The 44,896-nt window shown below is 65.1% G+C and carries 25 protein-coding genes; 15 read left to right on the top strand and 10 right to left on the bottom strand.

Features of this window, described 5'->3' with window-relative positions; all coding sequences use genetic code 11:
* The 4 genes from ACK5IR_RS12050 to lpdA all read left to right on the top strand — a co-directional run.
* Window positions 1-500: succinate--CoA ligase subunit alpha (locus tag ACK5IR_RS12050; RefSeq protein WP_416929220.1), on the top strand; the 500-nt coding region annotated here is incomplete at its 5' end.
* A gap of 178 nt (window positions 501-678) precedes the next feature.
* Complete coding sequence (locus ACK5IR_RS12045) at window positions 679-3,630, top strand: 2-oxoglutarate dehydrogenase E1 component (RefSeq protein ID WP_416929218.1); 2,952 nt, start codon at window positions 679-681, stop codon at window positions 3,628-3,630.
* A 3-nt stretch (window positions 3,631-3,633) separates the two neighbouring features.
* Complete coding sequence (odhB, locus tag ACK5IR_RS12040) at window positions 3,634-5,151, top strand: 2-oxoglutarate dehydrogenase complex dihydrolipoyllysine-residue succinyltransferase (RefSeq protein WP_416929216.1); 1,518 nt, start codon at window positions 3,634-3,636, stop codon at window positions 5,149-5,151.
* A gap of 115 nt (window positions 5,152-5,266) precedes the next feature.
* Window positions 5,267-6,661 (top strand): dihydrolipoyl dehydrogenase, encoded by a 1,395-nt coding sequence (gene lpdA / locus ACK5IR_RS12035; RefSeq protein WP_416929214.1) that lies wholly within the window; start codon window positions 5,267-5,269, stop codon window positions 6,659-6,661.
* A 123-nt stretch (window positions 6,662-6,784) separates the two neighbouring features.
* On the opposite strand, the gene ACK5IR_RS12030 is transcribed toward lpdA, so the two are convergent.
* Window positions 6,785-7,462, bottom strand: a complete 678-nt coding sequence (locus ACK5IR_RS12030) for an OmpA family protein (RefSeq protein ID WP_416929212.1) — start codon at window positions 7,460-7,462, stop codon at window positions 6,785-6,787.
* Between the two features lie 272 nt (window positions 7,463-7,734).
* On the opposite strand from ACK5IR_RS12030, the gene ACK5IR_RS12025 reads away from it, so the two are divergent.
* The 3 genes from ACK5IR_RS12025 to ACK5IR_RS12015 are packed head-to-tail and all read left to right on the top strand — an operon-like array spanning window position 7,735 to window position 12,665.
* Complete coding sequence (locus ACK5IR_RS12025) at window positions 7,735-9,072, top strand: TolC family outer membrane protein (RefSeq protein ID WP_416929210.1); 1,338 nt, start codon at window positions 7,735-7,737, stop codon at window positions 9,070-9,072.
* 15 nt (window positions 9,073-9,087) lie between these two features.
* Window positions 9,088-11,346 (top strand): type I secretion system permease/ATPase, encoded by a 2,259-nt coding sequence (locus tag ACK5IR_RS12020; protein ID WP_416929208.1) that lies wholly within the window; start codon window positions 9,088-9,090, stop codon window positions 11,344-11,346.
* Window positions 11,343-12,665, top strand: coding sequence for an HlyD family type I secretion periplasmic adaptor subunit (locus ACK5IR_RS12015; RefSeq protein ID WP_416929206.1), 1,323 nt, complete (start codon window positions 11,343-11,345; stop codon window positions 12,663-12,665). The genes ACK5IR_RS12020 and ACK5IR_RS12015 overlap by 4 nt, the downstream gene beginning before the upstream one ends.
* 96 nt (window positions 12,666-12,761) lie before the next feature.
* On the opposite strand, the gene ACK5IR_RS12010 is transcribed toward ACK5IR_RS12015, so the two are convergent.
* The 6 genes from ACK5IR_RS12010 to xylF form a co-directional block, all read right to left on the bottom strand.
* Window positions 12,762-25,379: a hypothetical protein gene (locus ACK5IR_RS12010; protein ID WP_416929204.1), complete on the bottom strand. Its 12,618-nt coding sequence runs from the start codon at window positions 25,377-25,379 to the stop codon at window positions 12,762-12,764.
* A gap of 296 nt (window positions 25,380-25,675) precedes the next feature.
* Entirely contained in the window at window positions 25,676-26,980 is a 1,305-nt protein-coding gene (xylA, locus tag ACK5IR_RS12005; RefSeq protein WP_416929202.1) for a xylose isomerase, read from the bottom strand.
* The gene (gene xylB, locus ACK5IR_RS12000) at window positions 26,977-28,416 is read right to left on the bottom strand and encodes a xylulokinase (RefSeq protein WP_416929200.1); all 1,440 of its coding nucleotides are present in this window, start codon (window positions 28,414-28,416) and stop codon (window positions 26,977-26,979) included. Before xylB ends, xylA begins: the two co-directional genes overlap by 4 nt.
* Complete coding sequence (locus ACK5IR_RS11995; RefSeq protein ID WP_416929198.1) at window positions 28,416-29,192, bottom strand: ATP-binding cassette domain-containing protein; 777 nt, start codon at window positions 29,190-29,192, stop codon at window positions 28,416-28,418. Before ACK5IR_RS11995 ends, xylB begins: the two co-directional genes overlap by 1 nt.
* 2 nt (window positions 29,193-29,194) lie before the next feature.
* On the bottom strand, window positions 29,195-30,493 hold the full coding sequence (locus ACK5IR_RS11990) for a sugar ABC transporter permease (RefSeq protein WP_416929196.1): 1,299 nt from the start codon (window positions 30,491-30,493) through the stop codon (window positions 29,195-29,197).
* A gap of 83 nt (window positions 30,494-30,576) precedes the next feature.
* Window positions 30,577-31,605: a D-xylose ABC transporter substrate-binding protein gene (gene xylF / locus ACK5IR_RS11985; RefSeq protein WP_416929194.1), complete on the bottom strand. Its 1,029-nt coding sequence runs from the start codon at window positions 31,603-31,605 to the stop codon at window positions 30,577-30,579.
* Window positions 31,606-31,816: 211 nt separating this feature from the next.
* On the opposite strand from xylF, the gene ACK5IR_RS11980 reads away from it, so the two are divergent.
* Both ACK5IR_RS11980 and ACK5IR_RS11975 read left to right on the top strand, forming a co-directional pair.
* A complete protein-coding gene (locus tag ACK5IR_RS11980) occupies window positions 31,817-33,088 on the top strand; it encodes an ROK family protein (protein ID WP_416929192.1) in 1,272 nt (423 codons plus the stop codon).
* Window positions 33,085-34,635: a CRTAC1 family protein gene (locus ACK5IR_RS11975; RefSeq protein WP_416929190.1), complete on the top strand. Its 1,551-nt coding sequence runs from the start codon at window positions 33,085-33,087 to the stop codon at window positions 34,633-34,635. Before ACK5IR_RS11980 ends, ACK5IR_RS11975 begins: the two co-directional genes overlap by 4 nt.
* Before the next feature lie 13 nt (window positions 34,636-34,648).
* Here ACK5IR_RS11975 and ACK5IR_RS11970 read toward each other — a convergent pair whose 3' ends face one another.
* Together ACK5IR_RS11970 and ACK5IR_RS11965 are read right to left on the bottom strand one after the other, a co-directional pair.
* Window positions 34,649-35,980 (bottom strand): cytochrome-c peroxidase, encoded by a 1,332-nt coding sequence (locus ACK5IR_RS11970; protein ID WP_416929188.1) that lies wholly within the window; start codon window positions 35,978-35,980, stop codon window positions 34,649-34,651.
* Window positions 35,981-36,006: 26 nt separating this feature from the next.
* Window positions 36,007-37,071: a LacI family DNA-binding transcriptional regulator gene (locus ACK5IR_RS11965; protein ID WP_416929186.1), complete on the bottom strand. Its 1,065-nt coding sequence runs from the start codon at window positions 37,069-37,071 to the stop codon at window positions 36,007-36,009.
* Between the two features lie 204 nt (window positions 37,072-37,275).
* Here ACK5IR_RS11965 and ACK5IR_RS11960 point away from each other — a divergent pair, with 204 nt between their 5' ends.
* From ACK5IR_RS11960 to ACK5IR_RS11940, 5 genes are read left to right on the top strand one after another with little or no spacing between them, the layout of a single operon-like run.
* Entirely contained in the window at window positions 37,276-38,334 is a 1,059-nt protein-coding gene (locus tag ACK5IR_RS11960) for a sugar phosphate isomerase/epimerase family protein (RefSeq protein ID WP_416929184.1), read from the top strand.
* A gap of 1 nt (window position 38,335) precedes the next feature.
* The gene (locus tag ACK5IR_RS11955) at window positions 38,336-39,484 is read left to right on the top strand and encodes a Gfo/Idh/MocA family protein (RefSeq protein WP_416929182.1); all 1,149 of its coding nucleotides are present in this window, start codon (window positions 38,336-38,338) and stop codon (window positions 39,482-39,484) included.
* Between the two features lie 59 nt (window positions 39,485-39,543).
* Window positions 39,544-41,046, top strand: a complete 1,503-nt coding sequence (locus tag ACK5IR_RS11950) for a sugar ABC transporter ATP-binding protein (protein ID WP_416929222.1) — start codon at window positions 39,544-39,546, stop codon at window positions 41,044-41,046.
* Window positions 41,039-42,043, top strand: coding sequence for an ABC transporter permease (locus ACK5IR_RS11945; RefSeq protein WP_416929180.1), 1,005 nt, complete (start codon window positions 41,039-41,041; stop codon window positions 42,041-42,043). Before ACK5IR_RS11950 ends, ACK5IR_RS11945 begins: the two co-directional genes overlap by 8 nt.
* 45 nt (window positions 42,044-42,088) lie before the next feature.
* Window positions 42,089-43,036 carry an ABC transporter substrate-binding protein gene (locus ACK5IR_RS11940; protein ID WP_416929178.1) on the top strand — a complete coding sequence of 316 codons (948 nt, stop codon included), beginning with the start codon at window positions 42,089-42,091 and terminating at the stop codon, window positions 43,034-43,036.
* Between the two features lie 99 nt (window positions 43,037-43,135).
* Here the strand turns inward: ACK5IR_RS11940 and ACK5IR_RS11935 are convergent, their stop codons facing one another.
* Window positions 43,136-43,582: an NUDIX hydrolase gene (locus ACK5IR_RS11935; RefSeq protein WP_416929176.1), complete on the bottom strand. Its 447-nt coding sequence runs from the start codon at window positions 43,580-43,582 to the stop codon at window positions 43,136-43,138.
* 513 nt (window positions 43,583-44,095) lie between these two features.
* Between ACK5IR_RS11935 and ACK5IR_RS11930 the strand changes: the two genes are divergently transcribed.
* On the top strand, window positions 44,096-44,668 hold the full coding sequence (locus ACK5IR_RS11930) for a hypothetical protein (RefSeq protein ID WP_416929174.1): 573 nt from the start codon (window positions 44,096-44,098) through the stop codon (window positions 44,666-44,668).
* Window positions 44,669-44,896: the final 228 nt, after the last annotated feature.

The raw sequence follows: 44,896 nt of genomic DNA, 5'->3' as shown, positions 1-44,896 counted from the left end.
TCACGCCGGACGAATGCAAGATCGGCATCATGCCCGGCCATATCCACCGGCGCGGTTCGGTCGGCGTGGTCTCGCGCTCGGGCACGCTGACCTACGAGGCGGTCAAGCAGACCTCGGATGTCGGGCTGGGCCAGTCGACCTGTGTCGGCATCGGCGGCGACCCGATCAAGGGGACCGAGTTCATCGACGTGCTCGACATGTTCCTGTCGGACGACGAGACCCGCTCGATCATCATGATCGGCGAGATCGGCGGCAGTGCCGAGGAAGAGGCCGCCCAGTTCCTGAAGGACGAGGCAAAGAAGGGTCGTGCCAAGCCGGTCGCCGGCTTCATCGCCGGGCGCACCGCGCCTCCGGGCCGCCGCATGGGTCATGCCGGCGCCATCGTCTCGGGCGGCGAGGGCGGTGCCGAGGACAAGATCGAGGCCATGCGCTCGGCCGGTATCGTGGTGGCCGACAACCCCGCCGATCTGGGGCAGGCGGTGCTGGAAGCCATCGGCTGACCCGATTTGCTCCGCGGGAGGGGAGCAGGCATGGGACGTTTCGAAGCCGCATCAGGGCGCCTTTCGAAATACACGACAGACCCGGGTCGCTTTCGCGGCCCGGGTATTGGCGGTTTTGCCGGCCAGACTATTGAACCGCCGCATTTCGCGGCCTGAACCGTAATCTGAAGGTGCCTCAATGACCGAGCACAGCAAGAACGAAGTATTCCACGCATCAAGCTTCCTGCAGGGGGCGAACGCGGCCTACATGGATCAGCTTTACGCCCGCTATGCGGAGGATCCCGGCTCGGTGGACGAGGTATGGATCGATTTCTTCCGGCAACTCGGCGATCCCGAGCGCGACGTGCTGGCCGAGGCCACCGGACCAAGCTGGGCACGGCGCAAGACCTTCGTCGCCGACGACCTGATCGCCGCGATGACCGGTGAATGGCCGGAACCCGAGGTCAGGGAGGCGGGTCGCAAGATCCGCGAGAAGGCCGATACCGTCGGGGTCAGGGTCAGCGACGATCAGATCAAGCGCGCGGTGCTGGATTCGATCCGGGCGCTGATGATCATCCGCGCCTATCGCATCCGGGGCCATCTGATCGCCGATCTCGACCCGCTCGGCCTGCGCGAGGAAAACCCGCATCCCGAGCTCGACCCCGCTTCCTACGGTTTCACCGAAGCCGACATGGACCGGCCGATCTTCATCGACAACGTGTTGGGCTTGCAGGTTGCCACCATGCGCCAGATCCTCGAGATCGTGAAGCGCACCTATTGCGGCACCTTCGCGCTGCAATACATGCATATTTCCGATCCCGAGCAGGCCGCGTGGCTGAAGGAGCGGATCGAAGGCTTCGGCAAGGAAATCCAGTTCACCCGCGAAGGGCGCCGGGCCATCCTCAACAAGCTGGTCGAGGCCGAGGGTTTCGAGAAATTCCTGCATGTGAAATACATGGGAACCAAGCGCTTCGGGCTCGACGGCGGCGAGACGCTGATCCCGGCGATGGAGCAGATCATCAAGCGCGGCGGCGCGCTGGGGGTTACCGATGTTGTGATCGGCATGCCGCACCGCGGCCGGCTCAGCGTGCTGGCCAATGTTCTGAACAAGCCCTATCGCGCGATCTTCAACGAATTTCAGGGCGGGTCGTTCAAGCCCGAGGATGTCGATGGCTCGGGGGATGTGAAATACCACCTCGGCGCCTCGTCCGACCGCGAGTTTGACGGCAATATCGTGCACCTCAGCCTGACCGCCAACCCCTCGCATCTGGAGGCCGTCAACCCGGTGGTGCTGGGCAAGGCGCGCGCCAAGCAGGACCAGAACCACGATCTTTCCCGCCGCTCGGTCATTCCGGTGCTGCTGCACGGCGATGCGGCGTTCGCCGGCCAGGGTGTGGTGGCCGAGTGCTTCGGTCTGTCGGGGCTCAAGGGGCACCGCACCGGCGGCACGATCCATATCGTCGTCAACAACCAGATCGGCTTTACCACCGCGCCGCATTTCTCGCGCTCATCGCCCTATCCGACCGATATCGCGCTGATGGTCGAGGCGCCGATCTTCCACGTCAATGGCGACGATCCCGAGGCGGTGGTTCACGCCGCCAAGGTCGCGACCGAGTTCCGCCAGAAATTCGCCAAGGACGTGGTGATCGACATCTTCTGCTATCGCCGCTTCGGGCATAACGAGGGCGACGAGCCCATGTTCACCAACCCGATCATGTACAACCGCATCAAGCGCCACAAGACGACGCTGGCGCTCTATACCGAGCGGCTGGTCAATGACGGGCTGATCCCCGAAGGCGAGATCGAGGACATGAAGGCCGCCTTCCAGGCCCATCTCAACGAGGAGTTCGAGGTCGCCAAGGATTACAAGCCCAACAGGGCCGACTGGCTCGACGGGCGCTGGTCGCATCTCGACCGCGAGGGCGACCAGTACCAGCGCGGTCAGACCGCGATTCCGGGCGAGACCTTCGACGAGGTCGGGCGGGCGCTGACAACTGTCCCCGAGGGCTTCCCGCTGCACAAGACCGTCGGGCGGCTGCTCGATACCAAGAGGGAGATGTTCGCGACCGGTCGCGGCTTCGACTGGGCGACGGCCGAGGCGCTGGCCTTCGGCTCGCTGCTCACCGAGGGTTATCCGGTGCGCCTCTCGGGGCAGGATTCGACCAGGGGCACCTTCTCGCAGCGCCATTCCGGGCTGATCGATCAGGAAACCGAGGAGCGCTATTACCCGCTCAACAACATCCGTGAGGGGCAGGCGCATTACGAGGTCATCGATTCGATGCTGTCCGAATATGCCGTGCTCGGGTTCGAATACGGCTATTCGATGGCCGAGCCCAACGCGCTGACCCTGTGGGAGGCCCAGTTCGGCGATTTCGCCAACGGCGCCCAGATCATGTTCGATCAGTTCATCTCGTCGGGCGAAAGCAAGTGGCTGCGCATGTCCGGGCTGGTGATGCTGATGCCGCAAGGGTTCGAGGGGCAGGGGCCCGAACACTCGTCGGGGCGCCTCGAACGCTGGTTGCAGCTGTCGGCGCAGGACAACTGGATCGTCTCCAACTGCTCGACACCGGCAAACTACTTCCACATCCTGCGCCGGCAGTTGCACCGCAGCTTCCGCAAGCCGCTGGTGCTGATGACGCCGAAATCGCTGCTGCGCCACCGGCTCTGCATTTCCACCCGCGAGGATTTCGTCGAGGGGTCGTCGTTCCACCGCGTGTTGTGGGACGATGCGCAAAAGGGCAATTCGGATACGCAGCTCAGGCCGGATTCCGAAATTAGGCGTGTCGTCATGTGCGCCGGCAAGGTCTATTACGATCTGCTCGACGAACGCGACGCGCGCGGGATCGACGATGTCTACCTGCTTCGGGTCGAGCAGTTCTATCCCTTCCCGGCGCTTTCGCTGGTCAAGGAACTCGAGCGGTTCAAGGATGCCGAAATCGTCTGGTGCCAGGAAGAGCCAAAGAACCAGGGTGCGTGGAACTTTATCGAGCCCAATATCGAATGGGTGCTGACCCGGATCGGCGCGCGCCATACCCGGCCGGTCTATGCCGGACGGGCGGCATCGGCCTCGCCGGCGACGGGTCTGGCCAGTTCGCACAAGGCACAACAAGCGGCGCTCGTCGACGAAGCGCTTACCATTGAGGGAAAATGACCCATGACCATCGAAGTTCGTGTTCCAACCCTGGGTGAAAGCGTCACCGAAGCGACGGTCGCAACCTGGTTCAAGAAGCCGGGCGAGGCGGTTGCGGCCGATGAGATGCTGTGCGAGCTGGAGACCGACAAGGTGACGGTCGAGGTGCCCGCCCCGGCGGCCGGCGTGCTGGGCGAGATCGTTGCCGCCGAGGGCGAGACCGTAGGTGTCGATGCGCTGCTGGCAACGATTTCCGAGGGCGAGGCCGCCGTTGCGGCGCCTGCGCCCAAAGCCGCCCGGCCGGCGGCGGAAGCGCCCGCCGCCGCAGGCGGTGCGGTCGACGTCATGGTGCCGACGCTCGGCGAAAGCGTGACCGAGGCGACGGTTTCGACCTGGTTCAAGAAGGTCGGCGATGCCGTCAATCAGGACGAGATGCTCTGCGAGCTGGAGACCGACAAGGTTTCGGTCGAGGTGCCGAGCCCCGTCGCCGGCGTGCTGACCGAGATCCTGGCTCCCGAAGGGGCAACCGTCGAGGCTTCTGCCCGGCTGGCGGTAATCGCGGCCGGCGAGGGCGCCGCGGTTGTCGCGGCCACGGCCGATGCCGGTCTTGCCAGCGTCGCGCAGGAGGCGGCTACGGCCGGGCAGGCTGTGGCCAGGGACGTGGCCGATGCGCCCTCCGCCCGCAAGCTGATGGCCGAGAAGGGGATCGATCCGGCACAGGTTCAGGGATCGGGCCGCGACGGCCGGGTCATGAAGGAAGATGTGCTGAATGCGCTTGCCGCCCCGGCACAGAAACCCGCCGCGCCAGCCGCCCCGCGTGCGCCGGTTCCGGCCGAGGACGCCTCGCGCGAGGAGCGGATCAAGATGACCCGCCTGCGCCAGACCATCGCCCGCCGTCTCAAGGACGCGCAGAACACCGCCGCCATCCTGACCACCTATAACGAGGTGGACATGACCGAGGTGATGGCGCTGCGCAGCCGCTACAAGGACGAGTTCGAAAAGCGCCACGGCGTGCGGCTCGGCTTCATGTCGTTCTTCACCAAGGCCTGCTGCGCCGCCCTGATGGACGTGCCCGAGGTCAACGCCGAGATCGACGGCGACGAGATCGTCTACAAGAATTTCGTCCACATGGGGATTGCCACCGGCACGCCGCAGGGGCTTGTGGTACCGGTGATCCGCGACGCCGACAGCATGTCCTTCGCCGAGATCGAGGCCGCCATCGCCGAAAAGGGCCGCCGCGCCCGCGATGGCAAGCTGTCGATGGCCGAGATGCAGGGCGGCACCTTCACCATCTCGAACGGCGGTGTCTATGGCTCGCTGATGTCCTCGCCGATCCTCAACCCGCCGCAGTCGGGTATCCTCGGCATGCACAAGATCCAGCAGCGCCCGATGGTGGTGAACGGGCAGATCGTCGCCCGGCCGATGATGTATCTGGCGCTCAGCTACGATCACCGCATCGTCGACGGCAAAGGCGCGGTGACCTTCCTTGTCAAGGTCAAGGAAGCGCTGGAAGATCCGGCGCGGATGCTGATGGACCTCTGATCGTGCCAGCGGCGACGGGCCTGTCGCCGCTGCCTTTTTGTCTGAATGTATCTTCGGGGGCAGACGGCCCTCTTCCACCTCATCACGAGAGCCCCCATCCGAAAGGAGACGCCCCATGGCAAGCTATGACATCATCGTAATCGGCGGCGGTCCGGGGGGCTATGTCTGTGCCATCCGCGCCGCGCAGCTTGGCTTCAGGGTTGCCTGTGTCGAGGGGCGCGAGACCCTGGGCGGCACCTGCCTGAATGTTGGCTGCATCCCGTCCAAGGCGCTGCTGCACGCAAGCCATCTGGTCCACGAGGCCGAGCACAATTTCGAAAAGATGGGCATCAGGACCTCGGCGCCCAAGGTCGAGTGGGACAAGATGCTCGCCTACAAGGAGGACGTGGTCGGCCAGAATACCCGCGGCATCGAATTCCTGTTCAAGAAGAACAAGATCGATTGGCTGAAGGGCTGGGGGCAGGTTACCGCGCCCGGCAAGGTCAGCATCGGCGACGATCTGCACGAGGCCAAGCATATCATCATCGCGTCGGGCTCGAAATCGGCCTCGATCCCCGGAGCCGAGGTCGAGATCGACGAGAAGATCGTCGTCACCTCGACCGGTGCGCTTGCCCTGCCGAAGATCCCGAAAAAGATGGTCGTCGTCGGCGGCGGCGTGATCGGGCTCGAACTCGGCTCGGTCTACAGCCGCCTCGGTACCGAGGTAACGGTGATCGAATACATGGACGGCATCGTTCCGGGGGCGGACGCCGAGGTTGCCAAGACCTTCCGGCGCATCCTGTCGAAGCAGGGGCTGGAGATCGTCACCGGCGCGGCCGTCTCGAAGGTCGAGACGCTCAAGACCAAGGCAAAGGTCAGCTACCGGCGGCGCAAGGACGACAGCGAGCATCAGGTGGATGCCGATATCGTGCTGGTGGCCACGGGCCGCCTGCCCTTCACCGAGGGGCTGGGGCTCGACAAGCTGGGGGTGAAGCTGACGCCGCGTGGCCAGATCGCCGTCGATGGCGGCTTTCGTACCAGCGTGCCCGGCATCTATGCCATCGGCGATGTGATCGAGGGCCCGATGCTGGCCCACAAGGCCGAGGACGAGGGCGGCGCGCTGGCGGAGATGATCGCCGGCCAGAAGCCGCATATCGACTACAACCTGATCCCGGGTGTCATCTATACCACCCCCGAGGTCGCTTCGGTCGGCGCGACCGAACAGGCGCTCAAGGAGGCCGGCCGCGCCTACCGGGTCGGCAAGTTCCCCTTCATGGGCAACGGCCGCGCCAAGGCGGTGATGCAGACCGAGGGGTTCGTGAAGCTGCTGGTCGACAAGACCACCGACCGTGTTCTCGGCTGCCACATCATTGGCCCGTCGGCGGGCGAGATCATCCACGAGATCTGCGTGGCGATGGAGTTCGGCGCCTCGGCCGAGGATATCGCCCGCACCTGCCACGCCCACCCGACCTTCTCCGAGGCGGTGCGCGAAGCCGCGCTCGCCTGTGGCGACGGGGCGATTCACGCCTGACCGGCGCATTGGCCGCCGCACCGTTCCGGCGATGCGGCGGATGACCCGCATGTCCCGCCATCGACGGGACGACAGTTGCCGGAAAGTCCGGAGGCGCGCTTCCGCTGAGCGCGCCGGATGCCGTCAGTCGTTCAGTGCCACCCGCATCCGGGCCGAACTGCAGAAGCAGCGTTGGGCGTATTCCACCTTGCGCAGGGTTCCCCCGAAGCCGACCGCCGTGCCGCAATCCGCGCGCGCGGCGGCGGCCATCTGGAAGGCGGCACCGTTCCGGCCGCTGGCGGCAAGCTGGTCGTGATAGGCCACGGCCTCGTTCAGCCGCGCGTCGAGGTCCGATTGCAGCATCGGCCCGACCGAGGCGGGCGTCAGCCCGACATCGCGCCAGCTCCGGCAGGCCGCGAGCATCTGTTCGAGCGTCACCGTGACCCGGCGATTGGCTCGTTCGGGGCCCGAGACCCGCACCAGAAGCTCGCGCTCCCCACGGCTTTCGACGGTTCCGATCCGGCTGACCGGCACACCATCGGCCACCAGCGCATTGGCGACCGCGCGCGCGCGCCGCATGCCCAACCCCTGATTGTAACCGGCGCTTCCGACGGCATCGGTATAGCCGATGACAACGGTGGGGCGGTAGTTTCCGCTGGCCCTGAGATTTTCGGCGACCGTTTTCAGTTGCGCCTGTGCCTGCGTATCCAGCACATCGGAATCGAAGGCGAAATTGACGGTGGCAATGTCCTGCGCCGTTGCGGCGCGGGGAAGACCGAATGCGAGAAATGAAAGGGCAAGGACAAGCGCGAACAATCGCATTGTGACAGCTTTCGATTGGGGCGCGACAGACCGCGCAAACTGGCAAACTACTCGCGGCGCATTGTGACAAGATCGCCCCTCGACGCGCAACCGCATCAGTGCAAGAAGGCCACATTAGACGACGCACTGTGTCATTTCAGTCTGGCAACGTTGTCGAAATGAAATTCGGGAGTGTATAGAAACAATCATAATACAGGGAGATTTCCGTGCCCATTAAGGTATGTTTGCGCGCAGCTTTGCTCGCGACGGTGTGTGCTCTGCCAGCTTCCGCATTGACGCTTGAGGATGCCGTTCTTTACGTGCTCGAGACCAATCCCGAAATACAGGCGGCGGAATTCAACAAGCAGGCGATCGAATTCGAGCTTGATCGGGCAAAGGCATTTCGCACCCCGAAAGTACGGCTGGGCGGCTGGGCCGGAACCAGCCACGATTACGGGTATTCGGACTCGGCCGCAGAGCATTCCATCGAAGGATGGGAGGCGAATGCGCGGGTGACGCAAACGGTTTTCGACGGCTGGTGGACGCGTTCGGAGATCGAACGCCAGGCCTATCGGGTCGATGCCGCCGCGTTGCGGGTGCTGGAGCGGTCCGAAGTGCTCGCGCTCGAGGCGACACGGCTTTATGCCGATGTGCTGCGGATGCAGGAGCAGGTGGGGCTGGCGCGGCAGAATCTGGCTTATCACCGCGAGGTTGTCGGGCGGCTGCAGGGCGCTTTCGACAATGGCGTGGTCGGCCCGGGCGATGTGCTGCAGGCCGAAGAGCGCCAGCTGGTGGCCGAGGATGTCCTGCTGGAATTCGAGCTCGATCTTGAAGACACCCGGGCGGTGTTCCTCGAAGTGGTCGGGATCGAGCCCGACGCGCTGGTGCGCGTTCCGGGGCTCGGCTCTGCGGTGCCCGGTTCGCTCGACCACGCGCTTGCCACGGCGCGGCAGAAAAACCCGACGATCCGCTTTGCGCAGCACGATGTCGGCGCATCCGAGGCGATGGCGCGCCGTGCTGCCAGCAACAAGTACCCGAGCGTCGATCTGGTGGTCGAAGGGCGCTATGGCGAGGACGTGGACGGATACAGAGGCCGGGTCAACGAGTTTTCGGCCGGGGTCGAATTCAGCTATGAATTCCAGGGCGGTGCCAACCGGGCCGACCGCCAGGAGCAGGTTCGCCGCACCAGCGAAAGCCGTGCACACCTGCTGTCGCAGACCCGGCTGGTCGAGCGCGAGGTCCGCCAGAGCTGGAACAGCATGGTGCAGGTGAACAAGCGTGTCGGTCTTCTGCAAAACCAGGTCCGGGAACTGCGCGACCTGCGCGACACTTACGAGACCGAGTTCGAGGTTGGCACCCGTTCGCTTCTCGACGTGCTGAACACGCAGAATTCGCTGGTGCGCGCGCAGGCGGAACTGATCAACGTCCTGTCGCTCGATACCTATATCGAATACCGGATCCTTGCCGCCGAAGGCGTTCTGCTGCCGACGCTCGGGATCGAGCCGCCTGTGGATGCAAGCACCTATGCCACCGATCAGGTCAGCGCGACGCCGGTCAGCGCCCGCGAGGACGAGACCCGCTTCGATGCGCGATCCTTCAGCAACTGGCGCAAGTCCGTCGACAGGCAATGACCGGGCGGGTTGAGAATGGTGGAAGGTAGCGATCCCGCCGTTCCGCCTGCCGATGGCACCCGCGACGAAAAACCGGTCCGGCTGGTTGTGAAGCCGGCACAGGGCGGGCCCGGAACCGGGCCGGAAGAATGGTCGATCCCCGACGATCCACTCGATCCGCTGGCATCCTCGCTGGCCGAAACGATGCGGCTGATGGGTCGCGATGTCGGCCTGCCCGTGTTGCGGGCGGGCCAGCCGCTGCCCCCCGACGGGCGGCTTACGCCCGATCTGGCACTGGCCGCCGCCGCGGCGCAGGGTTTTCGCGCAATGATTACCCGCAAGGGAAGGCTCGCCGACCTGCCCGACGCGGTTCTGCCGGCGGTGCTGTTTCTGAACGGTCGTGACGCCTGCGTGCTGATCGCGCGCGAGCCGGGTGGCCGGGCGCGCGTCGTCTGGCCGGCCAAGGGTGGCGAGGCGATTTCGTTGCCGCTGCCCGAACTTCAGGCCGCCTATTCCGGCCACGCGCTGGTGCTGCGCCCCGAGGTCGACGAATCCGGCCGTGCCGGGCCGGCGATGGCGCAGGCCGGAAGCGGTCACTGGTTCTGGGGTGTCGTCACCGCGCACTGGCCCGACTACCTGCAGGTGATACTGGCCTCGGTCGTGGTAAACGTGCTCGGTCTTGTCGTGCCGCTGTTCACCATGAACGTCTACGACCGTGTCTTTCCCAACGCGGCGCTGGTGACGTTGTGGTCGCTGGTGGCTGGCGTCGGTATCGCGCTGGCGCTCGATGCGGCGCTGAAATGGATTCGCGCCGGGGTGATCGACCGTGTGGGCCGTCGCGTCGATCTGTCGGTATCGGCCGCACTTTTCCGCCACATCGCCGACCTGCGGCTCGAGGCGAAAAACCGGTCGACCGGTGCGCTGATGAACACGCTCAAGGATTACGAGCAGGTGCGCGATTTCTTCGGCTCGCAGACCGTGGCAACGCTGACCGATCTCAGCTTCACGGTGCTGTTTCTCGGGGTCATCGCCTATGTCGGCGGTCCGCTGGCGCTGCCGCCGACGATCGCTCTGATCGGAACGATCCTGATCGGCATGGCGGTGCTGATCCCGATGCGGCGGGCGGCCAATGCGGCGCGCCAGACCGGCGGGGTGAAGAACGCTGTCGCGGTCGAGGCGATGACCGATCTCGAAACGCTCAAGGCGGTGTCGGGCCAGAGCCGGATGCAGCGCCGCTGGGAAACCCATGTGGCCGAGGCCGCCATCGCGCAGGAGCGCAATCGGCGGCTCGCCACCTTTGCCACCACCGTCACCGCGCTGTTGCAGCAGGCATCCTCCATCGGGATCGTGGTGATCGGTGTCTATCTTGCGCTCGAGGGGCGGATCACCATGGGCGCGGTGATAGCGGCGATGATCCTGTCGGGCCGGGCGCTTGCGCCCACCGCCGCACTGTCCGGCCTGTTCCTGCGCGGCAGCTTCGCCATGTCCACGCTGCGCAGCCTTGACGAGGTGATGAAGCTTGCCTCCGACAGCGCGCCCGAGACCCGGCCGATCAACGCGCAGATCGTCGACGGCTCGGTGACGCTCGACGGGGTGAGCCTGCGCTATACCGGGGCCGAGATCGATGCGCTGACGGATGTGTCGGTGTCGGTCCGCGGCGCAGAGCGGGTTGCCGTCGTCGGTCCGGTGGGCAGCGGCAAGACAAGCCTTGTCCGCCTGATGGCAGGGCTTTACGCGCCGACCTCCGGAATGGTGCTGCTCGACGGGATCAACATGCGGCAGCTTGGCGCGGCGCAGATCCGCGCCGAGGTGCAACTGGTGCCGCAGGATGCGGTGCTGTTCTCCGGCACACTGGCCGAAAATATCGCCTTTGGTGTGCCGCAGGCCCGCGATGCCGATATCGTCGAAGCTGCGCGCATCGCCGGGGTTGACCGGCTGGCGGCGGCGCACCCGCAGGGGCTGGCCATGCCCATCGCCGAGCGCGGGCGCAACCTTTCGGGCGGCCAGCGGCAGATGGTGGCGCTGGCCCGCGCGCTGCTGCCCCGCCCCAGGGTGCTGATCCTCGACGAGCCAACCTCGTCGATGGACATGGCGAGCGAGAAGCTCTTCATTCAGCGGCTGGGCGCGGCGCTCCGGCAGCGCCGAATGACACTGGTCGTTTCGACCCACCGGATGGGTTTGCTGGATCTGGCCGAACGGCTGGTGGTGCTGGACAAGGGGCGCGTGCTGCAGGACGGGCCGCGCGACGAGGTTCTGCGGAGGCTCGAACAGGTATCGAAGGGCAGGGAATCGTGAGCGCGCGACTGGACCGGGAATTGCGCGATTTCGCCACCGGCAGCGCCGGGGCGCGGCTCGGCCGACCCTCGCACACGGTTACCCTGCTGCTGATGCTGCTTGTCGTTGCGGTTGCCGCCGGGATCGTCTGGGCGTCGCGTGCGACGATCGAGGAGGTCGCGCGCGCCGACGGGCGGGTTGTGCCCTCGGGTCGGGCACGCATCGTCGAAAGCCTCGAAGGCGGGGTGGTGCACGAAATCCACGTCGCCGAGGGCGATATCGTCAATGCGGGCGATGTGCTGGTCCGGATCGACGATACCGGATCGGCGGCGAATCTGGGCGAGTTGCGGGCACAGCGCACCGCGCTTGCCGCCCGGATGCACCGGCTGGAGGCCGAGGCCGCGGGTGTGCAGGCGCTCGATTTCGGCGGCAGCGGGATCGATGCCGAGGCACCGATCGCACTGCGGGAGAACGCGATGTTCGATACCCGGCTTGCCTCTTATGTCGGGCAGCGCGCGGTGACCGAGGCGCAGGTGGATCAGGCGCGTCAGGAGATCACCAAAATTACGGCCGCGCAGGGGCGGGTCGGGGAGAGCCTCGCCCTGCTGGACGAGGAGATCGACATCAAGACCGCTTCGGGCGTCATTCCCCGTGCCCAGATCCTGCCCATCGAACGCGAGCGCGCGGCCAAGCGGCAGGAGGCCGACGATCTGGTCAGCCAGCTTGCGCAGGCCAGCGGTGCGCTGCGCGAGGCCGAGGCGCGGCTGCGCGAGCTGGAACTGGAACGGCGGGCCGAGATCTCGGCCGAACGCGCCGATGTGCAGGGCAAGCTCGAAGTAATCGACGAATCGATCAAGCGCGCCAGCGATGTGGTCAACCGTGCCGTTCTCAGGGCGCCGGTGGACGGGGTGATCTCGCAGATCAATGTCAACACCATCGACGAGGTAATCCGCGCCGACGAGGAAGTGCTGCGGATCGTGCCGGTGGGCGACCGCCTGCAGGTCGAGGCGCGGGTGCGACCGGAGGACATCGCCTTTATCCGCACCGGACTGCCGGCGCGGGTAAAGCTGACCTCGTTCGATTTCACCATCTACGGCGCGCTCGACGGGTCGGTCACCCGGATCGGCGCCGATGCCGAAACCGACGAGACGACGGGATTCACCTATTTTCCGATCATCGTCGAAACCGAAACCAACGTTCTGGAGCGGCGCGGCGAACGGCACGAGATCAAGCCGGGCATGGTCGCCTCGGTCGATGTCCTGACCGGCGAACGTACCGTGCTGGATTATGTCCTGAAACCCCTGCGCAAGGCGCGCGCTGAAGCGCTGCGCGAGCGCTGAGCGGGGCGTTTGCGCCGCCGGAACGGCGTCACATCGCCCGCCATGGATAACGGGCCCCGCCGGGGCCCGTTTTCATGTGCTTTGGTACCGGGTTCGTTAGATAGCCGCCGCCTCGGCCACGCCTGCGGCATTCTCGAAGATGATCTGAACCTCGTCGGGAATGCCGCCGCTGAACGAAACGACCGTTTCGCCGTCTACCTGCAGGGCGTTGCCCAGCATGGCAAAGCTGCGTCCGCTGCCGAATGCTGTCAGGTCGATGGTGTCGCCGTTGCCGGCGGCATCGCGCGACTGATAATCGGTGATCACGTCGGCAATTCCCGGCTCGCTGTCGATCACGAAGAGATCGTTGCCCGCCCCTCCGGTCAGCGTGTCCGCACCCGGACCGCCACGCAGCACGTCGTCGCCCGCGCCGCCGCTCAGGATGTCGGATCCGGCACCGCCGTACAGCAGGTCGTTTCCGGCCCCGCCGAAAGCGGTATCGTTGCCCGCGCCGAGATCGATGGCATAGCCCTGGCTGGCGCCGCCGAGGTCCACCAGATCGGCGCCATCCAGCATGCGGAACCCGTCGATATCGGTATAGGGGCGGCTGGTGGCATCCCAGATGACCGTATCGTTGCCGGTTGTGCCCTGTGCGATCTCGATATTGCCGGGCGTGCCGGTGGCGTTGCCCATCGGCGTTGTGGCGTCCAGCGTCACCACCGTATCCGGGGTGGGCTGGGTCGACCATCCGGCAACATCGTCGGGCAGCAGGGTGTTGGCCTCGACCGAGAACGCAACCGGTCCGGCCGTGCCGTGGTTCGACGTTGCCGTCACCTCGCCCGCGATGTCATCGGTGAAGAGGGTCGGCAGGTCGAGCGAAACGGCCGCTACCCGGGCCTCGAAATCGGCGACGCTTTCAGTGGTGCCCCGGGTCAGCGTCAGCGTGTCGCGCGCCGCGTTCAGCGTGCCGTCCGACACCACAACCTCGTCCGACAGCGCCGAGGTGAAGCTGACCACCACCTGATCGAGCGTTTCGAGATGCGGCGTGAGCGTTTCACTGATGACCGCCGCGATACCGAGCGCCACCGTCTGCCGCGTGAACGACGGATCGTATTCATCCGGATCCGGTGTCACGGTGAGGTCGATATCCTGTTCGGGTGTGATCGTCACCGTCAGCGCCACCGGCATTCCGCTGTCGCCGCCTTCGTTGGTCGTGGCCTTCACCGTACCGGTCAGGGTCGCACCGGTTGCGGTGGCGAAATCAGCCGGGAAGGTGATCTGAAGGGCCGCGAATTCGGTGGCGGTGCCGGTGAAGGTAAGCGTGCCGCCGGTGATCGAACCGGCACTGGCGACCGTGCCGGCCGGCAAGCCGCTCAGCGTGTAGCTCACCGTGGCGATTTCGGATCCGTCGGGGTCGTCCACCGTCACATCGATCTGGTCGGCCGGGGTGAAGACGAGCGGTGCATCGGTTTCGGCGAGCGTGACATCGGGCTCGGTCACGGCGAAATCGAGGTCCTCTTCCGCCGCGATCCGGATTTCGTTGCCGACCGTCTGGTTGCCGCCCTCGTTGGTGCTGACCGTCAGGCTGGCGGTGAGCGAGGATCCCGGGCTTTCCGTCGAGAAGCCGGCGGGGAATTCGAGGTTCAGCGCCTCGAACTCGGCCAGCGTGCCGGTAAAGGTCAGCACGTTGCCCGAAAGCGAAACCCCGGTCGACGGGCTGTAGCCCATGTCCGATGGCACGCCGGTCAGCACATAGGTCACCTGATCGACCGATTCCGACCCGTCGGCATCCGTGACCGCGATATCGAAGCCGTCGGACGGCTTGATGGTGACGGCCGCGTCGGATTCGTCGGCGTCGATGATCGTGTCGGTCACCGTCACCACCAGATCGGGCGCGACGGCGATGTCGATCGCCGCATCCGCCGGGGCAGAGGTCTCGGTATCGGTGTAGAGGCTGTTGCTGTCGGTGCTGACCGCGACGATCTGCAGGTCGACATCGCCGCCGAAATCGGCCGGCGGGGTGAATTCGACCGTGCCGCCGAGGCTGTAGACCGGCGCGACGCCATCGGCTGCCGGGCCTGCGACACCCGGAATGGTCGCCGTTCCGTCCGCGGCGATGGTGACCGCCACGCCATCGACAGTCAGCACCGAGCCCGCCGGAAGGCCCGAGACCACGAAGTGGATGCTCTCGTGGAAATCCGGGCTCTGTGCGGTTGCCGTCAGGGTATAGGGCTGCGCCTGATCCTCGGTGCCGGTGCCCGGTGCGATGTCGAAGCTCGTCACCTCGGGGGTATCGGCATCGGGCCGGAACTGCAGGTAGAACTCGGTTGTGGCGCTGTTGGTGTCGCTGTTGGAAAGCTCCAGCGTGTTTTCGGTGATCGTCACCTTGATCCGGTCGGGGATGTCGAACAGCGGATCGGGTGTCCGGGCGTGATCCTCCGACAGGGCGAGTTGCAACGAATCGAAGGCCGCCTTGCTGAAGGTCATCGAACCGTCGCCGTTGTCGATGATGCCGCTCAGCGTTCCGGCGGCGACGATCATCGTGATGTAGCTGTAGACGTTGGGATCGTCGAACGAGACCACGTAGCTTTCGAACTCGGATCCGTCCTGGTCGGGCGACCGGGCGGTCAGAACGTCGGACAGCCTGAAGTTGGTGTCCTCGATCCCGGTGATGACCGGGATCGGCCCGGACAAGTCGACCACCGGCAGCCCGGTTTCCGGGTCGGTCACCGTGGTGTCGTAGATGAACTCCGGCTCATCGGCGACAGCGACGACGTTCAGCGTTATCGATTCGGTTCTGGAACCGACCGAACCGTCGACATCCTGACTGCTGCCGGTAACGCTGACGGTCAGCGGGCCGCTGTAATGCTCGCCGGCGAACAGTTCGACGTTTTCGAGATCGGCATGGGAGAGCGTGTAGCTGCGCATTCCGCCGCTGTCGGTGTAGCTGGTGATCTCGGTACCGTTCAGGAACAGCGTCGCACCCGTTGTGGCGTGATCCACCGTGATGGTCACCGTATCGAGCGGCCGCTCGCCGGGGTCGATGCCCTCCAGGCGGAATCCGCCCGTATAGGCGGTATCCTCGTCGAATTCGGTGGGTCCGGTGAACACGATGTCGGGCCCGTCCACCACCGGATTGATGATGATGGTCTGGCTGCCGGATGCGGTATCGACGGTGCCGCAGGTATAGTTGGTCAGGATCGTGCTGATCTCCAGACTGTTCAGTCCGTCATAGGGCGTTTCCGTTCCGAAGGTGCCCGAGGCAAACCCGTCGGGCGAGGATTGGTGCAACGGCGGGGTGAACATCAGCGCATTGCTGAGCGTCGGATCCGAGGGGTCTGCGCCGAGAAGCGCGAAGTTGATGATGTACTGCCCCGTCACCGGGTTGAGCAGGACGGCGCCGGGCACGGTGCTGGTCAGCGTCGCGCCGGCCGGAAGGGTCACGCCCACCGACAGGCTGCCGTTGATGCCGGGCACATCGCCCAGATCGCCGATGGTCGAGAACCCGTTGCCCGGCGTCAGCTTGAACTGAACGGGGAAGGTGGTGTCCTCGTCGCCGACGGCGATCAGTTCGAGGTTGGGGATGGTCGGCGGGTCCGGCGGGCAGGTTGTGTCGTCGCCCTCGCCGGGCAGCACCAGCACACTGAAGTCGTTGACCTCGACATGGCCGCCGATCAGCGCGTCGATCGCCGCCATCGCCTCGTCGGGGGAAAGCCCGCTGAAATCGGGCATCGCCTGATCGTTCTCGATAACGACGGTGTACATCTGGAAATCGTAGAACGTCGGTGTGTCGATAGTGCCGGCAATGAACCTGATGCTGTCGAGCTGGGCCTGCGACACGATATATGCGTCGACACTGTCGATACTCGTCCCGGTTGCCCCCGCCGGCGTCGCCCCTTGCAGGGCGTGGCCGGTGCCGGCAAAGCCGGTAATGACAAAATAGACCGTTTCGGACGCGTCGTCTCCGCCGACCCCCGGGCCGCCGACATCGATTTCGCCGCTGATGCCCGACAGTGGCGTGACGGACGTTCCATCGGGGTTCGTCGCTGTAAGGTTTCCTGCATTGTCGGGGTCAACTGAATTCGACATCAGAAGATCCCGGCTTGCGCGCTGGATCAGCTCGAATGTGGTGCCACCGTAACCGGCATAGGCATAGGCGTGATAGGCGCTGGCGGCACCTCCGAAGTAGCCGTCGATCTCGGCGGCAGTCAGACCGCCGCTGCCGGCGTCGGTGGGGTAATCGTTCAGATCGGGGTTCTGCACGGTGACATCGGGGTCGTCGGCCACGCCGATAACGTTGATGGTGCCGGTTCCCACCGTCTCGATTGTCTTGGTCGGATCGATGTCTTCCTGATAGACGGCGCGGACATCGAAGGAGAAATCCTCGTTGCTGTCCTGCCCTGCCTGCACCCACAGGTTTGCCGCCTGCGCGGGCGTCAGTTCCAGCGACCAGCCATCGGCCGGCGAACCGCTCAGCGGCAGTTCGACGAGGTTGCCGCCCGCATCCCTGGTGTAGAAGGTCGGCAAACGGCCGAAGGAATCGGCATTGATGTTCTCCAGCGTGACGCTGACCAGGCTCTCGGGCGATTCCGCCGTATGGTCGATGATGTTGCCGTCGAAGCGGATGAGGCCCGGCGTATCCTCGTAGATCGTTGCGGATTCCGACGGGTCGCCCCCGTCGGGAACCGGCTCGATGTAGAAATTGGCCTCGATGGTGTGCATCGCTGTCCGGCCGTCGTACTCCTTGCTCACAACCCGGACTTCGCGGAAAAAATCGCCCGCGAAATGGGTGGGGATGCCGCGGAATTCGATATCGTTCCAGGCCCCGTCGTTAATCGCCCAGGAATTGTGGCCCGGCGTCGTGTTGAGCTGGGTGAGCAGCGCCGGCACGTAGGGCGAAGCCGGATCGCCCGGGGTCTGGCGTACCCAGACGGTGATTCCGGCCGGCACGTCGCGGATGATGATCCCGGTGATGGTCTCGGACCCGTCGTCATCGGTCAGCCCGATGTCGATATAGGTGCTCCAGATGCCGCCTGCAGCGTCGATCTCGCCTTCGTCGCCCGGGCCGACCTCGACGATGAAGACGGTGTTGTTGACCGGCGCAACGTCGATATCCGCCTCGACCTCGGCCGTTTCGGTATCTTCACGGGCGGTGTTGCCGTCGCGTGTCGTCAGCTTCATGGCGATATCCTCGCCATAGAAGGTTCCTGCCGACGAGGTGTCGCGGCCGTCGATGAAAGGGTGCTCCTGATCGGGGTCCCAATCCTCGTAAGGGGTGGGTTCGAGCGCCAGCGATGCCTCGAACGAGGTCACGTCGCCAACGAAGGTGATGGTCACCACACCGGTCGCCAGGTCAACATTGATCGAATCGATCTTGGCCAGTTCCGCCGCCGACAGCGCGCTGCCGCCATCAAGCGTTCTGAGCACTGCCCAGTCGGCCTCGGCGATGTCGCCGCCGGCCTTCCAGCTGTCGGGAAGCCAGTCGCTCGGGATATTGCTGATGGTCAGCGTCTCCAGCCCCTCGGAGCCGTCGGTGTCGGGCGTCGAGGCGTCGATGCCCAGATAGACCTGCACCTGGTCGTTGTCCGACCCGTCGGTGGTGGTGCCCGGGCCGGACCCGTCGAGCGTGGTTTCGCGCAAGGTAAGGATCTGGCCGATCGAAACGCTTCCGCCGTCGGTCGCCGATCCCGAAATCGAGGTTGGGCTTCTGCTGGTGGTGTCGCCGGTGGTCAGGTCGTCGCCGCGCACGAAGGCGGTGAAGGTCAGATCGGCCTCGGCAACCGGCCGGACCTCGATGGTGGCGGTGAAATCCGTGCTGGCAGGGTTGTCGGCCGGGTCGGTTTCGACGTCTCCGGTAAGCGTTTCGGACCAGTTGATTGTGCCTTCCACGTCGAAAACACCGCTGAAATGCTGTGGAACGCGAATTTGCAGCGCTCTCATGGCGGTGGCGAAGTCCGCCTGCGAGGTGCCGGCGGTGGGCGTGATCGTGAAGCGAATCGTATCGCCGTCGACCAGGGTCGGGACGATGCTGACGAAACCGGCCGGTGCGCGGGTAATAAGCTGGAAGTCTCCGGTATCCGTCAGATCGTAACCGTCGCTCAGTGTCGAGACCGAGAATGTCAGCGTGACGCTCTGAACAAATTCCGACCCGTCGGTATCGGTGAGCCCGAAGCTGCTGAAGAGGTTGCCTATCGCACGGATGCCGCCGGTGTTCTCGCCGATGGTTCTGTCGTTGAACCCGCTGGTGAGCGGGTCCACCACCGCATCGACGTCCACATCGGTGGTATCGCTGGCCGTCTGCGTGTTGCTGGCAAGCCCCGCCGCCGTATCGACCGAGGTCACGGTGGCTTTCAGGTCGTTTCCGACGATCGTTTCGACATCGCGGTCGTCATTGTGCAGTGGCGTGACGCGCACGGCGCCGGAAAAGTCGGTCAGTCCGGACTTGAGCGTGATCGTAAGGGTGGTGCCGCTGAAGGTGGCGGTGCTGATGTCGCCCGCGCCATCCTCGAAATAGCTCAGCACGTTGCCGCCCGGCAGCCAGCCGGCCGGCATGTTCTCGATCACGACCGTCCGCAACGATTCCGAGCCGTCCTTGTCGGGCGTGTCGGCTTCGATCAGAAGCCGGAAGGACTGATCTTCCTTGACGATGAAACTGTCGTCCGAGATGCTGGTCTGGTTCACCCATGTTTCGGTGGGGTCGACCGTCAGCGTAATGGTCGGTTCGGCCACCGGCGTCACGTTGAGATAGGCGCTGAGGCTGGTGCCGGCGGTGGTGCCTTCGTCGGTCACAACATTGACCGTCATCAGGATCCGGCCCGAGAAATGCTCGGGGAAGCTGGTCACCGCCAGATTTTGCAGTTGCGCCAGCGTCAGGCCGCTGAGCGTGCCGGTGGGGCCGGTCAGGCTCTGCCCGTTGCTGAAGGTCGTTGCACCGTTTGTCGGCAGGCCGGTAAAGGTCACCCTGATTCCGGTGATGTGTTCGGAGCCGTCGATATCGGTGACGGCGGCGTTGAGGTTCAGCGCGATTGGGTTTCCGGTTGCCGAAATCACATCCTCGTAAGTGGTGATCGTCGCGGCGGTAATGTCCACGTCCGCCTCGGAGGAGACGGTGACCGTGAAGGTCTTGCTGGCGATGCCGTCGGTCGAACTGGCCTCCGGCGCGTTGGTATCCTCGCCCGCCATGAACGCTTCGTTGGTGGTAAAGATCACCTTGCCGCTGATCGTCGTTGCCGGGTTCGCGGTCGAGAAGTCGTTCGGCAGCCTAATGCGCAGTGCGTTGTATTGCGCCGCCGTCAGGTCGGGAAGAATGCCATCGGCGGGCACGCGCAGCCAGTTGGTTCCGTCGAGCGAATACCACGAGGCGTTCGGCATGCCGATGGCTGTTCCGCTCGCGGCCGAATTCGGCAGGCCGCTGATGCTGACCTCGACACGCTGGATGCTTTCGGAGCCGTCGGCATCGGCGCCGCTGCCCTGAACCGCGTCTCGCAGGTAGAACTGGACGGGGTTGCGGGTTGTGTTGTCCTCGTCCCGGTCGGCCGGCGCATCGTTTTCCCTGAGGGTAATCGTGCCGGTGCCGCTGACCTGCACGTCGCCTTCGGCGTCCAGACTGATGGTCATCGTCCCGCTGGCGGTGCCAGCTTCGTTGGTGTTCGCCGTCAGGGTCGCCGTCAGGGTGGAGGCCGGGCTTTCGGTCGAGAAATCCCTGGGCAGGCTGATTTGCAGGGTCTCGTATTGCGCGGCGGTCAGGTTGAAGACGTGGCTCGCCGGCGCGGCGCTCCAGGTGATGCCGTCGAGGGAATAAAGCGTACCCGCCGGCAGGCTGGCGAACGCCAGCCTGACGCTTGTCACGCTTTCGGAGCCGTCGATATCGGTTGCGACGGCTTCGAGCAGATCGGACGGCGTGAAGATGACGGGCGCATCGGTTTCCGCCGTTTCCAGCCTGCCGCTGCCCCTGATTTCGATGTCGTCCTCGTAATTCACCGTCACCGGGATGGAGGCGGTGACCTCGGGCAGCAGGGTGCCGTCGGCATCGCGTGTCCGGACAGCGACATCGGCCGCCAGCGAGGTTGCCGGGCTGGTCGTCGAATAATCGGTCGGGAAGGTGAGGGTCAGCGTGTCGGGCGTGATTGCCTGACCGCTGGTATCGTCCCAGACGAAGTGGAAGGTGAAGGTCTCGGGCGAGCCGCCGTCCGAGGTGAAGGTCCCCGCATTCGATGTCATGCCGGCGGGCAGGCCGGACAGGGTGATCTCGTAACGGCCGAGCGTTTCGGAACTGTCCGAGATGTCGATATCGATGAAATCGCTCAGCGTCACGGTGACGGGGCCATCGGTTTCGGCCGTGACCACCGCGCCCGAGATCGCCACGTCGGAGGTGGGTGTCACCACAACCACCAGCGGCGCGCTTTCGCTGCCTTCGGGCGTTGTCACGGTGACCGTTGCCGGGAAGGTGCCGCTCTGATCGCCCGGGATATGCATGCGCAGCGGTCCCGTCGCCTGGGCGACGGTGCCGGTCCATACCAGCCCGTCCAGCGTGCCGGCGCTGAAGGTCGTTCCGGCGGGCAGGTCGGTGAAGGTGATGGTGACGGTGGCGGCAAAGCGCGGGTCGCCAGGGTCGGCGGTTTCCGAGCCGTCGTCGTCGGTGATCGCGATGTCGATCATGTCGAGCGTGACCCACACGCCACCGGTCCCGCCGGCGCCGCCATCTTCTTCGACGGTCACGGTGCCGGGGTCGACCGACAGTTCGATATCCGGCTCGAACGCAATGGTGACGGTCTGTGTCGCGGTCGCCTCGCCGTCGATGGGGGTATCGTCGCCTGCGGTCTGGTCCTCGCCGGTGCGAACCGACAGGTTGATCGAGATCGGCAGCGTGGTTGTGCCGTTCGTCAGGTCGGAGCGGTTGGCGGTCGAGAAATCGTTGGGAAGCGTGATCTCTATCGCGTCATAGATTGCGGTCATATCGCCGTCGGCATCGGTGATCGTCAGCGTCAACGTGGCCGAACCGTCGGCTGCGATGCTCAGGATCGGGGTGACCGAGGCGGGAAGGCCCGAGATATCGCCCGGATCGAACGAGCCGTCGCCCGGCAGGCCGGTGATTTCCAGCCGCAGCGTGGTGATCGTCTCGGAGTTGTCCGCGTCGGTTGCGGCCGGCACCAGCGAGGATGCGGGGCGGAAGGTCAGCGCCGCAGCATCGGGCCCGTCGGTCTCGGTCAGCGAAAGCGGGCCGTTGTCGGTGATCGCAACATCGCCTTCGGGCGTGATCTTCAGCGAAACGGGGGCCGATTTCTCGCCCTCGGTCGAAATGCCGGTCAGCGTACCGGTTATGTCGCCGGGTGCCCTGTCATTGCGGCTGACGGTTGAAAAGTCGGCCGGGAAGATCAGTTGCAGGGCGCCATATTGCGCTTCGCTGCCGGTGAAGGTGAGTTCGCCCGTTGCCCCGTCATAGTCGATCGTGCCGGCGGGCACACCGCCGAAGCTCATCCCGGCGGGCAGGCCGGACAGTTCCAGCCTGATTGTGGTGAAGATCTCGTGCGGCAGGTTGGCGTCGCCGTCGGTGATTTGCAGCGTCCACGCGCTGGAGGGGGTCACCGTGACGGCCGCGTCGGTTTCGGCCGCTTCGAGCGTCGGCGTGGTCAGTTCGATGTCGCGCACCGGGTTGACGGTGACCGTTTGCGAGGCCGTCTGTGTCCCCTCGTTCGAGGTGATGGTGATCGCCAGCCCGAAGCTGCCCGAGTAATCGCCGGGCAGGGCAAGTGTCAGGGCATTGGCCTCGGCGATCGTGCCGGTCCAGGTGCCGGCCGCGATATCCGCCGTGCCGGTCGAGAAATCGGCCGCCGTCACGCCGGCGGGCAGGTTGGTAAAGCGGATGGTGACAATTGCGTCGTCTTCCGATCCGTCGAGGTCGTTGCCGGCGGCGGAAATGCCGAAATCGACAGTCACGCCGCCATGGCTTTCGGCAACGCCGCCGTCTTCGTCGACGGTGACCGACGCGGGCGCCGAAACCGTCAGGTCCGGCTCGTAGGCGATGGTGACGGTCTGCGTTGCGGTTGCCTCGCCGTCGATGGGTGTATCGTCGCCGGCGGTCTGGTCCTCGTCGGTGCGCACGCTCAGCGTCATGGTGATCGGCAGCGCGGTTTCGCCGCTGGTCAGATCGGTGCGGTTGGCGGTCGAGAAATCGTTGGGGACGACGATCTCGATCGTGTCATAGATCGCGGTCACATCGCCGTCCGCGTCGGTGATCGTCAGCGTCAGCGTGGCCGAACCGTCGGCCGCGATGGTCAGGACAGGGGTGACCGAGGCGGGCAGGCCGGCGATGTCGGCCGGATCGAACGAAGCCGGCAGGCCGGTGATTTCCAATGTCAGCGTGGTGATTGTCTCGGAGCCGTCCTGGTCGGTTGCGGCCGGCACCAGCGAGGATGCGGGGCGGAAGGTCAGCGCCGCGGCATCGGGCCCGTCGGTCTCGGTCAGCGAAAGCGGGCCGTTGTCGGTGATCGCAACGTCGCCCTCGTGACCGATGAAGATCGGAACCTGCCCTGTCACCAGATCGGAAGGCTCGCCGGCCTGAATGGTCTGGAAGGCGATGGTGGCCACCAGATCGGTTGCCGGTGTCTGGGTCGAATAGTCGGGCGGGAACACGAGCACGACATCGAGCGGATGCGTGCCGCCGGCAGCGGCATAATATTCGTAATGGAAGGTGACGGTGCCATCGCCTGCGTCGGTCAGCGTACCGACCGGCAGGCCAGTGTTCGCATCCACGACCTGCATGTCGGGTGGCAGCCCCGGCAGGTTGATGATGGCATGGTCGAGCGTTTCGTTCGGGTCCGTCTCGGTGATGGTCACGAAAGCGCCCATCGAGACGCGGACCGGCCCATCGGTTTCCGTCAGGTCGACCTGATTGGTGAAATCGATCTGCGCGTCGCGGACCGGTGTGATGATGATCGTCTGGGGCGTTGAAACCTGCCCTTCGGGGGTGATCGCCGTGATCTCGGCGTTGACGATTCCGGCATAGTTGCCCGGAAAATGCAGAGTCAGCGCCTCGGCCTCGGTGATCGTCCCGGTCCACAGATTGCCATCGAGCGTGCCGCCGTTGACCGCAACGCCTTCGGGAAGGTTGGCAAAGGCGATCTCGACCCGGGTCGCAAAGCGCGGATCTTCGTCGGATTCGGTTTCCGAGCCGTCGATATCGAAGACGGAGACGTCGATATCCATGTCGATGGTAACACCGGGGGCGGGCTCGCCGACAAAACCGTCGTCCTCCTGTGCGCGCACGATGCGAGGCGCGGCGACAGCGGCGTCGACCTCGGGCGCGATATCGACGGTGCGGCTGACCGTTGCCTGCCCGTCGTTGGCGCTGTCGACCGAAAGATCGCTGTCCTCGTCGGTCGCGACGCTCAGCGTCAGGGTGATCGGCAGCGAGGTCGGCCCGCTCTGCCCGCCGCTCAGATCCGTCCGGTTGGCGGTGGAAAAATCGGTCGGCAGGGAAAGTTCGATCGCCGCATAGGCTGCGGCGATATCGGCCACCTGCGCGCTGTCCATGGTGATGGTCAGTGTGCCCGAGCCGTCTGCCGCCTGCTGGAACAGGACGGTCGCGCCAGCGGGCAGGCCGGAAACGCCATTGGCAACGGTGAAGCTGCCGTCGCCCGGCAGGCCGGCGATCACCAGCGTCAGTGAGGTCAGGCTTTCCGAGCCTTCGTTATCGGTCACCACCGGCATCAGAAGTTCGGACGGTACCATCGCGGTCGGTCCGTCTGTCTCGTCGGCCACGGTGTCGGGCAGGCTGGAGTCGATTTCGACATCGCCCTCGGCAAGGATGCGGATGTTCACCACCGATCCGGCCTCTTCGCCGTTCGCCGACGTGAGCACGATCACCCCGGCCAGATCGCCCTCGGGCGCGTCGAGGCGGCTTTCGGTCGAGAAATCCTGCGGGAAGACAAGTTGCAGGCTCTGGTATTCGGCGAGCGTGCCGCTGAACTGCAGGGTCAGCGTGCCGTCCGCCGCTGCGACCAGCGTGCCGATGCTTGCGGTCGTTCCCAGCGGCAGGTTGGAGATGGTCAACTGGACATTGACCACCTGCCCGCCGTCGCCCGGGTTGACCAGGCCGAAGAACGGGTATTCGGCCATGCTGAGGCCGACGGTCGCGTCGGTCTCCGACAGGATGGCCGTTTCGCCGAACCACACATCGGGCAGGTCGAGGTTGAGCTCGTCGTCTGCCGCACGTGTGAAATTGCCGGCGCCCCTGTGCCAGTCGAATGCGGGAAGCGGGTCATAGTCGGTGGGTGGCAGCAGCGGCGAAATCTGCAGGCCGACCAGCGGTTCCCCGGCGAGGATCGTCGCGTCGTCGCCCGATCCCAGTTCGGCGTATTCGGCGGCGATGGCGCCCAGATCGGTGGGTGGCACGTCCGCCGGGGCGGCCCAGGCATCGTTAGGCGAGGCGACATTCTGAAGCGCAATTGCCGGAACCCTGTGGTTGCCGATCATCACGTCATAATCGCCGCTTGCGCCGCCAAGCAGCACGATCATGCTGCCGTCGCCCTGTACGAGAACCAGATCGTTGCCCAGTACCAGCAGCCGCGAGGTTTCGGTTCCCGCCGGCAGGCGCACCTCGGATGCGAACGGGTCGGCAAGGGTCAGACCCTGTGTCGCAACCCCGTTGCGAGCCTGTTCGACAAGCTCGGCCAGTTCGGTTTGAGAGATGGCAAGGCTGACACCCGTGTTCGGGTCGAACGCTTGAATGTTCACAACAAATCTCACTCGTACCAGACAGCGCCGGAACAGCGGCGCGCGCAGACAATTACAAGGATCTAGAGACTTTTAGAAGATTTTCCTAACATTCTTGGCGAATATCGTTAATGTGTGTGGTTTTTTGTCTCGGAATCCCCGTAAATTTTACGAAATATATCCGAGTCTCCGCAGGGCGTAAATTATGGAATTCCGGTATGTCTTTCCGGGCGGCGACGGGTTCGCACGGGGGTGCCACCCCAACGACAAACGGCCCGGCAGGGTGCCGGGCCGTTGCGCCATCTGCCTTGCCGGCGTCAGACGAACCGGTTGACGTAGTTTTCCAGCCGCTCCTGCCGGCCCGAGCGCGGGGCGGGATCGATATTTTCGGCGATCACCCGCCCGGCGATGCTGTCGAGCGTGCCATTCGCCAGCATGTCCCTGTTTTGCGGCAGTTCCCAGGCGGCGTAACGCTCCTCGCGCGCCCGTTCCAGTCCACCGTCTCCGAGCATCGCCGCTGCGGCCTTCAGCCCGCGCGCGCAGACATCCATCGCGCCGACATGGCCTGCGATCAGATCGACCGGATCGAGCGACTGGCGGCGCACCTTGGAATCGAAGTTGGTGCCGCCAGTGGTGAAGCCGCCCGCCTTGAGTACTTCGTAATAGGCCAGCGCCACTTCGGGCACGTTGTTGGGAAACTGGTCGGTATCCCAGCCCGACTGATAGTCGTTGCGGTTCATGTCGATCGAGCCGAGCAGGCCGAACGCCGCCGCCATGGCCAGTTCGTGTTCGAAGGAATGACCGGCGAGGACGGCGTGCCCCTGTTCGATGTTCATCTGCACCTCGCCCTCGAGCCCGAACTCCTTGAGGAACGAATAGACGGTGTTCACGTCGTAATCGTACTGGTGCTTCGATGGCTCCTGCGGTTTGGGCTCGACAAGGATCGTGCCCTTGAAGCCGATCTTGTGCTTGTAATCGACCACCATCTGCAGGAAGCGCCCGGCCTGGCGGCGTTCGCGCACCAGATCGGTGTTGAGCAGGGTCTCGTAGCCTTCGCGCCCGCCCCAGAGCACATAGTTCTGCCCGCCGAGCTTCTGCGTGGCGTCGATGCAGGATTTCACTGTCGCGGCGCACCAGGCGAAGACGTCCGGGTCGGGGTTGGTCGCTGCGCCCGACATGAAACGGCGGTGAGTAAAGAGGTTTGCCGTGCCCCAGAGAAGCCCGGTCTTGCGGGTCTCCATCTTTTCGCCAAAATAATCGACGATCTCTTCCAGGTTGCGGGTGGTTTCGGCGAAGCTGCCGCCCTCGGGGCGCACATCGGCGTCGTGAAAACAGAAGAAGGGTGCGCCGAGGATGTCGAACATCTCGAAGGCCACATCGGCCTTGACCCGCGCCTTTTCCATCGATGTCTGCGGATACCACGGCCGTTCGAACGTGGTGCCGCCGAACGGATCGCCGCCCTCCCAGGCGAAGCTGTGCCAATAGGCGATGGCAAAGCGAAGCTGGTCTTCCATCCGCTTGCCCATGACGATCTCGTCGGGGTTGTAGTGGCGATAGACCAGTTCGCTGTCGGAATCCGGATCGTACCGGACCGGTTCGATTCCATCGAAGAAGTTCGTCATGACAGACCTTTCAGGGCTACGTAGGTGTCGCGATAGCGCGCATGCGCTTCGGCAAAGGCTGCGGTCAGTCCCTTTTCGGGGTCTACGACCTTGCTGATCTCGGGCAGGGTGGCGATTTCCGCGCCCGCGCCGGTGGCCGCCATCAGGCCGAGCCGGGCGGCGCCGAACGCGCCGCCGAAATCGCCGGCAACAGGCACCTGCACCGGCATGTCGAGCGCGGTGGCAATCGCCCTGAGCCAGTATTCCGAACGCGAGCCGCCCCCGACCGCGATCAGCCGGTCGAACCGGGTTCCGGTCGAGGCCAGCGCGTCGTAGCTGTCGCGCACGGCAAAGGTCACGCCCTCGAGCACCGCGGCGGTTCCGGCGGCGCGGTCGGTCGCGTGCTCCAGCCCGGTAAAGCTGGCGCGGATGCGCGCGTCGTTATGCGGGGTGCGCTCACCGCCGAGATAGGGCAGGAACAGCGTTCGCCCGGGCGGGCGCAGGCCGGTCAGTTCGCCGGTCAACGTGGCGGCATCGGAGCCCACGAGCTGTGCATACCAGTTGAGCGCGTCGGTAGCGGCCAGGAACACCCCCATCTGGTGCCATGTTTCGGGCAGGGCGTGGCAGAAGGTGTGCACGGCGGTTGCGGGGTCGGGCTGATAGGCGTCGGAAGCGGCGAACAGCACCCCCGAGGTGCCGAGCGAGACAAAGGCATCGCCGGCGTTGACCACGCCCACCCCGACGGCCGAGGCCGCGTTGTCGCCACCGCCGCCCGCAACCACAACATCGGCGGGCATGCCCCAGCGATCGGCCAGCTCCCTGCGCAGCGTGCCGGAAGCCTGCGACCCCTCCACCAGCGACGGCATGAAGCCGCGGTCGAGCCCTGTCGCCTCAAGCAGCGTCTCGGACCAGTCGCGCGCCCCGGTATCGAGCCAGCTTGTCCCGGCGGCGTCCGACATTTCCGAAACCGCCTCGCCGGTCAGCCACAGGCGCAGGTAGTCCTTGGGCAGAAGGACCATCGCCACCCGGGAGATGATGTCGGGCTCGTTGTTCCTGACCCACATCAGCTTGGGGGCGGTGAAGCCGGGAAAGACGATGTTGCCGGTGATTTCGCGCCAGATCGGCACCGCGTCCATCGCGGCGGCTTCCGCGTGGGCGCGCGTGTCGTTCCACAGCATGCAGGGGCGCAGCACGTTCTGCGCCGAATCGAGCAACGTCGCACCGTGCATCTGGCCCGAAAGCCCGATACCGCGCACGCCGGCGAGCGACCGGCTGGCCGCCAGCCCGTCCATGGCGTCGGCGGCGGCGGCAAGCCAGCCCGCCGGCGATTGCTCGGACCAGCCGGGGTGGGGCCGCGAAACCGTCAGCGGTGCCGTTGCTTCGGCGATGACCTTCTGGTCGTCGTCGATCAGGAGTGCCTTGAGACCAGAGGTCCCAAGATCCAGACCGATATACATTACACTAGTCCTTTCTCAGGGTTCTTGCCGAGGATGATCATGCCGAGAATGTCGTCCTCGGTGACCTCATCGACCTTTACGGTGCCGACAAGGCGCCCGTTCTTCATGACCGACGCGCGGTCGCAAAGCTGTTTCACGGCATGGATGTCGTGATCGATCAGGAAGATGCCGATACCCTGCGCCTTGAGCTGTTCGATCAGGCGCGCCACCATGGCGGTTTCCTCGACACCGAGCGCCGCGGTGGGTTCGTCCATGATCAGGATGCGGGCGTTGAAATAGACAGCGCGGCTGATCGCCACCGATTGCCGCTGTCCGCCCGAAAGCCCCGCCACCGGCGTGTGGAAGCGCTGGAAGTTGGGGTTGAGCTGGCTCATGATCTTGCGCGTTTCAGCCTCCATCGCGGCGTCGTTCATCAGCCCCATCGGGTTGACCAGTTCGCGCCCGAGAAAGAGGTTCGAGGCCGCATCGAGATTGTCCGCCAGCGCAAGCGTCTGATAGATCGTCTCGATGTTGTAGCGGCGCGCGTCGCGCGGCGAATTGATATGGGCAAGCTCGCCGTTGATGTAGATTTCGCCGCTGTCGCGCCTGTAGGCGCCCGAGAGCATCTTCATCAGCACCGATTTGCCGGCGCCGTTGTGGCCGAGCACGCCCACGACCTCGCCCGGGTAGAGGTCCATGGTCACGCCGTTGACGGCGTGGATGCCGCCGAAGGACTTTCGCATGTCGCGCATCTCGACCAGCGGGGTGGCGCGACCGGGTGTTGCGGGAGCGTTCATGATCAGTCCCCCGTTCTCTTGCGGTAGAGGATATCGACGAAGACGGCCAGCACCAGCACGATGCCCACCACGATGTTCTGATAGGGCGCCTCGACCCCGACCATCGCCATGCCCGATTGCAGGGTCTGCATGATCAGCGCGCCGAGAATGGCGCCATAGATCGTGCCGATACCGCCCGACAGCGCGGTGCCGCCGATGACCGCCGCGGCGATCACCCTGAGTTCGTCGAGCGTGCCGATATCGTTGGAATGGAAGTTCAGCCGCGCCGACGCAACTACCGCCGAGATCGCGCAGAGCAGGCCCATGATGGCGAAGATCTTGACCGTCAGGAAGCGGATGTTGATGCCGGCAAGCTCGGCCGCTTCGGGGTTGCCGCCGGTGGCGAAAATGTAGCGGCCGAGCCGCGTGCGCTGTGCGACCACCGTCATCACCGTGGCGACGACGATCAGGATAAGTACCGAATAGGGCACGCCATAGGCGGTTCGGTAACCGTCGGGCATGACCTCGCCGCGCGCCTCGAACATGCGGCGCAGACGGGCGGTCGGGATGTCGTAGGAATTCAGGATCCAGACGAATCCCATGATCGCGCCGATGGTCACCGCGCCGATCGCCACCTCGGCCCAGACCGGTTTGACGGGAAAGCCGTGGCCGATCTTGTTGCGCCGCGAATTGGCCAGCAGATAGACGGCAAGCGCGCTCACCAATGCGCCGAGTATCCAGCTTCCGGTCACCCCGAGGGTGCCCTCGATCCCGCCGAGGCTGACGAATTGCGGATCGAGCGGGCCCACTGTCTGGCCGTTCGAGAGGTGCCAGGCGACGTTGCGCCAGACAAACAGCCCGCCGAGGGTGACGATGAAGGCGGGGATGGTCAGATAGCCCACCAGCCATCCCTGGAAGGCGCCGATGGCGACGCCGACGATCACGCCGATCAGTATCGCCACGGGCGCGATCAGCGGCGAGCCGAGCGGTATGCCGAACGATTGCGGCAGCCATACGACCTGCGTCATCGCCATGAAGGCCGAGCAGGTTGCCAGCACCGCGCCGACCGAAAGGTCGATGTGGCGGGTGACGATGACAAAGACCATGCCGGTGGCCATGATGGCGACCGATACGGTCTGGATCGTCAGGTTGAAGATGTTGCGGGGGGTCAGGAACCTGCCGCCGGTCCAGACATCGAACACGACGCAGATCACGATGAATGCCCCGATCATGCCAAGCAGACGGGTGTCGATTTCCATTACGTCGAGGATGTTCCGGCGGGATTGCTTCGGCAGGTCGCGGGTGTCCGTGCTGTCAGCCATGAGGCGCTCTCCGGGGTGCGCTTGCAGGCGGCCCCTGCCGGTAGGGCAGAGGCCGGATGTGTCGTTTCAGGTCGGGTTACGGCTCAGTTGCAGGGCGCCGGTCCGTTCTCGACGCCCTGGCAGAGCGCCTCGACGCTGATCCAGCCCGCATCCGTCACCACCGTCAGGTTGTCGGCGGTGATCGGCACGGGTTCGAGGAACCTGGCCATCATGGAGATACCCGAGGGCGAGGTCCATTCGGCCGCGCCGTCGATCTCGGCCATTTCGTTGCCGCCCTGCGCCAGCCCGACGGCGATTTCCGCTGCGGCCTTGCCCAGATCGCGCGAATCCTTCCAGACCGAAACGGTCTGCGTGCCCTTGGCGATGCGGTTCAGCGCGGCATGATCGCCGTCCTGGCCCGAAACCGGCAGGCCCTCCATGCCCTGTGCGGTCAGCGCGGCCACGGCGCCGCCGGCGGTGCCATCGTTCGAGGCGACGACCGCATCGACGTTGTTGTCGTTGGCGGTCAGGATCTGCTCCATGTTGCGCTGTGCGTTCGCCGGAAGCCACGCGTCGGTATAGGCCTCGCCGACGATGGTGATGTCGCCGGCGTCGATCGCCGCCTGAAGCACCTCCTGCTGGCCGCCGCGCAGGAAGTCGGCGTTCGGATCGGTGGGCGAACCCTTGATCATCACGTAATTGCCCTTGGGCGCCTTTTCGAACACGGCGCGGGCCTGCATCCGGCCGACCTCGACGTTGTCGAAGGTCAGGTAGAAGGCACGCGGATCCTCGATGAGCCGGTCATAGGCGACCACGGGGATACCTTCGTCCGCCGCCGCCTGGACGGCGGGGATGATCGCCTGATTGTCCTGGGCAAGCACGATCAGCGCGTCGACGCCCTGGGACATCAGCGCCTCGATATCGGCTAGCTGCTTGGCCGAGGACGATTGCGCATCGGCCGAGATATAGGTTGCGCCATTGGCCTCGAGCGCCGCGATGATCGCCGCTTCGTCCGTCTTCCAGCGCTCCTCCTGGAAGTTCGACCAGCTCACGCCGACGGTAAGGTCCTGCGCCAGCGCGGTGGTGGTGAAGACGGTCGCCAGCGCGGCGGCCGGAATGAAGAGATTACGCATGAAATCCTCCCGTGATTTTGCCCTGCGTCGCGGGCGGGTGGCCTGAGGCTGCCCATCGCGGAGGATCGGCCATGTTATTTTAATTGTCAAAATAAAAATTGGCCGCAGTGACAGAATGTGCCACTATCCCGGGTGGGCGCTGTGACTATCATGCTGCAAATGGAGGAATTTCTGCGGTGCGGCAATGCGGTTAATTTCCGGACTGAAGTAAATGCAGCGTCAGGTTTCCCTTTCGCCGGCCTCGCTGCCCCTGCCGCTGGAGGGGTGCGGGCCGCTGCGCCCGCTGCACGATTCCGCTGCCGCGCCGCTGCGCCAGCAGGTGTTCGAAACCGTGCGCTCCCACGGCCAGATTTCGCGTATCGACGTTGCCAAACACCTCAACGTCAGCCCGGCATCGGTCACGACGATGGTGGCCGATCTGCTGGCCGGCGGGTTGCTGTGCGAAATTCCGTCCCCGCGCGAGCCGTCCGGTCGCGGCCGTCCGCCGGTCGCGCTTGCCGTCCGGCCCGAAGCGGGATTTGTCGCCGGCATCAAGCTGAGCGATCTGGTTCACACCGGTGTCGTCATCGACTTTGCCGGGCGTCCGGTGGCCGAGTGCAGCCTCGAACGGCCGAGCCTGCGCACCGATGTCGAACTGCTGGTGAACGAGGCCGACGAGTTGTTCGCGCGGCTTCTCGCACAATCGGGAATGGAACGGAGCGAGATTTCCGCCATCGGTCTTGGTATTCCCGGGCTGGTCGATCATCCGCGCGGCGTTGCGCTGTGGTCGCCGATCATCCGGGGGGCGGAAATACCGATTGCCGATCTGATGTCGCGCAAGATGGGCGTGCCGGTGCAGGTCGACAACGATGCCAACCTGCTGACGCTGGCCGAACTGTGGTACGGTGCCGGCCGCGCGCTGCCCGATTTCGCCGTGGTCACGCTGGAATATGGTGTCGGCATGGGGCTGGTGATGAACCACCGGCTCTATCGCGGCGCCCGGTCGGTCGGCATGGAGCTTGGCCATACCAAGGTGCAGATCGACGGTGCACTGTGCCGGTGCGGCCAGCGCGGCTGCCTTGAGGCCTATGTCTCGGATTATGCGCTGGTGCGCGAGGCGTCGGTTGCGCTCGACATGCATCGCACGGCCTCGGGTTCGGCGCAGGTGATCCTCGAATCGCTCTTCGATCAGGCCAAGGCGGGTAACGAGGCGGCGCGCACGATCTTTCGCCGCGCCGGGCGTTTTCTTGCGGCGGGGCTTGCCAATGTCATCAATCTGTTCGATCCCTCGCTGGTGATCCTGTCGGGGGCCCGGATGAGGTACGACTATCTCTATGCCGACGAGGTTTTGCGCGAGGTGCGCGAACTGACGCTGAACACCGGACGCGCGCTGCCGAAGATCGAGATCAACGCCTGGGGCGATCTGGTCTGGGCACGCGGCGCGGCAACGCTGGCGCTCGACACCGTCACCCGGATGCGCACCGGTGCGGAGGCCGCGCCGTGAAGTACCTGCCGCTTGTCCTTTGCCTTGCCGCGCCGGCCGTGGCGCAGGACATACGTTTTCAGGACCAGAGCGCGGCCTTGCCGATCAGTCATGTCTATTCCGGTGGCTGGGAGCATTTCGTCGGCGGCGGGGTGGCGGTGTTCGACTGCAACGGCGACAACCTGCCCGAGATATTTGCCGCCGGCGGCGCCGCACCGGCGCGGCTGTTTGTCAACCGGACAGGGGCGGGTGGCGGCTTTTCATTTGCGCCGGGAGAAGGCCTGCCGGAACTGGCCGGCGTTACCGGTGCCTATCCGCTCGATATCGACAGCGACGGGCTGCTGGATCTTGCCGTATTGCGTGTCGGGCCGAATGTGCTGCTGCGCGGGCTGGGGGCATGCCGGTTCGAGGATGCGACCGGCGCGTTCGGCTTCGCGACGGACGACCGCTGGTCCACCGCGTTTTCGGCGACCTGGGAGCCCGGCAATGCCCTGCCGACCCTGGCCATCGGCAACTACGTCGACCGCGGCGATCCCGATGGGCCGTTCGAGGCCTGCGATATCAACCAGCTTTATCGCCCCGATGGCAGCCGCTATCGCCCGGCGCAGGAGCTCTCGCCGGGTTATTGCGCGCTTTCGATGCTGTTTTCCGACTGGACACGGCAGGGCCGGCCTGATCTGCGCGTTTCCAACGACCGGCATTATTACGTCCGCGGCGGATCCGAGCAGATGTGGCGCATGGACAGGATTCCGCGCCTGCTGGGAGCGGCCGACGGCTGGGACGAGATCTCGATCTGGGGCATGGGGATCGCCAGCCGCGACATTTCGGGCGACGGCCGGCCCGATCTGGTTCTGACCTCGATGGCCGACCAGTTGACGCTGCTGTCCGAGGGATCCTCGGCCTATATCCAGGCCCCGTTCGGCATTGGCACCTTCGCGCAGCGCCCGCATACGGGTGACGACGGTCGCCCGTCGACCGGGTGGACCGCCGAGTTTGGCGATGTGGACAACGACTGTCTCGACGATCTGTTCATCGCCAAGGGCAATGTCGACCAGATGCCGGCGAACGCCATCAACGATCCCAACAACCTGCTGATCCAGCGGGCCGACGGAACGTTTGCCGAGCGCAGCGTCGAGGCCGGGGTCGCTACCGAGGCTCGTTCGCGCGGCGCTGCGCTGGCCGATTTCGATGGCGACGGGCGGCTCGATCTGGTGGTGGTGAACCGCCGCGCGCCGATGGAGCTTTACCGCAACATGTCGGCCGGTACCGGAAACTGGCTCAAGGTTCGGCCGCGACAGGACGGAGCCAACGGGTTCGCGGTTGGCGCATGGCTGGAACTGCGCTGGCCGGACGGCCACGTGATGGCGCGCGAGATCACGGTGGGCGGCGGCCATGTATCGGGCAAGAACCTTCCCGAGCATTTCGGGCTCGGCCCGGTGGGCCGTGTCGACCTGCGCGTCATCTGGCCTTCGGGCGAGGTCAGCGGCTGGATCGGTGTGCCCGCCAACCGCAGTGTCGAGCTTTGGCGGCGCGCGGCCGGCGGCATCGAGGTGCGCCAGCCGCGGTGAGTCGTCGCCCGGCTCATCTGTCCACCGGCAGGCCGCTGGGCACGCTGTCGGGAATGCCCAGCCGCCCGCGCGCGCCGGCCGGATCGGTCAGGCTGTTCAGAAACGCCACCAGCGCCGCAATTTCGTCCGGCGCACGCTGTTGCGGCGCAACCTCGACCGCCGCCCGGATGCGGCCGGTTTCCTCGGGGTCGTCGGCGGCCACCCACAGCAGCTTGCCGTCGAACGCCTGTAACACCGGCTGGCTGCGCGCGTAGCCTGCCAATCCGCCGGCGGGATCGAGGTGATAGGCGACAAAGGCGGCCAGATCGCGATGTGCGCCGGTATGACCGTAGGGGGCGGTCAGCGCGACGTTGCGCAGGCTGGGGGTGAGGAACGCATACCTGTCCTCCTCGTGGCCGGTGACGCGGAAACGGCCCTCGTCCTTTGCGTGGCGCTCGAAACGCTCCGCCTTGCCCGGGCCGAACTGGGGCGTGCCCATGGCGTGAAAGGCGTGATCGGTCTGGAAGGGGCCAGCGTGGCAGGTGCTGCATCCGGCCTCGCCATAAAACAGTTTCATCCCGTGCTGTGCGTCGGCGGCGAGCGGTTCCTCGCCCCGCAGGTGGCGGTCGAAGGCGCTGTTATCGGCGCGCCATTCGAAGGCGATGAAATCGGCGATGGCGTTGGAGATGTCGGTAAAGGCGATGGGCCTGCCAGCCGCGACCTCGGGCAATGCGGCCTCGAAGGCCGCCCGGTACCCGGGGATCGCCGCAACCCGTTGCGCGATCAGATCCCAGGCACCATCCCTGCCGGTCAGCCGGCCCGACCGCACCGCTTTGGAGACTTCGTTCTCGCCGTAATGCCCTGCCATCTCGTCCTGGCTCAGCACCGGGAACATGGTCTGGGCCGACAGCACGCCCGAAAAGCCCCGGACCATCTCCTGATCGAGCGGGGTGCGCAGCCCGTTGGGCTCGTCCGGGTCGGCTTCGATCCGCCCGTCGGCGAACAATACGGTGAATTCGGCCGCGCCGAGGTTGAAAAGTGCCGGCGCATTGCGTGGGATGCGCTGCTCGGGCATGTTGTCCGGATCGGGCCGGCGGGCCGGCCCCAGACCGGTTGCGCCCTCGCCCAGCGACAGCGAAACGCCGTCCGAGGTTCCGAACCCCGGATGGTGGCAGGTCGCACAGGCGATGTTGCGGTTGCCGCTGAGGATCGGATCCCAGAACAGCAGGTGCCCGATGCGGACCATCTTCGGGTCGACCGGCGCATAGGCCTCGTCGGTGACGGGCGGCGGCAGATCCGGTGCGGCGAAAGCCGCTGCGCTCAGGCCGAGCAGGAAGACGAGACTTGCGGCGAGGGGTCGGGGCATGGGCGGGTCCGGGTAGCGTGGCGCCATCATATGCCTGATCTCGGGGGCATTCCAGATGCCGGCGGCGGTGCGGTGCTGTGCCGGATCACCAGTTCCACCGGCAGGATGATCCGGGGAATCGGCCGCAACTCGCGTTCGCGCGGCGGCAGTTTCATCCGCTCCAGCAGCATCCGGGCCGCCGCCGCGCCGATGGCGGCGCGCGGCTGGTGGATCGTGGTAAGCGGCGGCACGAAATGGGCCGCGATCTCGAGGTCGTCGAAGCCGACGACGGAAACCTCGCGCGGCACGTGCACGTCACGGCGGTGCAGTTCGCCGATAAAGCCCATCGCCATCTCGTCGCTGGTGCAGAAGACGGCGCTCGGCCGGTCGGCGGATGCGAGCCAGCGCGCGGCGGCCTCGGCCCCGGCGCGCAGGGTGAAATCGCCCGGATAGATCCAGTCGGCGCGCAGGGTCAGCCCGGCGGCTTCGAGCGTGCCGCGCGCTCCGGCAAGGCGGGTCGTCGACAGCACATTGCCCCCGGGGCCGCCCAGATGCCCGATGCGGGTGTGCCCCAGATCGAGCAGATGGCGCACCGCGCCGGCCGAGGCCGCTCGATTGTCGATGGTGACCGAGGGGCGATCGAGACCGTCGATCCATTCGCAGGCAAAGACCATCGGCGGGCGCGTCTCGGGCGCGCCGCGGTTCAACAGCAGATCGCGCCGCAGCATCCCGTCCAGCACGATCAGCCCGTCGGTCTGGTTGAGGCGGAAGTATTCGGGAAAACGGTGATCGTCGAGCGCCATCGGCGTGGTGTCGGTGATCAGCACGTTGTAGCCGGCATCCCACATCACCCGGGCAATGCCCGACAGGATGCGCGAGAAGAACGGATTGGCGAGGTTCGGCACCAGAACGGTGATAGCCCCGGTTTCTTGCCGGCGCAGGTTGCGGGCGGCCAGGTTGACCCGGTAGCCGGTTTCGCGAATGGCGGCGAAGACGGCATCGCGCGTCGTCTGGCTGACGATATCGGGGTTGGAGAGGGTGCGGCTGACCGTGGCGGTCGAAACCCCCGCCGTTCTGGCCACGTCGCGGATGCTTGGCGCGCGTCCTGTCATTTTCCGGTGCCGATCCGTGGTTCTCCGCCGATGGGCCGGCTGTTGCAGCCCGCCGCGCTGCCGTATCATGCGAACTAACTGGCACCTTGTAAACGATTACATGTCTCGTATGATGCGCCGGTTAAGGATCATGTGAACGATTCGCAAATGCCGGGGAGGGGCTGCGCGGACGCTGCCTCATTCGCCGGCCAAGGAGGCTGTGCGATGAAGACGATCAAGGGCCCGGGCCTGTTTCTGGCGCAATATGCTGCTGACGCGGCGCCCTTCAACTCCTGGGATGGCATCACGAAATGGGCGGCCGAGACAGGGTTTGCCGGCGTGCAGGTGCCAAGCTGGGACGCAAACCTGATCGACCTGAAAAAAGCGGCCGAAAGCAGGGATTACTGCGACGAGTTCAAGGGCGTCGCGGCGCAAAACGGCGTTGCGGTGACCGAGCTTTCGACCCACCTTCAGGGCCAGCTTGTCGCGGTGCATCCCGCCTATGACACGGCGTTCGACGGATTTGCCGCCCCCGAGGTGCACGGCAATCCCAAGGCACGACAGGAATGGGCCGTGGAGCAGGTGAAACTGGCGCTGAACGCCTCGCGGAACATGGGGCTGACCGCGCAGGCGACGTTCTCCGGCGCGCTGGCCTGGCCCTTTGTCTACCCGTGGCCGCAGCGCCCCGCCGGGCTGGTCGAGACGGCGTTCGACGAGCTTGCCCGCCGCTGGAAACCGATCCTGGACCATGCCGAGGAATGTGGCGTCAATCTCTGTTACGAAATCCACCCCGGCGAGGATCTGCACGACGGCATCAGTTACGAGATGTTCCTGGAGCGCACAGGCAACCACGCCCGCGCGATGATGCTCTACGATCCCAGCCACTACGTGCTGCAATGCCTTGATTATCTGGACAATATCGAAATCTACAGGGACAGGATCGGCATGTTCCACGTCAAGGATGCCGAGTTCAACCCGACCGGCCGCCAGGGGGTCTATGGCGGCTACCAGTCATGGGTCGACAGGGCGGGGCGGTTCCGCTCGCTGGGCGACGGGCAGGTAGATTTCAAGGCGGTCTTCTCGAAGATGGCGGCAAACGATTTCGACGGCTGGGCGGTTGTCGAATGGGAATGCGCGCTGAAACACCCCGAGGACGGCGCGCGCGAAGGGGCGCAATTCGTCCGCGACCACATCATCCGGGTGACCGACAAGGCGTTTGACGATTTCGCCGGTAGCGGTGCCGACGAGGCCGCGAACCGCAGGATGCTGGGGATCGGGGGCTGAAATGGCTGAACGTATCAGGCTGGGCATGATCGGCGGTGGCAAGGGCGCCTTCATCGGGGCGGTTCACCGCATCGCGTCGCGGATGGACGGGCATTTCGATCTGGTCGCCGGCGCGCTGTCCTCGACCCCGGAAAAGGCGCGGGAAAGCGGTGAGTGGCTGGGTCTTGCCCCCGATCGCAGCTATTCGGATTTCCGCGAGATGGCGATCCGCGAAAAGCGCCTGAAGGACGGTATCGACGCCGTTGCCATCGTCACCCCAAACCACATGCACTATCCGGTGGCGCGCGAGTTTCTGAAACGCGGCATCCACGTCATCTGCGACAAGCCGCTGACCTCGGCCCTGCCCGACGCGCGCCGGCTGGCGAAACTGGCGCATGAAAGCGATGCGCTGTTCGTGCTGACACACAATTATACCGGCTATCCGATGGTCCGGCAGGCGCGCGGGATGATCGCCGGCGGCGAGATCGGCACGATCCGGGTGGTTCAGGTCGAATATCCGCAGGACTGGCTGACCGAGGCGGTCGAGACGAGTGGCGACAACAAGCAGTCCGAATGGCGGACCGACCCGGCGCGTTCGGGGGCGGGCGGTTCCACCGGCGATATCGGCACCCATGCCTTCAACCTTGCCGGTTTCGTCACCGGTCTGGAACTCGAATCGCTGTCGGCCGATCTTCAGCGCTTCGTCGAGGGCCGAAGGGTGGACGACAACGCCCACGTGATGCTGCGCTACAAGGGCGGGGCGCGCGGGATGCTGTGGTGCAGCCAGGTGGCGCCCGGCAACGAAAACGCGCTGCGCCTGCGAGTCTATGGCGACAGGGGCGGGCTGGAATGGGCGCAGGAGGATCCGAACTACCTGTGGTTCACGCCCTTTGGCGAGCCCAGGCGCCTGCTGACCCGTGCCGGTGCGGGCGCGCGCGATGTCTCGGCGCGTGTCAGCCGCACGCCGGGCGGCCACCCCGAGGGGTATCTGGAGGGCTTTGCCAATATCTACGCCGAGGCCGCGCAGGCGATCCGGGCGAAGATGGCCGGGCAGCCGGTACCGGCGGATGTGGTCTATCCCACGGTCGATGACGGGGTGGCGGGGGTTGCCTTTGTCGATGCCTGCGTGCGGTCCTCGGCCCGCAATGCAGCGTGGATCAGGCTGGCCTGAACGCCGTGGCGGCGACCGCAGCCCATTCAGCAAACGCGCCACCGCAGCCAGCGCTGCCGGTGGCGCCGGTGCTGGAACTGAGGAGCGTCAGCCGGTCCTTCGGTCCGGTGCAGATCCTGCACGACATCGACATCGCGCTTTTCCCCGGCGAGGTGCACGCCCTGATCGGTGAGAACGGCGCCGGGAAATCGACGACGATGAAGATCATGTCGGGCTATCTGGCGCCGTCGTCGGGGCAGGTCGCGCTCGATGGTGCGCCGGTCAGCTTCGCCCTCTCGCGGCAGGCCGAGGCGCGGGGCGTGACGCTGATCCATCAGGAGTTCAACCTCGCCCAGCTTCTGTCGGTCGAGCAGAACATCTTTCTCGGCCACGAGTTGAAGCGGGGCTGGCTGCTCGACAAGGCGGCGATGCGGGCGCGCACCCGGACTCTGCTGGAGGAACTCGACACGCCGCTCGACCCGCGCGCCAGGGTTTCCGATATTTCGGTCCCGGAAAAGCAGATGGTCGAGATCGCCAAGGCGCTTTCGCGCGCCGCGCGCGTACTGATCATGGACGAGCCGACGGCGGCGCTGACGACGCGCGAGACCGAGGTGCTGTTCCGGCAGATCGAGCGGCTCCGGGCCGAGGGTGTGGCGATCCTCTATACCTCGCACAAGCTCGACGAGGTGGCGCGCATCGCCGACCGGGTCAGCGTCATGCGCGACGGGCGGATGATCGTGACGGCGGGGCGCGGCGAACTGAGCGTCGACCGGATGGCCGAAGCCATGGTCGGGCGGGAATTGTCCGACATGTTCCCGCCCAAGCAACCGCCGCACGATGCGGCGCCGGTGCTCGAAGTGACGGGGGTTTCAGTCGAAAACGATGTGAAGGATGTCAGCTTCACCCTGCGGCGCGGCGAGATACTGGGTTTTGCCGGGCTTGTCGGTTCCGGCCGTACCGAACTGATGGAGGGTCTGATCGGTGTGCGGCCGGCAACTGGGGCGATCGCGATCAACGGCGCGCCGGTGGCGATCCGTTCGGTCGAGGCGGCGATGGATGCCGGGCTGGTCTATCTGCCCGAGGACCGCAAGGAACACGGGCTGATCCTGACGCAGGACATGCGGCGCAACCTGACGCTTCTGGCGCTGAAGAAGTTCACCAGCGTGCTGATCGACAGGCCGGCCGAGGAGGCGGCGCTGACCCGCGCCATCGGGGAATTCGACATCCGCGCCCCATCGCGCGAGGTGCTGGTGGGCAACCTGTCGGGCGGCAACCAGCAGAAGCTGCTGCTGGCCAAGACGATGCTGGCCGGGCCGCAGATTGTTATCATCGACGAGCCGACGCGCGGCATCGACGTGGGCACCAAGCAGCAGTTCTACGGCTTCATTCACGGGTTGATCGACAACGGCCATTCGGTGATCGTCATCTCCTCCGAGATGACCGAGATCATCGGCCTGTGTGACCGGGTGGTGGTGATGCGCAGCGGCCGGGTGGCGGGCGAGGTATCGGGGAACGACGTGAACGAGGACGCAATCCTGCGCCTCGCCATGGGACTGGACAGGAAAGAGGGCGCGAATGGCTGAGACACCGGCAACTTCCGCAGGCAACAGGGGCCGGTTCCGCCTGGATATTCAGGTGCTTGGTCCGATTGTCGCGCTTGTCGTGCTTGTGGTGATCGGCGCGCTGCTCAATCCCGATTTCCTGGCCGCGCGCAATATCGTCAACGTTCTGTCGCGCTCGGCCTTCATCGGGATCATCGCCGTCGGCATGACCTTTGTCATAACCGCCGGTGGGCTCGACCTGTCGGTAGGCTCGATGACCGCCTTCATCGCGGGGGTGATGATCCTGATCATGAACGCCCTGATTCCGGCGATCGGAACCAGTTGGGGGGTGATCGTTCTGGGTGCGGGGGCCGGGCTGATGCTGGGTGCACTGCTGGGGGCGCTTAACGGCCTGCTGATAACCCGGATGGGGATCGAGGCGTTCATCGTCACGCTCGGTTCGATGGTGATCTTCCGTTCGCTGGTCACCTGGCTGGCCGACGGCGGCACCATATCGCTCAATTTCGCGCTCGGCGGTCTCTACGAGCCGGTCTATTACGGCGGTCTGTTCGGTATCCGCTGGCCGATCCTCGTCTTCGCGCTGGTTGCCGTGCTGGGCGAGATCGCCATGCGCAGCACCGCCTTCGGCCGCCACTGCGCCGCCATCGGTTCGAACGAGCAGGTGGCGCGCTATTCCGCCGTCCACGTCAACCGCGTGCGCATGATGACCTATGTCGTGCTCGGGCTGCTGGTCGGGCTGGCGTCGGTGCTCTACGTGCCGCGCCTCGGCTCGGCCTCGAACACCACCGGTCTTCTGTGGGAACTGGAAACCATCGCCGCCGTCATCATCGGCGGCACGCTGCTCAAGGGCGGTTTCGGCCGGGTCTGGGGCACCGTGGTGGGTGTGCTGATCCTCGGGCTGATCGACAATATCCTGAACCTGACGGATCTGGTAAGCCCCTATCTGAACGGGGCGATCCAGGGCGTCATCATCATTCTGGCGGTTGTTCTCCAACGTGCCAGGAAACCGGCCCGCTGACGGGAGAAAGCCCGCCAGCAAGAGGCAAACACAGGGAGTGAGGAAATGACGATGAAACACATGTTCGGTGCCGCGGCGCTCGCGATGGCGCTGGTTCCGCCGGCCTTCGCCCAGGATACGACGGTGATCGGGGTATCGATTCCGGCGGCGACCCATGGCTGGGCGGGGGGTCTGAACTTTCACACCGAGCAGGCCATCGCCCGGCTGGAGGAGACCTATCCGCAGCTCGATTTCGTGCTTGCGACCGCCGGCGATCCGGCCAAGCAGGTCAACGATATCGAGGATATGGTGGCTACGCGCAATATCGACGCGCTGGTGGTTCTGCCGTTCGAATCCGAGCCGCTGACCGCACCGGTCAAGCGGGTGAAGGACGCGGGCGCCTGGGTGACGGTGATCGATCGTGGCCTTTCGGAGGACGGTATCGAGGACCTCTACGTCGCCGGCGACAACCCCGGCTTCGGTCGCGTCGCGGGCCAGTTCTTTGCCGAGATGCTGCCCGACGGCGGCAGGATCGTTATCCTGCGCGGCATTCCCACCACCATCGACAACGAGCGGGTCGAAGGGTTCCTGGCCGCCATCGACGGCAGGAACATCGAGGTGCTGGGCATGGAGCACGGCAACTGGAACCGCGACGACGCCTTCAAGGTGATGCAGGATTTCCTGTCGAAATACCCCGAGATCGACGCCGTGTGGGCCTCGGACGACGATATGGCGGTGGGCGTTCTGGCCGCCATCAAGGAATCCGGCCGGATGGACGAGATGTGGGTGCTTGGCGGTGCCGGCATGAAGGAAATGATCGCCCGCGTGCGCGACGAAGATCCCTACGTCAAGGCCAACGTGACCTATCCGCCCTCGATGGCGGCAACGGCCATCGAACTGACGGCGCTCAACTATGTCTCGAACGCGCCGGTCTCGGGCACCTTCATCATCGGCTCGGTGCTGATCACCAGGGACAACGCCGAGAAATTCTACTTCCCCGACAGCCCGTTCTGATCGCGCGGCTGTCCGACACCAGAAGCGCCCGGCCGGTTGCCGGGCGCTTTTCGTTTCCGGCAGCGCATCGGGGCTTTCCCTTTTGTCCGCAGGCGGATTTCAGGACGCCGGGACTGGCGTCACCAGTGCCCGGTCTGTCCGGCCGAGATAATCGGCCAGCCGCAGCTTCAGGTGCGGAACGGCATTTTCGAGCGACATGAAATCGGCGATGGTGAGCGATCTCCACATCTGCCCCTCGTTGCCAAGCCGGATATGCGCGGGGTCGAGAACCGGCGGCCTTGCGACCAGAAACCACGAAATGCCCGAGGCCGGCGGCGTGCCGGTGTAGCGCTTTTGCCAGGTGATGTCTGTGGGCGAAAGGTGAAGCGATAGCTCCTCGGCGGTTTCGCGGATGACACATTCCACCGGTGTCTCGCCGTCCTCCCGGCCGCCACCGGGAAGGTCCCATTGGCCGGGAAAGGGAATGCGGGCATCGTCGTCACGCAGGATGGACAGGACATGACCGTTGTAAAGGATCGCAACCTTCGCCCCGCAAAAACCGGTCATTTCCGTTAAATCCCGCGCTGCGCCAAAGCAATCCGTCCGGCCGGAACAGGATGGCCGCGAACGACGAAATGGGCAAGACCGCCCCGCCCCACACCCGGACGCCCGCCGCACCCGCCCGGACGCTCCGGCTGAGATCTTCAACGAATACGGATGTCGAACGCCGTGCATATTTGACACGATGCGCCGGGTTTTCTGAACCTGTCAGTGGGCGGCGCCAAGCACTCTTGACCCAATCGTCAGGCATTTCCGACCCAAACCGGACTTTCGACGCTAGGCGCGCGAAGGTCCGGTGAGCGGACGAAGCGGCAATTCGCTGCGGCTGCGCGAATGACTGCTATTTCCGCTTAGGCAGGATGCTTGGCTGCGCCCCAGACGGCCATAGGGGCAGGATCATAAGAAAATCCGCAAGCCCTGTACCATTTGAAGCTACTGGATATTTCAGTTCATAAATGCTCTATCTTATTGGCGCGAAAATTGTCCAAAATTATCCCATATTCAAACGAGACGATGCTAATGAACCTGCGATTTGCTTTCTCGATGATCTTGTTCTTCATAGGATTCGATGCGCAAGCCGATGACGCGCAATCCGTGCTTGCCAGTCAGATCGAAGAGGCGTCGGTCACGTCAAGCCAAGCTTATTTTTATACGGGTGAAATTTCCAGCGCAGGCTCAGGTGTCGGTGGGACGCTGCTTCCCCCGCTGATTTATCGCCGCGAAATGGAGGTGAATGGCTGTGACGTGACGGCTCGGACAGTAAAAATTCACGACCAAAATCCTTTGGAAGAACCATCGGTCGAGATCACATTCGATTTGGCACGCACACGCATTCCGGACTCATCGGTCCCGATTGGCAATGAGTTTGCTTTCGTGGTAGGGAGAGGTAACGAGCCAAACGGTACAGCATTGCTCCAATTGTATTTTGAGCCCCCCTATGAGCCTCTAATCTGGTCGGACACAGCAGGTGTCGAGATTGAACAGCCTGTCTTGTTCATCCGATTTTTGATGGAACCTGTCGCGAATGAAACGCAGCCTCGCCGTTTACTTGCACTGTTGAACCAGTATCAGGACGAATACTGTACGTTCTAAGGGTAAACATGGCTTATGCTACGATCCAGCCCCTACCGGAATCGACCCCCGCTACCCGCAAAGAGACAGTGAGAAATCGCGCTCTGCCGGGAGACGGTTGCTGACATTCGTTAGTAGTACAGAAACAGGAAAAATGGGCTCTTTCCAGTCGTTCGCCGTGCTAGATACGAACGACCGCTTTTTCTGTTCCGCATGCGATCCGGGTAGGAAATCCGACAGAAGGCAGAA

It is taken from the genome of Tropicimonas sp., assembly GCF_047971885.1.
In the GTDB taxonomy this organism is placed as follows: Bacteria; Pseudomonadota; Alphaproteobacteria; order Rhodobacterales; family Rhodobacteraceae; genus Tropicimonas.
This window is presented reverse-complemented; position numbering and strand designations above follow the sequence as displayed.

Bases quoted from the DNA above. Each gene is read 5' to 3' on its own strand.
- ACK5IR_RS12045 (WP_416929218.1), top strand. From the start codon at position 679: ATGACCGAGCACAGCAAGAACGAAGTATTCCACGCATCAAGCTTCCTG.
- odhB (WP_416929216.1), top strand. From the start codon at position 3,634: ATGACCATCGAAGTTCGTGTTCCAACCCTGGGTGAAAGCGTCACCGAA.
- lpdA (WP_416929214.1), top strand. From the start codon at position 5,267: ATGGCAAGCTATGACATCATCGTAATCGGCGGCGGTCCGGGGGGCTAT.
- ACK5IR_RS12030 (WP_416929212.1), bottom strand. From the start codon at position 7,462: ATGCGATTGTTCGCGCTTGTCCTTGCCCTTTCATTTCTCGCATTCGGT.
- ACK5IR_RS12020 (WP_416929208.1), top strand. From the start codon at position 9,088: ATGGTGGAAGGTAGCGATCCCGCCGTTCCGCCTGCCGATGGCACCCGC.
- xylA (WP_416929202.1), bottom strand. From the start codon at position 26,980: ATGACGAACTTCTTCGATGGAATCGAACCGGTCCGGTACGATCCGGAT.
- xylB (WP_416929200.1), bottom strand. From the start codon at position 28,416: ATGTATATCGGTCTGGATCTTGGGACCTCTGGTCTCAAGGCACTCCTG.
- ACK5IR_RS11995 (WP_416929198.1), bottom strand. From the start codon at position 29,192: ATGAACGCTCCCGCAACACCCGGTCGCGCCACCCCGCTGGTCGAGATG.
- ACK5IR_RS11990 (WP_416929196.1), bottom strand. From the start codon at position 30,493: ATGGCTGACAGCACGGACACCCGCGACCTGCCGAAGCAATCCCGCCGG.
- xylF (WP_416929194.1), bottom strand. From the start codon at position 31,605: ATGCGTAATCTCTTCATTCCGGCCGCCGCGCTGGCGACCGTCTTCACC.
- ACK5IR_RS11980 (WP_416929192.1), top strand. From the start codon at position 31,817: ATGCAGCGTCAGGTTTCCCTTTCGCCGGCCTCGCTGCCCCTGCCGCTG.
- ACK5IR_RS11970 (WP_416929188.1), bottom strand. From the start codon at position 35,980: ATGCCCCGACCCCTCGCCGCAAGTCTCGTCTTCCTGCTCGGCCTGAGC.
- ACK5IR_RS11965 (WP_416929186.1), bottom strand. From the start codon at position 37,071: ATGACAGGACGCGCGCCAAGCATCCGCGACGTGGCCAGAACGGCGGGG.
- ACK5IR_RS11960 (WP_416929184.1), top strand. From the start codon at position 37,276: ATGAAGACGATCAAGGGCCCGGGCCTGTTTCTGGCGCAATATGCTGCT.
- ACK5IR_RS11955 (WP_416929182.1), top strand. From the start codon at position 38,336: ATGGCTGAACGTATCAGGCTGGGCATGATCGGCGGTGGCAAGGGCGCC.
- ACK5IR_RS11945 (WP_416929180.1), top strand. From the start codon at position 41,039: ATGGCTGAGACACCGGCAACTTCCGCAGGCAACAGGGGCCGGTTCCGC.
- ACK5IR_RS11940 (WP_416929178.1), top strand. From the start codon at position 42,089: ATGACGATGAAACACATGTTCGGTGCCGCGGCGCTCGCGATGGCGCTG.
- ACK5IR_RS11935 (WP_416929176.1), bottom strand. From the start codon at position 43,582: ATGACCGGTTTTTGCGGGGCGAAGGTTGCGATCCTTTACAACGGTCAT.
- ACK5IR_RS11930 (WP_416929174.1), top strand. From the start codon at position 44,096: ATGAACCTGCGATTTGCTTTCTCGATGATCTTGTTCTTCATAGGATTC.